The following is a 40,932-nucleotide window of genomic DNA, read 5'->3' as shown; positions in this document are numbered from 1 at the left end:
GGAGTAGGCGGGCGCCGAGGGGTACGCGGGCGGCCGCGTCGCAGCCGTCGGTGCCGCTCACCGACTCCGCACCGCCGGCCTACGGGTCGCCGCCGCCGCCCGCGTACCCCTCGGCGCCCGCCTACTCCTCCGCGCCCGGCCACCCCGCCGCCTACGCGGCCGCTCCGGCGCCCGTCGTCCCCCGCACGCTGAGCCTCGTCGGGATGATCCTCGGCATCGTCGGCCTGGTCATCACGCTCTTCGCCGCCGGTTTCGGCTTCCTGCTGTCGGCTCCGGCCGTCGTGCTCGGCTTCCTCGGACGCCGGCGCGAGCCGGCCGCGCGCGGCTTCGCGCTGACCGCGATCATCACCGGGTTCGCCGGCATCGCCGTCTCGCTGATCTACCTGGCGGTCTTCCTCGTCTTCGTCGTGGTCGCCCTCGCCGCCGGCACCTCCGGCTACTGAGCCGGCGCGGGCCGCTCGACGCGCTCCGCGAGCAGCGCGCGGTGGCGCCCGGCGATCCGCGTCAGGATCAGCACCGCGCTGCCGGTGCCGGAGAGGCCCAGCCGCTTGCGGAAGCGGGCGGGGTCGACGTCCACCCCGCGCTTCTTGATCTCGAGCACGCCGATGCCGCGGGTGCGCAGCTCTTTCGCCAGCGTGCGCTCGTCCAGCGGCAGCTCGGCGAGGACTCGGAAGCTGCGGAGGAAGGGCGAGGCGGCCGCATGGTCGCCGGTCAGGTAGGCGATGCCGGGCGAGAGCATCCGCGAGTCGCTGGAGCGCGCGAGCTCGCCCAGGAGGCGCGCGCGGATCGCGGAACCGTCCGGCTCGTGCACGAACGCGCCGAGGGGGCCGACCTCCTCGTCCTCGCTGTCGCCCGCCGCGGTGAGCTCGGAGGAGCCGGCCGCGCCGAGCAGCAGAGCGGAGCGGCGCACGCCCGGGCGCGCCAGAGAACCGAACCAGATCCCGGTCTCGACCAGCTCCCCGTCGACCGAGACCCACTGCGCCTCGGCGTCCCGCGGCAGGCGCTCGCGGTCGAAGCCGGGACCCACCTTCACGCCCACGGGACGGTGCTCGGCCAGGCCGAACGCGAAGTCGAGGGAGGGGGAGTAGTCGTCCGGATCGTCGAGCCGGCGGGTCTCGCGGTGGCCGGCCGTGCGGCGTGCCGGGTCCAGGTAGACGGCGTCGAAGCCGTCGAGGTCGAAGCCCTCGCCCGTCGAGTGCACGGCGCTCGCCGCGGGGAACGGGGCGAGGTTGAAGCTGGCCAGGGTCGCGGTGACCTCGTCGGCCTCGACGGCGGTGACCGCCAGGTCGATCGCGGCCATCGCGAGGGCGTCGCCGCCGATCCCGCTGCCGAGGTCGGCGACGCGCGCCGCTCCCGCCGCAGCGAACCGGCCGGCGTGCAGGGCGGCGACGCGCAGCCGCGTCGCCTGCTCGAGTCCCGCGTCCGTGAAGAGCATCGAGCGGGCGAACTCGCCGAACTTCGCCTCCGCCTTCTGCCGGAGCCTCGCCTGGGTGAGCACCGCGGCGACGAGGACGGGGGAGTGGCCGGCGGCCCGGAGGCGTGCCACGGCCCGCACCAGGTCGTCGGACCGGTAGCCGTCGAGGGAGTCGAGGAGCCGGAGGCCCTCGGGGGAGAGGAGCTCGACCAGCTCGTCGCGTCGCATCCGGCCATGGTAGGCCACGGCCTCCCGGCGGGTCCGCCGCCCCGCTTGGCACTCTGATTGCACGAGTGCCAGCGGAGCCCCTACGATGGATCTAGCACTCTCGGAGCGTGTGTGCCAGAACCGCGTTCCGCCCACATCGTCGTCAAGAAAGAGGTCAACCGTGTCGGTGTCCATCAAGCCGCTCGAAGATCGCATCGTCATCAAGCAGGTCGAGGCGGAGCAGGTGACCGCTTCCGGTCTCGTCATCCCCGATACCGCCAAGGAGAAGCCGCAGGAGGGCGAGGTCGTCGCCGTCGGACCCGGTCGCATCGACGACAACGGCAACCGCGTGCCGCTCGACGTCGCCGTCGGCGACAAGGTGATCTACTCCAAGTACGGCGGAACCGAGGTCAAGTTCGGTGGCGAGGACCTGCTGGTCCTCTCCGCTCGCGACGTCCTCGCGGTCGTCGTCCGCTAGGCAGCATCCCTCGGAAGGGCCCGTCGACCTCGGTCGGCGGGCCCTTCCGTCGTTCCCGGTCCTCCTCGCGACCAGTGGCCTGATCCGCCCGCTGCGGGGCCGTCCTCCCACCCCGCGCCTGCGTAGCATCGGGGGAGTGACCAGCTCCCGCACCCCTGCCGAGGCCGTCTCGCCGTCCCCTTCGGACGTGCCCGTCGGCGAAGGAGTGGAGGCGCTCGGAGCGGCGGGACGCCCGGGCGGGATGTCCGGCACGGGGCTGCTGTTCGCGTTCTCGGCCTACCTGCTCTGGGGTGCGATGCCCCTCTACTTCATCGCGATGGCGCCGGCCTCGCCGTTCGAGATCGTCGCGTTCCGGGTGCTCTTCTCGCTCGTCTTCTGCGTGATCCTGCTCACGGTCCTCCGCGGCTGGCGCTCCTTCGGCGCGCTGCTGCGCCGCCCCCGCCTGCTCGGCGTGATGGCGATCGCGGGCGTGCTCATCTACGTCAACTGGCAGGTCTACGTGATCGCCACGACCACGGGCCACGTCATCGAGGCGGCCCTGGGCTACTTCATGAACCCGCTGGTCACGGTGCTGCTGGGCGTCCTGGTGCTGCGCGAGCGCCTCCGGCCCCTGCAGTGGGCCGCGATGGGCGTCAGCGCGGTCGCGGTGCTGGTCATCGCGGTGGGCTACGGATCCTTCCCGTGGATCTCGCTCGCCCTCGCCTTCTCGTTCGGCCTCTACGGCCTGGTGAAGAGCCGCGTCGGCGGCACGGTGGACGCGGTCGGCGGGCTGACGCTCGAGACGCTCTGGCTGACGCCGCTCGCCGTGGTGCAGCTGGCGGTCGTCGGCTCCACGGTGGGGCTGACCCTGACGACGGAGGGGACGGGGCACGCCCTCATCCTCGCCTCGGCCGGGATCGTCACGGCCGTCCCGCTGCTCCTGTTCGCGGGCGCCGCCCGGCGCCTCCCGCTGTCGATCGTCGGCTTCGTGCAGTACCTGACGCCGTTCCTGCAGTTCCTCGTCGGGGCCTTCGTCCTGCACGAGGAGATGCCGCTCGAGCGCTGGATCGGCTTCGCGCTGGTGTGGGCCGCCCTGGCGATCTTCTCAGGCGACCTCGTCGCCGCGGAGCGCAGACGGCGCCGATCCTCCGTCTGATCTGCGGAACGCGTCGTCCTGGCGCGGCGCGACAGCGGAATGGTAACGATCCGGTCGCGAAACGTATTGGTAACACCCCTGTATTGTTCACGGCTGCTTCGAAGGTTAGGTTGGCCGAGCGGTTGCCACCGGCGCCGCTCCCACTGACACACACCTCTCAAGGAGCAACATGGGCGTTTACGCGAAGGCCGGCTCGGCCCGCGCGCGGTCCCTCCGGGCAACCCTCGGCGGCGTCGCCATTCTGGGCGCCAGCGCTCTCGTCCTCGCCGGCTGCGCCGGCGGCGGCGACAGCGGATCGAGCGGCGACAGCGGCTCGGGCGACCTGTCCCTCAAGATCGGCACGATCCTCCCGCAGACCGGCACCCTCGCCGTCCTCGGCCCGCCCGAGATCGCGGGCGTCGACCAGGCGGTCGTCGACATCAACGACGCCAAGGCCGGCATCACGATCGACGTGGAGCAGAAGGACTCGGGCGACACCACGACCGACATCGCGACGCAGTCGGCCACGTCCCTCATCGCCGACAACGTCTCCGCCATCATCGGCGCGGCGTCCTCGGGCGTCTCGAAGACCTTCATCGACCAGGTGACCCAGGCGGGCGTCGTCCAGATCTCGCCGGCCAACACCTCGCCGGACTTCACGACCTACGACGACGACGGCTACTACTGGCGCACCGCTCCCTCGGACGTGCTCCAGGGCCGAATCCTCGGCAACAAGATCCTCGGCGACGGCAAGACCAACGTCTCGATCCTGTACATGAACGACGCGTACGGCACCGGCCTCGAGAAGAACATCAAGGAGACCCTCGAGGCGGGCGGAGCATCCGTCGCGGCCGAGGAGATCTTCGAGCCGGCCTCGACCGACTTCAACTCGGCGCTGACCTCGGTCCTCGCCCCGAACCCCGACGCGCTGGTCGTCATCTCGTTCGACGAGATCAAGACCATCGCGGAGCAGCTCTCGGCCAAGGGCTTCGACTTCTCGAAGCTCTACGGCACGGACGGCAACTACGGCGTCATCGGCGAGTCCGACACCAACGTCGACATCGCCGGCGCCCAGTTCACCAACCCGGGCGTCCAGGCGTCCGAGGACTTCCAGGGCAAGCTGCAGTCGCTCGTCGAGTCGCAGGGCAACGACGCGCTGACCGTGTTCAGCTACGCGCCGGAGTCGTACGACGCCACGGTCCTGACCGCTCTCGCCGCGCTCCAGGGCAAGGCGACGGACGGTGCGACCATCCGCGACAACCTCATGTCGGTCTCGGAGGGCGGCACCAAGTGCACGACCTTCGCCGACTGCGCGAATTTCATCGCCGACGGCGAGGACGTCGACTACGACGGCCTCTCCGGCCCGATCTCGTTCGACGAGAACGGCGACACCAGCGAGGCCTCGGTCTCGATCTACAAGTACGGCACGGGCAACACCACCTCCTTCGAGGAGACCGTCGAGGGTTCGCTGAACTGACGACGCGGTGACGCGGCTCCTGCCGCATCCCTGAGGGGCTCGGTCTTCGGACCGGGCCCCTCCGCCGTTCCCGGAGCGGAGAGCAGGAGACGCGCCGGTCGTGCGGACGCAGCGAGGCGCGGCGGTCGTCCGGGAGGGTGGCCGCTGTCGGGTGCGGGCGGACGGCTCCGCGGCGTCCAGGGCCCGGCGTGGCGTCGAGGAGTCACCCGGGAGGAGGAGCGGCTCTGACGGCCTGTACGCGCCTCCGAGCGCCTCTCCCGGCCTCGAGGGGGCGCCCTGCCGAACCGCGGGCGGGAGCGACGACGTCGAGCGGGAACGCAGAAGCGCGCGCCCTCCAGTGGGAGGACGCGCGCTCGTGGAGTGCGGAGGGCCTAGGAGGCGCGGAGCAGCTCCGCCTCCTGCGCCAGGCGGTACGTGACGAAGGAACGGCTGTAGTTGCGGCGCTTGCCGCCGGTGGTCTCGGCGATGACGACCTGGGCGTAGACGCCGACGACGCGCCAGCGCTCGTAGTCGCCGATCGCACCGGTGCCGAAGCCGGCTCCGAGTTCCACAGGGGCGGGGGTGTATCTCTTCATGGTCGGCTCCTTCGAGGCGGACGACGCGGCGCTCGAGGCGCTGCGGGGAGGGGAGGAGATCGGCGGCCGATCGCGGTCCCTACCGGGGGAGAGGGGAGCGGGACGTCCCCCTGCAGGGCTGTCCCGTGTACCCAAAACTACGGCAGGCAGGGCGATATCCTGTCCCCCTCGTGGGTGTCGCTGGTGCGGAGAGACTCTCGCTGTCCTGCCCTCGTCCCGCGGACAGGAGACCGAGGGTCCGGCCCGCCGTTCCGCCGACTTCCCGGGGGTTCGGCGGGCATCGCGGAGAGACCGGTGAAGGCCTGTCCGCGCCGGGAGAGCGGCCCCCCGCCTCCCTTCTGCGGCACCCCTTGCCGGCGCGTGAACGGGCACTGCGACAGCTTTCCCGCCCTGCTCCGAGTGGTCTCCGAGCGGCACGGCGCCCTGGGCGAGCGGCCCCGCCTCCGCCCCGGAGCCGCACCGGCCCCTCGGCCCCGCTCGCGCCCGCTCCGCGCCCCGGCAACGACGAAGGGCCCGCCGTCCGGAGACGACGGGCCCTTCGCAGCGGGGGTCAGCCGCCGACGGTCGGGGTGCTCGTGGTGACCTCGTTGGTCGTCGCGAGCGTGCCCAGGTAGAGCTCGATGACCTTCGGATCGTTCATCAGCTCCCGGCCCGCGCCCTCGTAGGCGTCGCGGCCCTGGTCGAGGACGTAGCCGCGGTCGCAGATCTGCAGCGCCCGCCGCGCGTTCTGCTCGACGATCATGATCGAGACGCCCGCGCGGTTGATCCGCTGCACGTTGACGAAGGTCTCGTCCTGCCGCATCGGGGACAGGCCGGCGCTGGGCTCGTCGAGCAGCAGCATCGACGGGTCCATCATCAGAGCCCGCGACATCGCCACCATCTGGCGCTCACCGCCCGAGAGCGACCCCGAGCGCTGCTTGAGCCGCTTGCTGAGCTCCGGGAAGAGCTCGGTGACGAACTCGAGCCGCTCCTTGTACAGCTTCGGCTTCTGGTACATGCCCATCTCGAGGTTCTCCTCGATGGTGAGCGACGGGAAGACGTTGTTGTTCTGCGGCACGAAGCCCACGCCCTTGGACACCAGCTTGTCGGCCTTGAGGCCGGTGATGTCCTCGCCGTTCAGCAGGACGGTGCCCTGGCGGATGTTGACCAGGCCGAACATCGCCTTCAGCAGCGTCGACTTGCCGGCGCCGTTCGGGCCGATGATCCCGACGAGCTCGCCGCGCTTCACGTAGACGTTCGAGCCGTTGAGGATGTTGACCCCCGGCACGTAGCCCGCGTGCAGATCGTGCGTCTCGAGGGTGTTCGGAGTCGTCGTGTCGGCGGTCATCTCTCGTCCTTCTCGAATTCGACGGCCGGGGCGTCGGTCGTCGGGGCGACGCTCGTCGGCGCGGAGGCCGACGGGGACGCCGTTCCGGCGGCCGGAGCGTCGTGGCCGGGCGTCGGGACGCCGGCCTGCTCCGCCTGCCGCTCCACGTCCTCGCGGACGAGGTCGGAGTCCATCTCCTCGGCGATCTCGAGCTGGCCCTCGATCGTGCCCAGGTCGGTGTCGTGGTGCGCGCCCAGGTACGCGTCGATGACGGCCGGGTCGTTCATCACGGTCGAGGGCGGGCCCTCGGCGACGACCTTGCCCTCGGCCATCACGATCACCCAGTCGGCGATCGTGTTGACCATGTGCATGTCGTGCTCGACGAAGAGCACGGTCATGCCCTCGTCCTTCAGGTTCACGATGTGACCCAGGAGCGACTGCGTCAGCGCCGGGTTCACCCCGGCCATCGGCTCGTCGAGCATGACGAGCTCGGGCTCCGACATCAGCGCCCGCGCCATCTCGAGCAGCTTCTTCTGGCCGCCCGACAGGCTCGACGCGTAGTCGTCCCGCTTGGTGTCCAGCTTGAACTTCTCGAGCAGGCGGATCGCGCGCTGCTCGATCGAGTCCTCCTCCTTCGACCACAGCGGGCGGATGAGCGAGGTGAAGATGTTCTCGCCCTTCTGCCCCTTCGCGCCGAGCAGCATGTTCTCGAGCACCGTCATGCCGCCGAGCGCCTTGGTGAGCTGGAACGTGCGCACCATGCCCATCCGCGACACCCGGTAGGCCGGGACGTTGGCGAGGTTCTTGCCCTTGAAGTTCCACTTGCCGGTGTTGGGCTTGTCGAAGCCCGTCAGCAGGTTGAAGAACGTGGTCTTTCCGGCCCCGTTCGGGCCGATCAGGGCGGTGATGGATCCGCGGGGGATCTCGAGGTGCTCGACGTCGACCGCGGTCAGGCCGCCGAAGCGGCGGCTGACGTTGTCGGCGACGACGATGGGGTCCTTCTTCCTGACCCCGGGGACGATTGCTTCCTCGGTGATGTCCGAGACCGGCGTCTTAGGCAAAGTGCAGATCCTTCTTCTTGCCGAAGATCCCCTGGGGTCTGAAGATCACCAGGAGCATGAGGGCTACCCCCACCACGATGAACCGGATGGGTCCGGTCTGCACGGTGGTGAGGCGGATGAGGTCGTTGTTGAGGACCCCGGTGTCGATCCCGAGCGTGAGCAGTCCGTCGGTCAGACCGAGGACGACCCAGAAGATGATCGAGCCGACGACGGGTCCGAAGACCGTCGCGGCGCCGCCCAGCAGCATGATCGTGTAGAGGAAGAACGTGAGCTGGGTGCCGTAGTTGTCGGGCTGGAGCGAGCGGGGGAGGATGAACAGCGCTCCTGCGAGGCCTCCGAGCACGCCGCCCAGGATGAGCGCCTGGATCTTGTACGAGAAGACGTTCTTGCCGAGCGAGCGCACGGCGTCCTCGTCCTCGCGGATGCCCTTGATGACGCGGCCCCAGGGGCTGCGCATCAGGAGGAACACCAGGAGGCAGGCCAGGAGCACGAGGCCCCAGCCGACGATCCGCACCCACCACTGGTCCTGGCTGTAGGTGAGGACGCCGATGCCCCAGCGGCCCTCGGGGAGCGGGTTGAGGTCGTTGAACGCCTTCGCCGCGCCGTTGATGCCCTCCGAGCCGCCGGTGATCGCCGAGAACTCGGGGGTCTTGACCGAGAGCCGGATGATCTCCGCCGCCGCGATCGTGACGATCGAGAGGTAGTCGGCCCGCAGCCGCAGCGTCGGGATGCCCAGGATGAGCGCGAAGACGGTCGCCGCGACGATCGTCGCGAGGAAGGAGCCCCAGACGGGCCATTCGAACTTGACCGAGGTGATGGCGAAGGCGTAGCCGCCCACTGCCATGAAGCCGGCCTGTCCGAAGTTGAGCAGCCCCGTGAATCCGAAGTGGATGACCAGGCCGATGGTCGCCAGCGCGTACGCGGCGACAGTGGGATCGACGATCTGCCCGATCGCCAGCCAGATGAAGTTGAGGTTCATGGTGTCCTAGCCGATCCGTTCCTTGCGGCCCAGGATTCCCTGCGGCCTGACCAGGAGGATGATGATCATGAGAACGAGCGGAGCCACGTACTTGAGGTTCTCCGGGATCCAGATCGTCGAGATGTTCATCATCAGTCCGATGATGAGCGAGCCGACCAGCGCGCCGTAGGCGGAGCCGAGTCCGCCGAGCGTGATCGCCGCGAAGATCAGCAGCAGGATCGACGCTCCCGTGTCCCAGCGCAGCGACTGGTAGTAGCCGATGTAGACGCCCGCCAGCGCGGCGAGAGCGCCCGACATCACCCAGACGACGCGGATGACGCGCTCGACGTTGATGCCCGAGGCGGAGGCGAGGGCCCGGTTGTCCGAGACCGCCCGCATCGCCTTGCCGATCTTCGTCTTCGTGAGGACGTAGGCCACGGCGACGATGCAGACGACGCCGACGACGGCGCCGACGATGTCGGTGAACTTCAGGCTGATCCCGAGCTCCGGCACCGTGAAGAACGGAGCGGTGCTGTTGGGGAGCGAGAGGCGGTCGGCTCCGAAGAAGAAGACGAACACGTAGCGCAGGGCCAGCGAGAGGCCGATCGTCACGATCATTAGCGGGATGAGCTGGATGCCCTTCTTCCGCAGCGGCTTCCAGAGCAGTCCGTCCTGGACGAAGCCGAAGGCCCCGCCGAGGATCACCGCGATCGGGATGGCCAGCAGCGCCGGGAGTCCGAAGACCCCGGAGAAGAGGTATGCCATCAGCGCGCCGAAGGTGACCAGCTCGCCGTGGGCGAAGTTGTTCAGGCCGGTCACGCCGTAGATCAGCGAGGCGCCGATCGCCGCGAGGGCGATCAGGAGCCCGAAGATCAGGCCGGTGACGACCTTCGGCCAGAAGATGATCCAGAACGTGTCGGCCGACACCGGCTGGTTCACCGCATTGGACGTGCCGTCGGGGTTCGTCGCGTCGTTGCCGGTCGTGCCCTCGGTCGCGGGGCTCGTCGGAGCCGCGGAGTCCGTCGGGACCGGGACGGTCGCTCCGGAGCCCTTCGGGTTGGCCGTCGAGACGATGAAGTTGACGATCTGGTTCTGCGAGGCGACGATCTTCACCTGCTTCGGGTTCTGACCCGCGGCGGGGTAGCCCTTGTCGGCGGGCAGGGACTCCTCGTCGACGGTCACCGTGTAGGTGCCCGCGGCGTCGAGGGGGAACGTGGCCCGGCCGTCCTCGCCGGTGGTCACGGTCGCGGAGGCGTCGCCGCCGATCTCGACGGTCACCCCCGTCAGGTTCTCGTTCGTCCCCTGCACGCGGACCCAGGCGATGATCGACTGGTCGGCGGTGGTGGCGGCGAGTGCGGCGGGGGCCGCCGCGGCGATCCCGGTGAGGGTCGCGGCGAGCAGACCCAGGGCCAGGAGCCGGTCTCGGAGCCTCGGGCGTCTCCTATCCACGGGGCGCCTCCCGGTCCGTCGGATGCAGGGTCGTCGAGCGCTGGCGGCGCATCGAACGGCTGGCTGTGAGCAAGACGTCTACCTCTCGTCAGGGTGCACAGACGGATGGGGTCTCCGGGCACGCCCGAATCGCCGTCGTCAAACAACGTTGGTTGACCATACGTTCCGCATGTGTCGGCGGTGTTTCACCGTCCGCACTTACGCGTGACGACATTATGAGGGAGAGGAGAGCGCTCCAGCGCCCATCCGCGGCCCGGCGGCCGCGCCGTCGAGGAATACCGCGGTCCTCACGGCGCTTAAGATCGAACAACCGTGGCGCTCGTGAGCGGACTCCTCCCGTCCTCTCCGGGCTCCCGCACTCGACCTGCTAAGGGGCATTGATGGACCAGCCGGATCCCTTCGGATTCCTCGGACTCACCTACGACGACGTCATGCTCCTCCCGGGGCACACCGACGTCATCCCGAGCGAGGCCGACACGGCCTCCCGTCTCACCAAGCGCATCAGCGTGGCGACCCCGTTGCTCTCCGCGGCGATGGACACCGTCACCGAGGCGCGCATGGCGATCGCGATGGCCCGCCAGGGCGGCCTCGGCGTCCTGCACCGCAACCTCTCGATCGCCGACCAGGCCGACCAGGTCGACCGGGTGAAGCGGAGCGAGTCGGGCATGGTCTCGAACCCCGTCACCACCACCCCGGACGCCACCGTCGCCCAGGTCGACGACCTCTGCGGCCAGTACCGGATCAGCGGCCTCCCCGTCGTCGACTCCACCGGCGTGCTCGTGGGCATCATCACCAACCGCGACATGCGCTTCGTCTCGCCGTTCGAGAAGGCGACCACGCTCGTCCGCGACGTGATGACCAGCACCGGCCTGATCACGGGCCGCGTCGGCATCCCCGACAGCGAGGTCATCGCCCTCTTCGCGCAGCACAAGATCGAGAAGCTGCCGCTCGTCGACGCGCAGGGCAAGCTCGCCGGCCTCATCACGGTCAAGGACTTCGACAAGTCGGAGCAGTACCCCAACGCCACGAAGGACGACGAGGGCCGCCTCCGGGTCGGCGCCGCGATCGGCTTCTTCGGCGACGCCTGGCAGCGCGCCACCGCCCTGCTCGACGCGGGCGTCGACGTGATCGTCGTCGACACCGCCAACGGCGACTCCGCCGGCGTGCTCGACATCATCCGCCGCCTGAAGTCCGACTCCGCGTTCGCCGGCGTCGACGTCATCGGCGGCAACGTCGCGACCCGCTCCGGGGCGCAGGCCCTCGTCGACGCGGGCGCCGACGCCATCAAGGTCGGCGTCGGCCCCGGCTCGATCTGCACCACCCGCGTCGTCGCCGGCGTCGGAGTCCCGCAGGTCACCGCGGTCTACGAGGCGTCCCTCGCCGCGCGCGAGTCCGGCGTGCCGGTGATCGCCGACGGCGGCCTCCAGTACTCCGGCGACATCGCCAAGGCGCTCGTCGCCGGCGCCGACACCGTGATGCTCGGCTCGCTCCTCGCGGGCTGCGAGGAGAGCCCCGGCGACCTCGTGTTCCAGAACGGCAAGCAGTTCAAGACCTACCGCGGGATGGGCTCCCTCGGCGCCCTGCAGACCCGCGGCGAGCGGACCTCCTACTCGAAGGACCGCTACTTCCAGTCCGACGTGCCCACCGACGACAAGCTGATCGCCGAGGGCATCGAGGGCCAGGTGCCCTATCGCGGCCCGCTCGCGAACGTGGCGTACCAGCTCGCCGGCGGGCTCCGTCAGTCGATGTTCTACGTCGGAGCGCGCACCATCCCCGAGCTGAAGGAGCGCGGGAAGTTCGTGCGCATCACGGCGGCCGGGCTGAAGGAGTCGCACCCGCACGATGTGCAGATGGTGGTGGAGGCGCCGAACTACCGGCGCTGAGGGGGGCTGGTGGGGCCGGCGGCGGATCGGGATCGCGGCCCCTCTGCCCGATGGGCCTGCGGCCCATACGCCCACCACGCCGGAGGGGCCGCGATCCCGATCCGCCGCCTCCCTCCGGGAGACGAGCACCGATTCTCGGCTGAGGGGCGGGGGACGCAGCGCGAGCGGCGCGGGGCGCCGCCGCGACTGCGGGGGGAGGCTTCCGCCTGTGCCGTCGCGGGGGAGTGGTCGTGCACCGCGCGCGAGCGCGACGGAGTGGGGACGGGCTTCCCGCGTTGCAGCGAATCGTGGTGGCGGCCGCGCAGGCTTCACCTGCTGGTGGTGTGCACCCGCTCGCGTCGATCGCGGCCCAGTGAGGAGCCCGGTAGGAGCGGTAGCAGGCGATCCGCTCTCCAGCGGATTGTCGTAGCGCGGACGCGACCCGCTCTTCGGAACGCGACCATCCGCTGGGGCCGACCGCGGGCGAGCAGCGAGCGGGCGGTCGTGAGCCAGGGGTGACACTGCTCAGCGGTAACCGGCGATCCGCGTGCGAGCGGATCGGCGTAGCGCGGACGCAGGACGCTCTGCGGAACGCGACCGCCCGCTCGGGCCGACCGCGGGCGGGCGGCGAGCGGAGCGAGGAGCGAGCCACGGCTGACACCGCACAGCGGTAACCGGCGATCCGCGTGCGAGCGGATCGGCGTAGCGCGGACGCGGGACGCTCCGCGGACCGCGACCATCCGCTCGGGCCGACCGCGGGCGAGCGGCGAGCGGCAAGCGGAGCGAGGAGCGAGCCACAGCTGACACCGCTCAGCGGTAACCGGCGATCCGCGTTCCAGCGGATCGGCGTAGCGCGGACGCAGGACGCTCTGCGGAACGCGACCGCCCGCTCGGGCCGACGGCGGGCGAGCGACGAGCGGAGCGAGGAGCGAGCCACAGTAAACTCAGCGTCATGGAGATCGAGATCGGGCGCGCCAAGCGCGCCCGCCGCGCGTACGCCTTCGACGACATCGCCGTCGTCCCGAGCCGCCGGACGCGCGACCCCGAGGTCGTGTCGGTGAAGTGGTCGATCGACGCGTACCAGTTCGCGACGCCGATCCTCGCCGCGCCGATGGACTCGGTGGTGTCGCCGGCGACGGCGATCCGGCTCGGGCATCTCGGGGCGCTGGGCGTCCTCGACCTCGAGGGTCTGTGGACGCGGTACGAGGACCCGGAGCCGCTGCTCGAGGAGATCCGCCGGCTTCCGGCCGAGACCGCGACGCAGCGGATGCAGGAGATCTACTCCGCTCCGATCCGCCCCGAGCTGGTGACCGCGCGCCTGGCCGAGATCCGCGCCGCGGGCGTGACCGTCGCCGGGGCCCTGTCGCCCCAGCGGACCGCGGAGCTGTACCAGACCGTCGTCGACGCCGGGGTCGACGTGTTCGTAATCCGCGGCACGACCGTCTCGGCCGAGCACGTCTCGCGCGATACCGAGCCGCTGAACCTCAAGAAGTTCATCTACGAGCTCGACGTGCCCGTCATCGTCGGCGGCGCCTCCACCTACACCGCGGCCCTGCACCTCATGCGCACGGGCGCCGCGGGCGTCCTCGTCGGGTTCGGCGGCGGTGCCGCCTCCACCACCCGCACGACGCTCGGCATCCAGGCTCCGATGGCGACCGCGGTCGCCGATGTCGCCGGCGCTCGCCGCGACTACCTCGACGAGTCGGGCGGACGCTACGTGCACGTCATCGCGGACGGCGGCCTCGGCACCTCCGGCGACATCGTGAAGGCCGTGGCGGTGGGCGCGGACGCCGTGATGCTCGGCTCGGCGCTGGCCCGCGCGACCGACGCTCCCGGCGGGGGCTGGCACTGGGGCGCGGAGGCGCACCACCCGCAGCTGCCGCGCGGCCGCCGCGTCGAGGTCGGCACCGTCGGCACCCTCGAGCAGGTCCTCTACGGCCCAGCCACCGGCGCCGACGGCACGGCGAACCTCATCGGCGCCCTGCGCCGCTCGATGGCGACGACCGGCTACTCCGACCTCAAGGAGTTCCAGCGGGTCGAGGTCGTCGTCGCGCCGTACCAGCCGAGCTGACGCTCACCGACCGAGGGATCCCCGGACCGTCGAGGCCGCCAGGAACAGCGGGCGCCCTCGACGGCCGGAGGGTCCCTCGGCGCGGCGGACGCCGGCCCGGGCCGGCCGGACGATCAGGGGGCTGGCGTCGTAGGCCTCGCGCCAGCCCGGCGGACGACGCTGCGGACCCACGCGCGGATCCGGTCCTCCCGGCGCTTCTCGTCGAGAAGCACGTGCTCGGGCGAGCGGTCCCGGAGGACGCCGTGTCGGTCCAGGTCCACGACGGCCTGCGCCAGATCCGAGACGGCGAGTCCGTCGATAATTGCGGGTGGGGGCGGACGCGCGCTCCGCGACGCCGTACCACGTCCGGCTGCCCAGGTCCGTCGCCCCTCGACATGCAGGGTCTCCGCGAGCGGCTCGACCAGGGGGAGTCCCCGGACCGCCGCCGCCGACACGCGGAGGAAGAAGGGCGCGGTTCAGGTCGCGCCATGGCGTCGATCCGCTCCCGCTGCCGCTCGTCTACGGAGGCGTCCGCCCACTCTCCGGTCCGCGCGTGCATCCCGCGGCGCAGCCGCGCGGATTCCTCCGACCGGTCGCACGCCTCGTCTCTGCAGATCCCCACTGCACGCATCCGCCCACCTTCCCCTCCCGCCCTCCGCCCGCTCCCCGCACTGCTCCTCCTGTGGAGACTCCCCCCACCACCTGTGGGCAGCGAGGGAACGCAGGACCGCCGAGCCGGCCGGGAACCGCGGGATCCCTCGACGGGTCGGGGTTCCCTCGGCAGGAGGGCTCCGCACGCGCCTAAGCTGGAAGTCCCGAGTGGGAGCGCCGCACGGCGCGGAGGGAGCACGCATGGTCGAGGTCCGCAGGGTCAAACTGCCCGGTGTCGGCGTTCTGCACACGTTCCTGACGGCCGACGGCGGCAAGGTCGGGGTCATCGCCCACCGCTCCGGCCACAGCGACCTGATCACGTTCGCCGAGGGCGACCAGGACGGCGCCAAGGTGTCCCTCCGCCTGAGCGACGACGAGGCGCACACCCTCGCCGAGCTGCTCGGCGGCACGCAGATCACGGAGTCGCTGACCGCGCTCGACCAGATCCCGGGCCTCTCGATCGACTGGTTCACCGTCGACTACGACGACCACATCGCCGGACAGCAGCTCGGCAAGCCCGCCGACCGAGGGATCGTCGGGCTGACCGTCGTCGCCGTGGTCCGGGGCGACGCCGCCAACCCGGCGCCGGCCCCTGACTTCCGCGTCTTCCCCGGCGACACCCTCGTGGTCGCCGGCAGCCCCGAGAAGGTCGCCAAGGCGTTCGCGTTCTTCCGCACCGGCAGCTTCGCCAAGACGGTCGACGCCCCGCCCGGAGCCTGAGGATGCACCACGGCGAAGACCTCATCGTCCTCGGCGTCCTGTTCGTCGTCGCCTACGTCCTCGGCCGGCTGGGGAGGACGATCGGGCTCCCGGCCATCCCGATCTACATGGTCGTCGGGCTCCTCGCGAGCCCGAACTTCCACCTCTTCCCGCTCGACTTCGAGTCGAGCTACATCGAGCTGACCGCGGTCTTCGGGCTGATACTCCTGCTGTTCAACCTCGGCCTGGAGTTCGACCAGGACGAGTTCTTCGGGAACGCCGGCCGCCTGATCCTCTCCGGCGGCTCCTACATCGCGGTCAACATGGCCGTCGGCCTCGGCTTCGGCTTCGCGCTGGGCTGGGGGAGCCGCGAGGCGCTGATCATCGCCGGCATCACGGCGACGAGCTCGAGCGCGATCGTCACCAAGCTGCTGATCGAGCTCAAGCGCCTGGCGAACCCCGAGACGCCGATGATCCTGGGCGTCACGGTCGTCGAGGACATCTTCATCGCGGTCTACCTGGCGATCGTGTCCGTCGTGCTCTCGGGCGAGACGGAGCCGTGGCCGGTGGTGCTCAAGCTCGTCATCGCGTTCGCGTTCCTCGTGGTGATGTTCGCGATCGCCCGCTGGGGCGGGAAGGTCGTCTCCCGCTTCTTCCGCACCCGCGACGACGAGCTGTTCACGATCCTGTTCTTCGGTCTCGCCATCCTGTTCGGCGGCATCGGCGAGGTCCTCGGAGTGACGGACGCCATCGGCGCGTTCCTGATCGGACTGGTCATCGGAGCGACGCGGTTCCGGTCGAGGGTCGAGCACATCGCGATCCCGCTGCGCGACGTGTTCGGAGCCTTCTTCTTCGTCAACTTCGGTCTCGGACTGGATCCCGGCGCGTTCCCGAGCGTCGTGGTCCCGGTGCTGATCGCCGCGGTGATGACCATCGTCCTGAACCTCGGCGCGGGACAGTTCGTCGCGTGGCTCAACAAGCTCGGACCGCGCGCGGGCCTGAACGCGGCGTTCATCCTGCACAACCGCGGCGAGTTCGCGCTCATCCTGGCGACGCTCTCGCTCTCGGCGGGGCTCGACGAGCGGATCCAGCCCTTCGCCGGCCTCTACGTGCTGATCATGGCGATCGTCGGGCCGATCCTCGCCTCGCGCTCCGAGAGCATCGGCGCGTTCCTCTCGCGGCGGCGGCACCGCCCGGCACCCGCAGCGGCCACGGCCATGGACGAGGAGGACTTCGCGCTCGTGGAGGCGGCGATGGCCGCGCCCGCCGTCTCCGCGGAGGAGGTTCCCACTCCTCCGAGGCGCCCCGCGGAGCCGGACGAGCTCGACGACGAGTTCCCCGATCCGATGCGCCAGGCGCTCATCGACCAGGCGATGCAGCAGTCCGACGGCGCCGACGACGCCCGGCCCCGCCGCCCGAGGGAGCCCGACTACTGATCCCACGGAGCTCCCACACTCACGGGTTAGGCTCGATCCGGCCCGCGGGACACCGCACGGATCGAGGGCGGACGAGGGACGAATGACGCAGAGCACGGTCGGGCAGGTGGCCCGGCGCCCGCGCTGGATCGCCGCGCTGGCGCTCGCACTCCTGATCGCCGGGCTCTTCGCCGCGCTCGGGCAGTGGCAGGTCGGCCGCGCGGTCGAAGCCGCCGCGCCCGACTCCGGAGTGTCGGAGACGACGCTCCCGCTCGCCGAGGTCGCGACCCCCTCCCGTTCGATCACGGCGACCGCTGACGGACAGCGCGTGGAGGGCTCGTCCGTCTTCGTGCCGGGCGGTGCCGAGATCCTCGGCGGCCGCCTGAACGGCGAGCAGCCGGGCTGGTGGGTCATCGCCCGCACCCGCACCGCCGACGCCGACCTGGTGCTCGCCTACGGCTGGACGCAGGACGAGGCGCAGGCGCAGTCCGTCGCGGACGCGCTCAACAGCGGGAGCGAGCAGGCGCCCTCCTCCTTCACCGGCCGCCTCGTGGCCAACGAGGCGGCGGAGGCGCCGGCGGACGGCCTGGACCCCGCCACCCTCACCGCGCTCTCCGTCCCCGCGCTGATCAACCGCTGGCCGGACCCGCCGCAGGACGTCTACCAGGGCTACGTCGTCGTTGACGAGCCGGTCGCCGGACTCGGGGCCATCGACTCCCCGGCGCGCGTGAGCGACGTCTCGCTGAACTGGCTCAACGTCTTCTACGCGATCGAGTGGGTCGTCTTCGCCGGCTTCGCCCTCTACCTCTGGTTCCGCCTCGTCAAGGACGCGTGGGAGCGCGAGGCCGAGGAGGCGCTCGACGCCGAGGAGCGCGCCCGCGCCGACCTGGGCGACCGGGCCGAGGCCCCCGCCCCCGCACCGTAAACTGGTCGTCATGCCCCTCGAGCCCAAGCCCGCGCAGTTCCCTGCGATCCGGAGCGCGCTGCGCTTCTACCGGGTGACCTCGATCATCACCGGCGTGATGCTGCTCCTGCTCTGCGCGGAGATGCTCCTCAAGTACGTCTTCCACCTCGAGCTGTTCGCCTTCGGCCAGCAGGGCGTCCTGCACTTCGCCCCGATGTACGAGGTGCCCGGAGGCGAGTTCACGTCGAGCGGCACCGGCGCGAACCTGTCCACCGGCATCCTGATCGCGCACGGCTGGTTCTACGTCGTCTACCTCTTCGCCGACTTCCGCCTGTGGAGCCTCATGCGCTGGCCGTTCACGCGCTTCGTGCTCATCGCGCTCGGCGGCGTGGTGCCCACCCTCTCCTTCTTCGTCGAGACCCGCATCGCCCGCGAGGTCGAGCAGTACCTCGAGCGCCGGGCCGCCGGCACCGACCCGAAGACCCCGACCGACTCCGTGGAGGCCCCCCATTAGCGAGCAGCCCACCGCTCCCCAGCCGCACCTGGCCGCGCAGCCCGTCCTCGTCGTCGACTTCGGCGCGCAGTACGCGCAGCTGATCGCCCGCCGGGTCCGCGAGGCGAACGTCTACTCCGAGATCGTGCCCTCCAACGCCACGGCCGCCGAGATCGCCGCGAAGTCGCCCGTCGGCATCATCCTCTCGGGCGGCCCCTCCAGCGTGTACGAGGAGGGCGCCCCGCAGCTCGACCCCGCGATCTTCGACCTCGGGGTCCCGGTCCTGGGCATCTGCTACGGCTTCCAGGTGATGGCGAAGACGCTCGGCGGCGAGGTCGCCAACACGGGGCTGCGCGAGTACGGAGCGACGGACGCCGCCCTCTCGACCGACGGTGGCGTGCTCCTCGGCGAGCAGCCCGCCGACCAGACGGTGTGGATGAGTCACGGCGACTCGGTCGCACAGGCACCCGAGGGCTTCGAGGTCCTCGCCTCCACGAGCTCCACCCCGGTCGCCGCCTTCGGCAACGACGAGCGCCGCCTCTACGGCGTGCAGTGGCACCCGGAGGTCAAGCACTCCGCCTACGGCCAGGCCGTCATCGAGAACTTCCTCCACCGCGCCGCGGGCATCCCGGCCGACTGGAACTCCTCCAACGTGATCGACGACCAGGTCGCCGTGATCCGCGAGCAGGTCGGCACCGGACGCGTCATCTGCGGCCTGTCCGGCGGAGTCGACTCCGCCGTCGCCGCTGCGATCGTGCACCGTGCCATCGGCGACCAGCTCACCTGCGTCTTCGTCGACCACGGACTCCTCCGCAAGGACGAGCGCCGCCAGGTCGAGGAGGACTACGTCGCCGCGACCGGCGTCCGCCTGGTCACCGTCGACGCGCGTGAGCAGTTCCTCGACGCGCTCGCCGGCGTCAGCGACCCGGAGCAGAAGCGCAAGATCATCGGCCGCGAGTTCATCCGCACCTTCGAGGCCGCCGCCGAAGCGCTCGTGCTCGAAGCGCAGGGCGAGGGCGAGACGATCGACTTCCTCGTCCAGGGCACGCTCTACCCCGACGTCGTCGAATCCGGCGGCGGCACCGGCACCGCCAACATCAAGTCCCACCACAACGTGGGCGGACTCCCCGAGGACCTGCAGTTCGCGCTCGTCGAGCCGCTCCGCACCCTCTTCAAGGACGAGGTCCGCGCGATCGGCCGCGAGCTCGGCCTGCCCGAGGTCATCGTCGGCCGTCAGCCCTTCCCCGGACCCGGCCTCGGCATCCGCATCGTCGGCGAGGTCACCCAGGAGCGGCTCGACCTCCTCCAGGACGCCGACGCCATCGTCCGCGCCGAGCTCACCGCCGCCGGCCTCGACACCGAGATCTGGCAGTGCCCCGTCGTCCTCCTCGCCGACGTCCGCTCCGTCGGAGTCCAGGGCGACGGCCGCACCTACGGCCACCCCATCGTCCTGCGCCCCGTCTCCTCGGAAGACGCGATGACCGCCGACTGGACCCGCCTGCCCTACGACCTCCTCGCCAGAATCTCCAACCGCATCACCAACGAGGTGAGCGGCGTGAACCGGGTGGTGCTGGATGTGACGTCCAAGCCCCCCGGCACCATCGAGTGGGAGTGATTCCGCGGGTCTCCGCACGGTCATCTGCGGCGTTGTCGGCGGTTGCGATACCTCCGGTATCGCGCCCTTCTCCGCCTTGCAGCTGACCGCGCGGAGACCCGCGGAACGTCAGGAACGGCTCCCTTCGAAGGGGGCCGTTTCTTGTTGAGGGGAGCGGGTGGGGGAACGAGCCCCTGCGGGGCCGTTCCCGGGTGCAGGTAGTGGGGAACGAGCCCCTGTGGGGCCGTTCCTGGGTGCAGGTAGTGGGGAACGAGCCCCTGCGGGGCCGTTCCCGGGTGCAGGTCAGGGAACGAGCTCAGGTGGCTGTTCAGGGAACGGGTGGCCGCGGTTCGGCCGGGGGATCGGTCGGGGTTGACCGGTGCCTGGCGAGGCGTTCCGAGTGGCGGTCAGCGGGACGAGGTCCTGCGGGGACGTTCCTGGGGTGCCGGCGGAGAAGCGAGCTCCTGCCGAGCGGTCGGGGAACGCGGGTCGGCGCTGGTCCGGGGGCCGAGGTGCAGGCGGCAGGCGCGCGAGCGCGGGTCAGGCGGGGGTGTCGAGCACGCCGATGAAGCGGGTGCCGATGCCGTCGTACTCGTCGCGGCGGTGGCCCTCGGGGTGGTGCGGCCAGGAGGCGGGGGAGTGGTCCTCGCAGACGAGGAACGTGAACTCGGGCCACCACTTCTTCGGGCGGGCGGCCTCGGAGCGGCCGCAGACGGCGCAGTCGAGGGTCACCCACACGGGACGCCTGCCGGTGCGGTTCGCGCGCGACTGGACGAGCCAGGCGGGCGGATCCTGCTCGAGGGCGGCGAGCTCCTCCTCCGACAGACGGGTGGGGATGCCGTGCCGCGTCGCCATCTCGAGGGGGATGTCGAGGCGCTGAGCGGCCTCGCGACGCGTGATCATCCGGCCACCCTAACCCAGCGCCGCGCGCGGACCCCGAGGCCGCAGCGACGCGCGCGCGAGCAGCCACTCCAGCGGGCCCTGCCCCACGAGCCGCCTCCAGAGGAGAGCGGCGACGATCGAGCCGACCACGAAGACGCCGAGCAGCGCCCAGCTGCGCCACGCCTCGAAGTCGAACGGCTCGTACGGGACCAGGTACACCGCCAGCGCCACGAGCTGCAGCGAGTAGATCGTCAGCGGCATCGCACCGACGGCCGCGATCGGAGTCGCCGCCCGCGCCAGGAGCGGCAGCCGCTGCAGCAGAGCCGTCAGCGCGCCGAGGACGACGCAGGCGACCCCGCCCGCCCCGAGCAGCTCGGCAGTGGTGCTGGCGTGCGCCTCCACCGCCTCCGGACCCCCGAGCAGCAGCCCGCCGCCGTAGCCGAGCACGGCCGAGACGGCGCCGCCGACGACGATCCAGCGCTGGGTGGTCGCGGACCGGATGTCGCAGCGCGCGATCAGGAGGCCGAGCACCACGTACGCCAGCCACGACGGCACCGGGTAGTACTGGGTGAGCCAGATGAGGGGCTGCGCGGCCAGGAGCGCCTCGTCGGGCGACAGGGTCGAGAGCCAGGAGCCGCCGGCGCTCGTCAGCGCGTCGACCGCGAGGGGCCCGGCGATCGCCGCGACCGCGACCAGCAGGGCGAGGACCGCCCGCGGCAGGAAGAGCAGCAGCGCCGCGACGAGGAACATCACCCCGTAGTGCGGCAGGATCACCGCGATCGGCGTCCCGAGCAGGGTGAGGGCGACGCCGATGACGAGCAGGTACAGCCCGCGGAGCAGGATCGATCCAGTGTCCTGCCAGGGCCGCGAGGAGCGCTGTGCGCCGCCCGTCATCAGCCCGATCGACACTCCCGCCAGCACGGCGAAGAGGACGGAGCTGCGGCCGTTCCAGAGCATCTCGCTCTCGACCGGGGCGAGGTGGGCGGCGAACATGCCGAGGACGGCCAGGCCGCGTGCGACGTCGAGGCCGACGATCCGGGAGTCTGCGGCGCTCATCCCTCCATCGTGCCAGGCGCTCCCGGCAGTGCACCGGGAACGACGCTGGGGCCGGGAACGACGACGGGCGCCCGACCCGGAGGTCGAGCGCCCGTCGGACGTGGTGCGCCGTGCTACTCGCGGAAGATCGCGACGAGGCGCAGGATCTCCAGGTACATCCAGACGACGGTGACCAGGATGCCGTAGGCGCCGGTCCAGCCGTAGATGCGGGGGAGGCGGTTGCGCACGCCCTGCTGGATGAACTCGAAGTCCATCACGAGCGAGTACGTGGCGAGCGCGACGGCGATGAGGCCGATCACGATGCCGATGAAGCCGGTGCGGAGACCGAAGCCGCCGCCGACGCCGAAGAGGCCGAGGCCCAGGTTCACCAGCGAGAACACCGCGTAGCTGATCATGCCGATGAAGAAGATCTTGTTGAGCTTCGGCGAGGTGCGGATCTTGCCGTTCATGAACAGCGCCAGGGTGACGCCGATCACGATGACGGTCGCCATGAGGGCCTGGACGACCGCTCCGGCGTACGCGCTCTCGAAGAACTTCGAGATCGCACCGACCGCGATGCCCTGGGTCGCGGCGTAGCCGAGGATCAGGGCCGGCGACGGCTGCTTCTTGAAGGCGTTGACGATGCCCAGCACCAGCGCGACGAGCACGGCGGGGAGCATCAGGCCCGGGACGAACCAGCCGACGGCCGCACCCGCGAGGAGCACGACGAAGGCGAGGGCGGTCTTGGCGAGGGTGTCCTCGACGGTCATCCGGTCGGTCTCGACGGAGCCGGCGGCCGTACGGGAGTACATCTGGTCGAGCGTGCCGGGGGAGACGTCCGGGAGGTCCTGCACGCGGCCGGCGTAGCCGCGGTTGCTGAACTCCGGGCGTCCGAAGGCCGGATTGTTGCTTGCCATGGTTCCTCTTCTCTCAGGTGCGCTGGTCTCCGAGGGAACTCGCGGATCTGAGTCGCTGTGGGTGCGGGGTGCGCCGCGGATCCGAGAGGACTGCGACGATGGACACCACCTTATCTGAGAGCACCTCTCAGAGTCTGGCTGTTCTCTTCGAGCGGACCTCGACTCCGCAGCGAGCCGTGCAGAGCCGCCCGTAGGATCGCGGCATGCCCGCGCGCCAGTCACCGCTCGTCATCGGCCACCGCGGAGCGAGCGGCTACCGACCGGAGCACACCCGCTCCGCCTACGAGCTGGCGATCGCGCTGGGCGCCGATGCGCTCGAGCCCGATCTGGTGGCGACCCGCGACGGCGTGCTCGTCCTCCGCCACGAGAACGAGATCTCCGGCACGACGGACGTCGAGAAGCGCCCGGAGTTCGCTGGGCGCCGCACCACCAAGCGGATCGACGGCCGCGAGATCACCGGCTGGTTCACCGAGGACTTCACCTGGGACGAGCTGTCGGAGCTGCGGGCCCGCGAGCGGCTGCCGGCGGTGCGCGGCTCCAGCGCCACGTTCGACGGGCAGTTCCCGCTGCTGCGCTTCAGCGAGCTGCTGGCGCTGCTGGACCGGGCGGCGGAGGACGATCCGCTCGCTCCGCCGGGGCTCGTCGCCGAGATCAAGCACGCGACGTACTTCGCCGGGATCGGGCTGCCGCTGGACGTGCTGCTGCGCGAGGAGCTCGCCGCCGCGGGCTGGGGTCCGCGCGACCCGCGGCTCACGATCGAGAGCTTCGAGAAGACCGTTCTGGAGCGGCTCGCGGTGAGCGGAGTCGGCACCCGCCGGATCTACCTGCTCGAGTCGCGGGGCGCCCCGCCCGACCTCGTGGCCGCCCACGGCGCCGCCGCGGCCCCCTACTCCGCCTTCACCACGCCGGCGGGACTGCGGAACCTCGCCGGAGCCGTCGACGGGATCAGCGTCGACAAGAGCATGCTCTTCTCGCGGGACGCGGCCGGCCGGGCGACGGGGACCGGTCCGCTCGTCGAGGACGCCCACGCGGCCGGGCTCGAGGTCTACTGCTGGACGCTGCGCGCCGAGAACCGATTCCTCGAGAAGGTGCACCGCCGCGGGAAGGACCCGGCGGAGTACGGCGGCTGGCAGGAGGAGTTCGCGATGATCCTCCGCTCGGGAGTGGACGGCGTCTTCGCCGACCAGCCCGATCTGGCGATCGAGGCGCGGGCGGCCGAGCAGGAGCGTCTGCTCCGCGGCTGAACCCGGATCGTGATCGGGCGCTCCTCCGGCGCGTGCCGAGCGGACGCGGAGGCTGCGCTGGCATCATCGGCTCACCACCGCCCGCCCGACCCTCGAGAGGAGGCCCCGTGTCCACCCGAGAGCGCATCACCCGCCGCTGGATCACCACCGCCGTCCTCGCCGTGATCGGCGTCGCCGTCGTCTACTGGCTCGCCGTGCTCACCCCTCAGGGCCAGGGCGTCGAGAACTCGGGGCTCCGAGGAGCCGACCTCGTCTTCGGCCGGGCCACCGGCGCCGCCGCGGGGGCGCTCGCGGACGTCACCCCGCTCTCCATGGTCGTCGGCGCCCTGCTCGTCGCGGCGATCGCGCTGATCCGGAGGCGCCCGGCGCTGGCCGTCGCCTCCGTCGGCTCGATCGTCGTCACGGCCGGGCTCACCCAGCTGCTCAAGAACGTGGTCCTCGAGCGGCCCGAGCTGGTCGACACCGACTCCTGGTACACCGGCGGCAGCTTCCCGAGCGGGCACACCGCGGCGGCCGTCTCGGTGGTCTTCGCCCTGGCGATGGTCGTCCCCGGGCGCGCGCGGACCGTCGTGCTCGCGCTGGGCGGCGCGGTCGTGGTGCTGGTCGGCAACCTGACGATGGCCGCCTCCTGGCACCGGGCGAGCGACGTCCTCGGGGCCGACCTCGTCGCGCTCGCCTCGGCCTCCGCCGCCTGCGCGTGGCTGACCACCAGGGCCCAGGTGGGCCGAGCGCCGAAGAGGCCCGCGCGGCGCGGGGTGAACCGGCTGCTCCTGGTGTGCTCGGTGATCGTGGTGGTGCTGCTCGCGGCGCTCGCCGTCCAGGGCATCCAGTACTACCCCGACGACACGAAGGACCTCACCGCCTTCGCGCTCCTGCAGCTCCTGGCGGTGTCGACGTCGGCGCTCGCCGTGCTCGGCTTCTCCCTCGCGTGGCGCGGACTGGACGTCGGCGGGGCGCTCACGTCTCCCGCGCCGCGTCAGCGGACCGCCTGACCGCTCCCGGTGTCGGAGGGGCGATCTACACTCGGAGGGACATGAGCTTCCTCTTCGATCCGAGCGACTCCCGCGCCACCCCGGTCATCGTCGGTCCCCCCGGCGGCCCCGGGGACGCGCCCCGCACCGACCCGGCGCACGAGCAGCTCGTCGCGGGGCTGAACCCCCAGCAGCGCGAGGCGGTCGAGTACCGCGGAGACGCGCTGCTCATCGTCGCGGGTGCGGGCTCGGGCAAGACCAGCGTCCTCACCCGGCGCATCGCGAGCCTCCTGGGCAACGGCGAGGCCTGGCCGAGCCAGATCCTCGCGATCACGTTCACCAACAAGGCCGCGGCCGAGATGCGCGAGCGCGTCGAGAAGCTGGTGGGGCAGAGCGCCGAGGGGATGTGGATCTCGACCTTCCACTCCGCGTGCGTGCGGATCCTGCGCCGCGAGGCCGAGAACTTCGGCATGACCAAGTCGTTCACGATCTACGACTCGGGCGATCAGCGCGCCCTGCTCAAGCGCATCGTGAAGGACCTCGAGGCCGACTCGCTCGGGATCACCGTCGCGAGCGCCTCCGCGAAGATCTCCAAGCTCAAGAACGAGCTCGCCGACGTCGACTCCTACGCCCGCACCGCGAACCTCAGCGACCCGAACGAGGAGATGTTCCTCCAGGTCTTCCGGGCCTACTCGCGGGCGCTCGAGGGGGCGAACGCGTTCGACTTCGACGACCTGATCGCGCAGACCGTCTACCTCTTCCGCGCTTTCCCGCACGTCGCCGCGAAGTACCAGCGGCGCTTCCGCCACGTGCTGGTCGACGAGTACCAGGACACGAACCACGCCCAGTACTCGCTGATCCACGAGCTGACCCGGCCCGTGCCGCCGGCGACGATGGCGGCGGCGCAGTTCGACCGCCCCTACCGCGGACCGGTCACGGCCGACGGCTCCATCCCGGGGGCCTCGCTCACCGTCGTCGGCGATTCGGACCAGTCCATCTACGCGTTCCGAGGCGCCGACATCCGCAACATCGTCGAGTTCGAGCGCGACTTCCCGGGCTGCCGCGTGATCCTGCTCGAGCAGAACTACCGCTCGACGCAGAACATCCTCTCGGCGGCCAACGCCGTCATCTCGAACAACTTCGATCGTCGCGCGAAGAACCTCTGGTCCTCCAGCGGCGACGGGGAGAAGATCGTCGGCTACACCGGGTACTCGGGTCACGACGAGGCGCAGTTCGTGGTCGACGAGATCGCCCGCCTGCACGCGGCGGGCACCGGCTACGACGAGATCGCGGTCTTCTACCGCACCAACGCGCAGACCCGCGCGCTGGAGGAGATCTTCATCCGCTCCGCGCTGCCCTACCGGATCCTGGGCGGCACGAAGTTCTACGAGCGCGCCGAGATCAAGGACGCCCTGGCGTACCTGATCACGGTGGCGAACCCGGCCGACGTGCTGGCGCTGCGGCGCATCATGAACACTCCGAAGCGGGGCATCGGCCCCGCGACGGAGGCGCAGCTGCAGTCGTTCGCCGACACCAACGCGGTGACCCTGCGGGAGGCGATGCGCAACGCCGGCTCGCTCGGGATGGGCCCGAAGGTGACGAAGGCGATCGTCGACCTCGCGACCCTCCTCGACGAGTGCGCGCTGATGCTCGACCCCGCACGGGAGGGCGGCGAGGCGAAGGTGCACGAGGTCCTGACGGCGCTCCTCACCCGCAGCGGCTACCTCGACATGCTCCGCGCCAGCCGCGACCCGCAGGACGAGGCCCGCGCCGAGAACGTCGACGAGCTCATCGCCGTCACCAAGGAGTTCGCGCGCAACAACCCGGACGGCGGGCTCGTGGACTTCCTCACCGAGGTCTCGCTGGTCGCCGCGGCCGACGACCTCGACGACGACTCCGGCACCGTCTCGCTGATGACGCTGCACACGGCGAAGGGCCTCGAGTACGACGCCGTGTTCCTCACCGGCATCGAGGAGGACCTGCTCCCGCACCGCATCTCGGCGAACGAGCCCGGCGGCCCGGCCGAGGAGCGGCGGCTGTTCTACGTGGGGATCACCCGGGCCCGCAAGCGCCTCTACCTCTCGCTCGCGATGACCCGCGCGCAGTACGGCGAGACGTCGGTCGCGATGCCGAGCCGGTTCCTGCAGGAGATCCCGGGAGAGCTGATCCAGTGGCGCCAGTCGCCCGGCGCGGCGACCTCGCGCGGCGGGACGCAGCCCCGGGCCCTGAACGCTCAGCGGCCCGGCTTCGGCAAGTCGCGATCGAACACCGAGTTCCGGGAGGCGCTCGCCGCGGCGCCGAAGGCCAAGGGCGAGTTCCCGAACCGGATCACCGGCATGGTGCGCGACAACGGCGACCTCGAGCTGATCCCGGGCGACCGCATCCGGCACACCGACTTCGGTGAGGGGCGCGTGAACGCGGTGACGGGCGAGGGCTCGAAGCGCGTCGCGCACGTGCTCTTCGACCAGGTGGGCGCGAAGAAGCTGCTGATCAAGGTCGCGCCGATCGAGAAGATCTAGTCCGGTGGCGGCCGGATCGGCGGCCGCGCGGCTCGCGACGGAGGTGTTCTCCCCGGCGGTCCTCGCGGTGCTCGTGCCGGTCGTGGTCGGCGCGCGCGTCGCGGATCCGCCCCTGCTCGGCGTCGCCTGGGGAGCGCTCGCGGCGCTCTTCGTCGGCGTGGTGCCCTACCTCGTCATCCGCCTGCTGATGCGCACCGGCCGGATCCACGGCGACCATCACGTGCCCGACCGGCGCGAGCGGGCGCTGCCGATCGCGCTGGCGCTGGTGTCGATCGCGGCCGGCCTGGTACTGCTCGCCGTGCTCGGCGCTCCTGCCGCGGTGACCACGTTCGGCGTGGTGACGGTGGCCGTGGTGCTCGCCGTCGGCGTGGTCAACCTGGTCTGGAAGCTGTCCGGGCACGCGGCGGTGGTCGCCACCTGCGCCGTCGTCGTGCTGATCGCCTACGGACCGCTCTCCCTGCTGATCAGCGTGCCCATCGTCCTCTGGGTGCTCTGGTCGAGGGTGCGCCTCGGTGCGCACACCCCCGCTCAGGTCCTCGCGGGCGCCGCGGTCGGCACCGTCCTCGCCGGGACCGTCTGGTCCCTGCTCGGCTGACGTCCGTCCCTTCCCGTGTGCCCTCTTGCGGAAGGGGTCAGCCGGCGTAGCGCGCGACGAGCTCCCGCTTGAGGATCTTGCCGCTGGGCCCGAGCGGGAGGGCGTCGACGAACTCGACGCGGCGGGGGAACTTGAAGGCGGCGAGATGCTCGTTCGCGTAGGCGATCAGCTCCTCCGCGGTGGCGGTCGCCGACGGGGCGAGGATCACCGCGGCCATCACCTCCTGGCCGTGGCGCTCGTCCGGGATCCCGAAGACCGCCGCGTTCTGCACGGCCGGGTGCCCGATCAGCACCTCCTCGACCTCGCGCGGGTATACGTTGTAGCCGTTGCGGATGATCATGTCCTTCGTGCGGTCGAGGATGCGGATGTAGTCCTCCTCGTCCTTCGTGCCCAGGTCGCCGGTGCGGAACCAGCCGTCGATCACCGCCTCCGCGGTCGCCGCCGGGTTGCCGAGGTACCCCTTCATCAGGTTGTGCCCGCGCACCACGATCTCGCCGAGCTCGCCCCGGGGGAGCAGCTCGACTCGGTCGGTCACGTCGGGGCGGGCGACCTCGACCTCGACGCCCCAGATCGGCGTGCCGACCGTGCCCGGCCGCGGCGGGACTCCGACGTGGTTGAAGGTGGCGACCGGGGAGGTCTCGGTGAGCCCGTAGCCCTCGTAGATCTCGACGCCGAACACCTCGCGGAAGCGCTCGATCACGGCGACGGGCAGGGCAGCGCCTCCCGAGACCGCGTAGCGCAGCGGCGGCCGGTCCTCGCGCCGGGTCGCGGCGTCGAGCAGGGCGACGTACATCGTGGGCACGCCCTCGAAGACCGTGCAGCCGTGGGCGATCATCGCCTCGAGCGCGGCGTCGCCGTCGAACTTCGGCACCAGGACGACCGTCGCGGCGGTGCGGAAGGCCGTGTTCATCGCGCAGACCTGCCCGAAGGTGTGGAAGAGCGGCAGCGCCCCGAGCACCACGTCGCCGCGGTGCAGGTCAAACGTGTTCATCAGCAGCACGTCCGACTGCGAGACGATCGCGAAGTGCGTCCCCTCCGCCCCCTTCGGGCGGCCGGTGGTGCCGCTGGTGTAGAGGATCGTCGCCGTGTCGGAGGGGGAGCGGGGCACGTAGCCGTCGATCGGGGTCGCCTCCGCGGCGAGGTCCTCCAGGCGCGGGAGGGGCGAGCCGGTGCCGTCGGGCACCATCACGCTCAGCACAGGGACGCCGGCGAGGTCCGCTCCGGCGGCCCCCTCGGCGAGCAGCGGAGCGGCGCACACGAGCGCGACGGCTCCGGAGTCGCGCAGGACGTAGGCGATCTCGTCGTGCTTGAGCAGGGCGTGCACGGGGACCACCACGGCGCCGAGCGCGAGGACGGCGAAGTATCCGCGGGGGAAGTCGGGGACGTTCGGGACGAGCAGGGCCACGCGGTCGCCCGGTCCGATCCCCTGGGCGCGCAGGGCTCCGGCGTAGGCACGGGTCTGCCGCCAGAGGGTCGCGTAGTCGACGGCCTGCTCGCCGACGCGGATGGCGATCGTGTCAGGGGTGCGCCGCGCCGCCTCCGCCAGGATGGCCGCGACGGAGAGGGTGCCGAAGCCGGCGGCGGGCGGGGGAGCGGCGGGGGCCTCGGCCGTGCGGGGTTCGGTGATGCTCATCAAGGCTCCAGTCGTCGTTGACCGCCGCGGCGGATGCCGGGTGCTTCACCGTAGATCCGCCGGGCGGCCGCGTCGAGCGATCCGCACCGGATGTTCAGCACGGACGGGCGGGGAGAGCGCATCCCGGCGCCGAGCGGAAGGGGGTGCGGGAGGCGCGGGCGGCTGCCTACAGTCGGACTGCTGCGGCCCGGTTCCGCGGGTCGGACGACGGGAGGCGCGATGCGCGGCGAGGCGACGCTCTACACGGATGCGGTGGTGACGGCTCCGTTCGCCCTCGCGGTGATCGCGGAGGCGACCGGCTCGCGAGTGGTCGGCGCGCGGACCGCGGACGCGCACGTCCCGCTCTACAGCGGTCCGACGAGCGCGCGGGTCGAGATCGCGGGGTTCGGCGACAGCGTGCCGGTCACCGTCGACGTGCGCGACGAGCGCGGGATCGACGAGGCGCGTGCGGCCGCGCAGGCGCTCGGGCTGGAGCTCGCCGCCTACGCGGGCTGGGAGGTCGTGGCCGGCTTCTGAGCGTCGCGTCGGACCCGGGCGAGGTAGTAGCGGCTGGGCGCCGTCCTCACGATCGCGGGAAGCAGGCGGTAGGCGGCGAAGGTGCGCGAGAGCGCCCGCTCGAACCGCGCCTCCTGCCGTGCGGTCCAGTGGAAGCCGAAGGGCTCGCGGAGCGCCGCCGGGAGCAGACCGGCGGTGATCAGGCGGAGGTAGGGGCCGAGCGGGCGCAGGTACCAGGCGGCGATGCTCGGGCCCAGCAGGTCGTGGGCGACCCGGCGGGCCGCGGGCGTGACCTCGAGGCGCTCCAGCTCCCGCTCCCAGTAGGCGTCGAACGCGGTGCGGGAGTCGGGCCAGAGGTCCGCGGGCATCTGCAGGGCCGCGCCGACGACGACGGAGCGGCGCACGATGTCGTCCGCCTCCTCCTCGCTCAGCGCACCGAAGGCGCCCTCGTAGAGCTGCAGCATCGACTGGGTGAGCGTCGCCGCGACCCAGCGCTGCAGCTCCGGGTCGAAGGCCGTGTAGCCGGGGCCGCGCACGGGCACGTGCGCCCTGTTCACGCGGCGGCGGACGGCGCGCACGTCCTCGGGAGTGCCGTAGTGCAGGACGTAGAGGTAGGAGAGCGTCCCGTGCAGGCGGTTCACGGCCCGGTGCACGAAGTCGGAGTGGTCGGCGACGCCCTGCCCGACCGCCGGGTGCGCGATCTGGAGGAGGATCGCGCGCGCGCCCGCCAGCAGGAACACGCCCTCGCGGAAGACGTCCGGGGTGCGGGAGGCCGACGACATGGCTCCACGCTACGCGGGAGCGGCGGGCGGAGGAGGAGCCGGCGCCCCCGGCGGGCGTCCGGCGGGCGCGGAGCGACCGTACGGGAAGCCCCCGGCGGGTGCGGAGTAGACTCGGCGCGGCCCAGGGACAGTGCCGAGACTCCGGCGTCGTCCGGGCCACCTCGAACTCGAAACGCAAGCGCGCTCGGCGCGGAATGGGAATGCAGCGTGGATCTCTTCGAATACCAGGCCCGTGATCTGTTCGAGAAGTACGGCGTCCCCGTGCTCCCGGGCATCGTCGCCGACACGCCGGAGGAGGTGCGCGCCGCGGCGGAGAAGCTGGGCGGCGTCACCGTCGTCAAGGCGCAGGTCAAGATCGGCGGCCGCGGCAAGGCGGGCGGCGTGAAGGTCGCGAAGACCCCCGAGGACGCGTTCGCCGCGGCGCAGTCGATCCTCGGCCTCGACATCAAGGGCCACGTCGTCAAGCGCGTCATGGTCGCCGGCGGTGCGCGCATCGACCGCGAATTCTACTTCTCGGTGCTGCTGGACCGGGCCAACCGCTCCTACCTCTCGCTCACCTCCTACGAGGGCGGCATGGAGATCGAGCAGCTCGCCGTCGAGCGCCCCGACGCCCTCGCGCGCGTCGAGGTCGTCCCCGGCCGGGGCATCGACCAGGCCAAGGCCGAGGAGATCGCCCGCGCGGCGAAGTTCCCGGAGGAGCTGATCGCCAAGGTCGCGCCCGTCCTGGTGAAGCTGTACGACGTCTACACCGGCGAGGACGCCACGCTCGTCGAGGTGAACCCGCTCGTGCTCACCGAGGAGGGCGACATCGTCGCGCTCGACGGCAAGGTCTCGCTCGACGAGAACGCCGGCTTCCGCCACGCGGACCACGCCGCGCTCGAGGACAAGGACGCCGCCGACCCGCTCGAGGCGAAGGCCAAGGAGAACGACCTCAACTACGTGAAGCTCGACGGCGAGGTCGGCATCATCGGCAACGGCGCGGGCCTGGTCATGTCGACCCTCGACGTCGTCGCCTACGCCGGAGAGAGGCACAACGGCGTGAAGCCGGCCAACTTCCTCGACATCGGCGGCGGAGCCTCCGCCCAGGTGATGGCGAACGGCCTCGACGTGATCCTCGGCGACGAGCAGGTCAAGAGCGTCTTCGTCAACGTCTTCGGCGGCATCACCGCGTGCGACGCGGTCGCCAACGGCATCCTCCAGGCACTCGAGATCCTCGGCGACTCGGCCACGAAGCCGCTCGTCGTCCGCCTCGACGGCAACAAGGTCGAGGAGGGCCGCGCGATCCTCCAGGCCGCCGCCAACCCGCTCATCACGCTCGCCGCGACCATGGACGAGGGCGCCGACAAGGCCGCCGAACTCGCCGCCGCGTAACGGACCCGACGACTCAAGGAATCAGAGAACAAGCATGTCGATCTTCCTCACCAAGGACTCCAAGGTCATCGTCCAGGGCATCACCGGCGGCGAGGGCACCAAGCACACCGCGCTGATGCTCAAGGCCGGCACGAACGTGGTCGGCGGCGTCAACGCCCGCAAGGCCGGCACGACCGTCACCCACGGCGACGTCGAGCTCCCCGTCTTCGGCACCGTGAAGGAGGCGATGGAGGCCACCGGCGCCGACGTCTCCATCGCGTTCGTGCCGCCCGCCTTCTCGAAGGACGCCGTCATCGAGGCGATCGACGCCGAGATCGGCCTCCTCGTCGTCATCACCGAGGGCATCCCGGTGCAGGACTCCGCGGAGTTCTGGGCGTACGCGCAGGAGAAGGGGAACAAGACGCGGATCATCGGCCCCAACTGCCCCGGCATCATCACGCCGGGCGAGTCGCTCGTGGGCATCACCCCCGCGACGATCACCGGCAAGGGCCCGATCGGCCTCGTCTCGAAGTCGGGCACCCTGACCTACCAGATGATGTACGAGCTGCGCGACCTGGGCTTCTCGACCGCGATCGGCATCGGCGGCGACCCGATCATCGGCACGACGCACATCGACGCGCTCGCCGCGTTCGAGGCCGACCCCGAGACGAAGGCGATCGTGATGATCGGCGAGATCGGCGGCGACGCCGAGGAGCGCGCCGCGGACTTCATCAAGGCGAACGTCACCAAGCCCGTCGTCGGCTACGTCGCGGGCTTCACCGCCCCCGAGGGCAAGACGATGGGCCACGCCGGCGCCATCGTCTCCGGCTCGGCCGGCACCGCGCAGGCCAAGAAGGAAGCCCTCGAGGCCGCGGGCGTGAAGGTCGGCAAGACGCCGTCCGAGACGGCCGCCCTGCTCCGCGAGGTCTACGCGGCGCTCTAGCGCCCGTCCTCCCCGCACCACCGTCGGAACGGACGGTGCCCCTGCTCCGGCGGGCGGCGCCGTCCGTTCCGTCGTCGGGGCGGGTCTGGCCGGAGTAGCGTCGCAGCGTGACCCGCCGCCTCGGACTCGACCTGCTGACCTTCGTGCCGTACCCGGAGGGCCCCGAGCGGCCCGGCGACGCCGCGCGGAGCCTCGAGGACGGGCTGGCCCTGCTCGAGCTCGCCGAGGAGCTCGGCTACGGCACCGGCTGGGTCCGCGTGCGGCACTTCGAGCGCTACCTCGCGTCTCCGATGACCTTCTTCGCGGCCGCCTCCCAGCGGACCCGCCGCCTCCGCCTCGGTACCGCGGTCATCGGCGCCCGCTACGAGTCGCCCGTGCGCCTCGCCGAGGACGCCGCGACCGTGGACCTGCTCTCGGGCGGACGCCTCGACCTCGGCGTCAGCAGCGGCTTCGCGCATCTCTCCTCCGTCTTCGACGGGGTGTTCGGGCAGGCCGAGCGCGACTTCCGCGAGGAGGCGCAGGAGCGCATCGCGCGACTCCGCGAGGCGCTCTCGGGCGCCGTGCTCGGCGTCGCGGAGTCGGCCCTGATGTCGGTCCCGGTCGGCGCTCCGCTGGTTCAGCAGCCGCACGCGCCCGGCCTCGCCGACCGGCTCTGGTACGGGGCGGGAACGGTGTCCTCCGCGGTCCGGGCAGGCGAGCAGGGCATGCACCTGCAGGTGTCCACGCTCAACACGGAGGAGACGGGCCTGCCGTTCGCCGAGCAGCAGGCGGTGCAGATCCGCGCCTACCGCGAGGCCTTCGCCGCAGCGCACCCGGGGCGCACGTCGAGGGTGACGGCGGGCCGGATCGTGCTGCCGCTGCTCGGCGCCGCCGACGAGGAGGCGCACCGCCCCTTCATCGAGGGCTACCTCGCGCGGATGGACGACGAGGGCCGCCCCCGCACGGCCGACCGGTCGATCATCGCCGCCCCGATGCGCTTCAGCCCCCTCCACGTCGGGAGCCCGGAGCGGATCGTCGCATCGCTCGCCGCGGATCCGGCGCTCGCGGAGGCGGACGCGCTCACGGTGACGCTCCCGGCGGTCGGCGGGGTGGAGTCGCACCGGCGCATCCTGCGCGCCGTCGCCGAGCGCATCGCCCCTCAGCTGGGCTGGACGCCCGGGGCTTGAGGATCAGCGCCGCGCGAGCAGTGCCCGGACGGGCCGCTGCAGAAGGAGCAGAAGCAGCCACCAGAGCCCGACCGACGGGACCAGCAGCGCCAGCGCCAGTGCGACGAGGAGCAGCGCGAGAGGCAGCAGGGCGGGCGCGAGCGGCAGGGGCCCTGTGCCGGGCCGCCTGAGCTCCGGGTGCCGGGAGAGGCGCAGCTCGATCAGGACCAGCGCCCCGCTCATCGCGGCCATCGTGCCGATGTAGAGCCCGATCGTCGCCCGGGAGTCCGGGAACAGCGCCAGCGCGCTCGTCGAGAACGGGAAGAACGCCAGCGCGGCCAGCCAGAGCAGGTCCAGCCACACCAGGGCGCCGTCGTAGTCCCCGGCGATCTCGAAGACGCGGTGGTGGGGGATCCAGAAGACGGCGATGACCGCGAAGGAGAGCGCGAAGGCGAGGACCGAGTCCAGGTGCTCCGCGAGCAGCGCCGGGACTCCGCCGCCCTCCCGGGCGACCTCGGGAGCCAGCTGCACCAGCGGCAGGACGAGGACGGTGATGGCGATGGCGGCGGTCGCGTCCGAGAAGTTGACGAGCCGGTCGAGCCCGCGCTCCGTCCGGCGGTGGGCCGCGCGTCCCCCGGGGCGCCCGCGGTGCACCAGGCGCTCGATCGGACCCGAGAGCAGGAGCAGCAGGAGCGCGAACATGTTGACGGCCGGCACCGCGACGGCGAGCACGAGGGCCGCGAGGAGGACGCCGATCACGATCAGCGACCTCGAGAGGGAGCGCCGCGGCTCCGCCCCCGGGGCCAGGAGATCCGGATCGCGGCGCACGATGAGCTGCATCGCGAGGGTCGCCGCGCTCGCCGCGATCATCGTGCCGATGTAGAGCGCGATGACGCTGCCGTCGGTGTCGAGCACGTTCGAGATCAGGTTCGCCGCGAAGGGGAGCAGGACGACCGCGGCCAGCCAGACGAAGTTCGCGACGACGAGCGCGGGCGAGTACCGGGCCACGCCCTCGAAGACGGAGTGGTGGACCGCCCACAGCCGCCCGATCACGGCGAACGTGATGAAGAAGGCGGAGAGGGTGCCGTAGTGACCTGTGAGGAGGGACCCCAGATCGGCCGCGCGGCCCTCCTCGACCACGTCGACCAGGGGGAGGACGAGGAACGTGATGGCGATGGCGACGACGGCGTCGGAGAAGTTCACGAGGCGGTCCAGGCCGCGCTCCGTCCGTGCGTCCGAGGTCCCCGTCATGGCTCCGACACTAGAGGGCCGGGCGGCGCGCCCCTGACCCGCCTCCGAGCGCGCCGCCGCTAGGCTCGTCAGGCCCATGAACCGGATCACCGTCGCCCTCCTCGCCGCCTTCGACGCCGCGCTGTCGGCGCTGATCGGGATCGCGATCCCGCTCGTCCCGCTGACCGTCCTCTGGGCCGTGCAGTACGACACGACGGTCGACTTCGGCGTGTTCTGGCGGGTCGCCGCCGACGCCTGGCTGCTCGGCCACGGGGCCGACCTGCAGGCGGCGCTGGCCCCCGACTCCGCCCTCGCCGTCGCGCTGCCCGGAGGCGCGGACGCCTTCCCGGTGACGATCGCTCCGCTGGCGTTCGCGCTCCTCACCGTGCTGCTCGGCGCGCGCACCGGCCGCCGCGCCCAGGAGTCGCCGTTCCGGGCCATCGGCGTCCTCGTCGCGATCGCGACCTACCTGGCGATCGCGCTCCTGGTCTCGCTCGGATCCGCGGACCCGGCCGCCACCGTCGATCCCCTGCAGGGGACGCTGCTGCCGCCGCTCGTCTTCGCGCTGGGGGTGCTCGTCGGAGCAGCGCTCCACTCCGCCCGCAGCGACGAGGCCGACCCCCTCGGCGAGCTGGCCGCCTCCGCGCTCGACCGCGTCCCCGCGCCGGGGCCCGGGCTCGTCCTCGCGTCGCTGCGCGGGGGAGCGCTCGCCGCGGCGGGCGTGGTCGGCGTCGCGGCGGTGCTCGTCGCCGTGCTGCTGGTCGTGCACTACACCTCGGTCGTCGCGCTCTACGAGAGCCTGGGCGCCGAGGCGCTCGGCGGCCTGGCCCTCACTCTCGGGCAGCTGGCGTTCCTCCCGAACCTGGTGATCTGGGCGGCGAGCTGGCTGATCGGCCCGGGCTTCGCCCTCGGCACCGGCTCCTCCGTGAGCGCGGCCGGGACGCTGCTCGGACCGATCCCGTCGATCCCGGTCCTCGCCGCACTGCCCGCAGGGGACTCGGCCTTCGGATTCCTCGGGCTGCTCGTGCCGCTGCTCGCCGGGTTCGCCGCGGGATGGCGGCTGCGGCGCGGCGTGATCGAGGCGCTCGACGGACGCTCGCTGCTGCGCTGGGGCGCCGCCGCGGCCGGCGGGATCGGCGTGGTCGGCGGCCTGCTGCTCGGGCTCCTCGCCTGGTTCTCGGCGGGCGCCGCCGGGCCCGGGCGGCTCGCCCAGGTGGGCCCGGACCCGCTCGTCGTCGGGGCGGTCGCCGCCCTCGAGCTCGCGCTGGCCGCGGGCCTGGGCCTCGCCGCGGGCCGCAGCCGACGCGGCTGACGCCGGCGGAGGCGTCCCCCTAGACTTGCGCAGTGCTGAAGTTGGTCGTGCTCCTCTCCGGCGGCGGATCGAACCTCCGCGCCCTGCTGGACGCCACCGGCGACGAGGGCTTCCCCGCCCGCATCGTCGCGGTCGGCAGCGACACCGACGCCGAGGGCTTCCGCCACGCCGAGGAGCGCGGAGTCCCCGCCTTCACGGTCGCGCCGCGCGGCTTCTCCTCCCGCGACGAGTGGGGCGCCGCCCTGCTCGGGCGCATCCGGGAGTGGGAGCCCGACCTCGTCGTCTGCGCGGGCTTCATGCGCATCCTGCCGCCCGTGGTGGTGGACGAGCTCAGCCCGCGGATGATCAACACGCATCCCGCCCTGCTGCCCCTCTTCCCCGGCGCCCACGCCGTCCGCGACGCCCTCGCCGCCGGCGCGACCGAGACCGGCGTCACCGTGCACGTGATCGACACCGGCGTCGACACGGGCCCCGTCATCGCCCAGGAGAGCCTCGCCGTGCTCCCCGGCGAGAGCGAGGACGCGCTGCACGAGCGCATCAAGACCATCGAGCGTCGCCTGCTGGTGCAGACGGTGCTCGACATCGCCCACGGAACCGTCGACCTCGAGGAGCTCGCCCGCGCATGAGCATCACCGCCCACGACCCCAGCAGCTACGACGACCGCGACCGGGTCCCCGTCCGCCGGGCGCTGATCTCGGTCAGCGACAAGACCGGCCTGCTCGAGCTCGGAGCGGCGCTCGCCGCGGCCGGCGTCGAGCTCGTCTCCACCGGCTCGACCGCAGCGACCCTCCGCGGCGCCGGCCACGACGTCACCGACGTCTCGGCCGTCACCGGGTTCCCGGAGTCGCTCGACGGCCGTGTGAAGACGCTGCACCCGGCCGTGCACGCGGGCATCCTCGCCGATCTGAGGCTCGCCTCGCACCGCGAGCAGCTGGAGCAGCTCGACATCGCCGCGTTCGAGCTGGTCGTGGTGAACCTGTACCCGTTCCGCGAGACCGTCGCCGGCGGCGCCGACGCGGCGACCGTGGTCGAGAACATCGACATCGGAGGCCCGGCCCTCGTCCGCGCCTCCGCGAAGAACCACGCGAACGTCGCGATCGTCGTCGACCCGGCCGACTACTCCGGGATCGCGACCGCCCTCGCCGACGGCGGCACGACGCTCGCCGCGCGCCGCACCCTGGCGGCCCGCGCCTTCGCGCACACCGCCTCCTACGACTCCGCCGTCGCCGCCTGGTTCGCCGGGCAGGAGGCGGCCGAGGGCGTCGAGGGCTCGGTCGAGATCCGCGGGACCCTGCAGCAGGTCCTCCGCTACGGCGAGAACTCGCACCAGAAGGCGGCCCTCTACGTCTCGCCCGACGGCACCGGCATCGCGCAGGCGACGCAGCTGCACGGCAAGGAGATGTCCTACAACAACTACGTCGACGCCGACGCGGCCGTCCGCGCGGCGTACGACTTCGTACTGCCCGCCGTCGCGATCATCAAGCACGCGAACCCGTGCGGCATCGCGATCGCGAGCTCGAAGGCGATCGACCCCATCGCCTCCGCCCACCGCCGCGCCCACGAGTGCGACCCGGTGTCGGCCTTCGGCGGCGTCATCGCCGCGAACCGGCCCGTCACCCTCGCCATGGCCGAGACGGTGAAGGAGATCTTCACCGAGGTGCTCGTCGCCCCCGGCTACGAGCCCGAGGCGCTCGAGGTGCTGAAGACCAAGAAGAACCTGCGCCTGCTGCAGCTCCCCGACTTCTACGCCCCCGTGGAGCGCGAGTTCAAGCAGATCTCCGGCGGCCTGCTGCTGCAGGAGCCGGACCGCTTCATCGGCGGCCCCGGCGAGGTCAGCTCCGGCTGGCAGCTCGTCGCCGGCGAGCCCGCCGACGCCGACACGATGCTCGACCTCGAGTTCGCGTGGAAGGCCTGCCGCGCCGTCAAGTCGAACGCGATCCTCCTCGCCAAGGGCGGCGCCTCCGTCGGCGTCGGCATGGGCCAGGTCAACCGCGTCGACTCCTGCCACCTCGCCGTCACCCGCGCCGGCGACCGCGCCCCCGGCTCCGTCGCCGCCTCCGACGCGTTCTTCCCCTTCGCCGACGGCCTCGAGGTGCTCCTCGCCGCCGGCGTGAGGGCCGTCGTCCAGCCCGGCGGCTCCGTCCGCGACGCCGAGGTCATCGACGCGGCCGCCCGCGCCGGCGTCACGATGTACACGACGGGGGAGCGGCACTTCTTCCACTGAGTGACGGGCGCTCCGCGCCCGTCACTCAGGTGCTTGTCTTCCCCGCCGCTCCCTGCGCGGCGGGGCGCGGTCGGCTCGGCGACGGTGTGCGTTCCGTGGAGCGGGGAGCGTCGCCGGTCGCGGGAATCGCTTGGCACGCGATCCCCGCTGAACCGGCTCTGCCTTGCGGTGCTCGTCTTCCCCGCCGCTCCCTGCGCGGCGGGGCGCGGTCGGCTTCGCGACGGGGTGCGTTCCGTGGAGCGGGTAGCGTCGCCGACCGCGTGAATCGCTTGGCACGCGATTCCCGCTGAGTCGGCTCTGCCTTGCGGTGGGCGGTTTCCCGGCCGCTCCTCGCGCGGCGGGGCGTGGTCGGTGCCACGACGTGAGGCTTTCCATGGAGTGGGGGCGTCGCCGGTCACGGGAATCGCTTGGCACGCGATTCCCGCTGAAACCGCTCTGCGGTGCGGTGAGTGGCTCTTAGGGGGCTGCTAGGGGATCGACAGGCGAGGCGCGGGCGGGGGCGCGTAGGGTCGCCGGGTGCCTTCCGACTCGACGCCCGCGTCCACTCCCGACACCCCGACCGCAGCGACCACCACCGCCCCGAACCGGGACCGCGCGCCCGGGACGGGCCGCCGGATCCTCGTCGCGCTGCTCGCCGCCGCGGCGACCGCGCTCGTGGCGCACCTCGCCAACCTGCTGGCCTTCTTCATCGGCAACCAGCTGCAGCCCGGCTCCATCCCGCAGGTCAACGCCTACTTCCTGCTCTCGAGCGTGCTCGGCTTCGTGGTCGTCCTCGTCCTCGCCGTCGCGGGGATGCTCGGACGCACCTGGAGCGCCGCCCTCGCGGGACTCGTCGCGGGCGTGGTCGGAGCCGTGTTCGGCACGCTCGTCCAAGCCAGCGCCACCGGCGAGGCCGTCACGGGCGCCGTCTGGGCCTCCATCTTCCAGACCTTCGCCGGACTCAACCTCGTCTTCCTGCTCGCGTTCACCGTCTCGGCGGCGAGCGTCGGCCACACGCTCTGGAACCGCCTCCGCATCACGGGCGCTCCGGCCGCCGTCGTCACCGACCGCCGCATCGCGATCGTCCGGGCCCCGGCCGCCGACCTCTCGGCGGGCGAGCTCACCCACCTCGAGCGCGTCCCCGTCGACCAGCAGCGCGCCCAACAGCAGTGGGAGGCGTACGTCGACCTGCTCGAGCGGGCCGGCTGGGAGACGGTCGAGGCCGCACCGGCGCCCGGACTCGCCGACTCCGTCTTCCTCGAGGACGCGGTCGTCGTCTTCGGCGACCACGCCGTGATCGCCCGGTCCGGAGCGGAGTCCCGCCGCGGAGAGACGGCGGGCGCCGAGGAGGCCGTCCGCGCCCTCGGCCTGACGGTCGACCGCATCGAGGAGCCGGGCACGCTCGACGGCGGCGACGTCCTCAAGGTGGGATCGACGGTCTACGTCGGCCGCGGAGGCCGGACCGACGCGGCGGGGGTAGCCCAGCTGCGCGCGATCCTCCGCCCCCGCGGGTACGACGTCGTCGCGGTCCCGCTGACCAAGGTGCTGCACCTCAAGAGCGCCGTGACCGCGCTGCCCGACGGCACGGTCATCGGCTGGGAGCCGGTCGTCGACGAGCCGCGCCTGTTCCCCTTCTTCCTGCCGATGCCCGAGGAGGCGGGCGCCCACGTGGTCGTCCTCGACGACGACACACTCCTGATGGCCGCCTCCGCTCCCCGGAGCGCCGAGCTGCTGAAGAGCCTGGGCTACCGCGTCCTGACCGTGGACATCTCGGAGTTCGAGAAGCTCGAGGGCTGCGTCACCTGCCTCTCGGTCCGCGTCCGCTGACGGCGGAGGCGGGGGAACCGCCGGATCGCGGCGGCCGCTGGACGGAGCACATAGCCCGGGTATAGCCTTCAAGGCTGCCCGGAGCTCTTCGGCCCGGTGGCACCTCCCGCCTCCCCGCCCACCCGGCAGGGGAGGCGGGAGG

Annotated in this window: 34 protein-coding genes and 1 pseudogene; 23 read left to right on the top strand and 12 right to left on the bottom strand. The window is 71.9% G+C overall.

Going from position 1 to position 40,932, the window contains the following annotated elements; translation table 11 throughout:
• Positions 1-443, top strand: a pseudogene (locus tag C5C46_RS15250) (DUF4190 domain-containing protein); the annotation flags it as partial.
• Here the strand turns inward: C5C46_RS15250 and C5C46_RS15245 are convergent.
• Complete coding sequence (locus tag C5C46_RS15245; protein ID WP_104227309.1) at positions 437-1,642, bottom strand: SAM-dependent methyltransferase; 1,206 nt, start codon at positions 1,640-1,642, stop codon at positions 437-439. The pseudogene C5C46_RS15250 and the gene C5C46_RS15245 sit on opposite strands and share 7 nt — an antisense overlap.
• A gap of 160 nt (positions 1,643-1,802) precedes the next feature.
• Between C5C46_RS15245 and groES the strand changes: the two genes are divergently transcribed.
• From groES to C5C46_RS15230, 3 genes are all read left to right on the top strand, one after another.
• Entirely contained in the window at positions 1,803-2,099 is a 297-nt protein-coding gene (gene groES / locus C5C46_RS15240) for a co-chaperone GroES (RefSeq protein WP_097167691.1), read from the top strand.
• Between the two features lie 241 nt (positions 2,100-2,340).
• Positions 2,341-3,234 carry an EamA family transporter RarD gene (gene rarD / locus C5C46_RS15235; RefSeq protein ID WP_104224726.1) on the top strand — a complete coding sequence of 298 codons (894 nt, stop codon included), beginning with the start codon at positions 2,341-2,343 and terminating at the stop codon, positions 3,232-3,234.
• Between the two features lie 169 nt (positions 3,235-3,403).
• Positions 3,404-4,690: an ABC transporter substrate-binding protein gene (locus C5C46_RS15230; RefSeq protein ID WP_104227308.1), complete on the top strand. Its 1,287-nt coding sequence runs from the start codon at positions 3,404-3,406 to the stop codon at positions 4,688-4,690.
• Between the two features lie 371 nt (positions 4,691-5,061).
• On the opposite strand, the gene C5C46_RS15225 is transcribed toward C5C46_RS15230, so the two are convergent.
• The 5 genes from C5C46_RS15225 to C5C46_RS15205 all read right to left on the bottom strand — a co-directional run bounded on the left by C5C46_RS15225 (position 5,062) and on the right by C5C46_RS15205 (position 10,039).
• A complete protein-coding gene (locus tag C5C46_RS15225; protein WP_146076626.1) occupies positions 5,062-5,265 on the bottom strand; it encodes a hypothetical protein in 204 nt (67 codons plus the stop codon).
• Between the two features lie 550 nt (positions 5,266-5,815).
• The gene (locus C5C46_RS15220; protein ID WP_104224729.1) at positions 5,816-6,592 is read right to left on the bottom strand and encodes an ABC transporter ATP-binding protein; all 777 of its coding nucleotides are present in this window, start codon (positions 6,590-6,592) and stop codon (positions 5,816-5,818) included.
• On the bottom strand, positions 6,589-7,632 hold the full coding sequence (locus tag C5C46_RS15215) for an ABC transporter ATP-binding protein (protein WP_104224730.1): 1,044 nt from the start codon (positions 7,630-7,632) through the stop codon (positions 6,589-6,591). Before C5C46_RS15215 ends, C5C46_RS15220 begins: the two co-directional genes overlap by 4 nt.
• Complete coding sequence (locus C5C46_RS15210; RefSeq protein WP_104224731.1) at positions 7,625-8,611, bottom strand: branched-chain amino acid ABC transporter permease; 987 nt, start codon at positions 8,609-8,611, stop codon at positions 7,625-7,627. Before C5C46_RS15210 ends, C5C46_RS15215 begins: the two co-directional genes overlap by 8 nt.
• 6 nt (positions 8,612-8,617) lie before the next feature.
• On the bottom strand, positions 8,618-10,039 hold the full coding sequence (locus C5C46_RS15205) for a branched-chain amino acid ABC transporter permease (RefSeq protein ID WP_104224732.1): 1,422 nt from the start codon (positions 10,037-10,039) through the stop codon (positions 8,618-8,620).
• A gap of 380 nt (positions 10,040-10,419) precedes the next feature.
• Between C5C46_RS15205 and guaB the strand changes: the two genes are divergently transcribed.
• The 7 genes from guaB to guaA all read left to right on the top strand — a co-directional run bounded on the left by guaB (position 10,420) and on the right by guaA (position 19,728).
• On the top strand, positions 10,420-11,922 hold the full coding sequence (gene guaB / locus C5C46_RS15200) for an IMP dehydrogenase (protein WP_104224733.1): 1,503 nt from the start codon (positions 10,420-10,422) through the stop codon (positions 11,920-11,922).
• Positions 11,923-12,853: 931 nt separating this feature from the next.
• Positions 12,854-13,972 carry a GuaB3 family IMP dehydrogenase-related protein gene (locus tag C5C46_RS15195; RefSeq protein WP_104224734.1) on the top strand — a complete coding sequence of 373 codons (1,119 nt, stop codon included), beginning with the start codon at positions 12,854-12,856 and terminating at the stop codon, positions 13,970-13,972.
• Positions 13,973-14,803: 831 nt separating this feature from the next.
• Positions 14,804-15,322, top strand: a complete 519-nt coding sequence (locus C5C46_RS15190) for a cation:proton antiporter regulatory subunit (RefSeq protein ID WP_068256939.1) — start codon at positions 14,804-14,806, stop codon at positions 15,320-15,322.
• 2 nt (positions 15,323-15,324) lie between these two features.
• Positions 15,325-16,737 (top strand): cation:proton antiporter, encoded by a 1,413-nt coding sequence (locus tag C5C46_RS15185; RefSeq protein ID WP_104227307.1) that lies wholly within the window; start codon positions 15,325-15,327, stop codon positions 16,735-16,737.
• 82 nt (positions 16,738-16,819) lie between these two features.
• The gene (locus tag C5C46_RS15180) at positions 16,820-17,641 is read left to right on the top strand and encodes an SURF1 family cytochrome oxidase biogenesis protein (RefSeq protein WP_104227306.1); all 822 of its coding nucleotides are present in this window, start codon (positions 16,820-16,822) and stop codon (positions 17,639-17,641) included.
• A 10-nt stretch (positions 17,642-17,651) separates the two neighbouring features.
• Positions 17,652-18,134, top strand: coding sequence for a DUF3817 domain-containing protein (locus tag C5C46_RS15175; RefSeq protein WP_104227305.1), 483 nt, complete (start codon positions 17,652-17,654; stop codon positions 18,132-18,134).
• A 28-nt stretch (positions 18,135-18,162) separates the two neighbouring features.
• Positions 18,163-19,728: a glutamine-hydrolyzing GMP synthase gene (gene guaA, locus C5C46_RS15170; RefSeq protein ID WP_104227304.1), complete on the top strand. Its 1,566-nt coding sequence runs from the start codon at positions 18,163-18,165 to the stop codon at positions 19,726-19,728.
• Positions 19,729-20,247: 519 nt separating this feature from the next.
• Here guaA and C5C46_RS15165 read toward each other — a convergent pair.
• The 3 genes from C5C46_RS15165 to C5C46_RS15155 form a co-directional block, all read right to left on the bottom strand.
• Positions 20,248-20,610 carry a DUF5997 family protein gene (locus tag C5C46_RS15165; RefSeq protein ID WP_104224739.1) on the bottom strand — a complete coding sequence of 121 codons (363 nt, stop codon included), beginning with the start codon at positions 20,608-20,610 and terminating at the stop codon, positions 20,248-20,250.
• Between the two features lie 9 nt (positions 20,611-20,619).
• Positions 20,620-21,645, bottom strand: a complete 1,026-nt coding sequence (locus C5C46_RS15160) for a DUF418 domain-containing protein (RefSeq protein ID WP_104227303.1) — start codon at positions 21,643-21,645, stop codon at positions 20,620-20,622.
• Positions 21,646-21,758: 113 nt separating this feature from the next.
• Positions 21,759-22,541, bottom strand: a complete 783-nt coding sequence (locus tag C5C46_RS15155) for a Bax inhibitor-1/YccA family protein (protein ID WP_104227302.1) — start codon at positions 22,539-22,541, stop codon at positions 21,759-21,761.
• 203 nt (positions 22,542-22,744) lie between these two features.
• Between C5C46_RS15155 and C5C46_RS15150 the strand changes: the two genes are divergently transcribed.
• The 4 genes from C5C46_RS15150 to C5C46_RS15135 all read left to right on the top strand — a co-directional run bounded on the left by C5C46_RS15150 (position 22,745) and on the right by C5C46_RS15135 (position 27,870).
• Positions 22,745-23,785: a glycerophosphodiester phosphodiesterase family protein gene (locus C5C46_RS15150; protein ID WP_104227301.1), complete on the top strand. Its 1,041-nt coding sequence runs from the start codon at positions 22,745-22,747 to the stop codon at positions 23,783-23,785.
• A gap of 107 nt (positions 23,786-23,892) precedes the next feature.
• Positions 23,893-24,777 carry a phosphatase PAP2 family protein gene (locus C5C46_RS15145; RefSeq protein ID WP_104224743.1) on the top strand — a complete coding sequence of 295 codons (885 nt, stop codon included), beginning with the start codon at positions 23,893-23,895 and terminating at the stop codon, positions 24,775-24,777.
• Between the two features lie 41 nt (positions 24,778-24,818).
• Entirely contained in the window at positions 24,819-27,275 is a 2,457-nt protein-coding gene (locus tag C5C46_RS15140) for an ATP-dependent helicase (protein WP_104227300.1), read from the top strand.
• Positions 27,276-27,279: 4 nt separating this feature from the next.
• Entirely contained in the window at positions 27,280-27,870 is a 591-nt protein-coding gene (locus C5C46_RS15135) for a phosphatase PAP2 family protein (protein ID WP_104227299.1), read from the top strand.
• Positions 27,871-27,907: 37 nt separating this feature from the next.
• Here the strand turns inward: C5C46_RS15135 and C5C46_RS15130 are convergent, their stop codons facing one another.
• On the bottom strand, positions 27,908-29,503 hold the full coding sequence (locus tag C5C46_RS15130; RefSeq protein WP_104227298.1) for a long-chain fatty acid--CoA ligase: 1,596 nt from the start codon (positions 29,501-29,503) through the stop codon (positions 27,908-27,910).
• Positions 29,504-29,722: 219 nt separating this feature from the next.
• Here C5C46_RS15130 and C5C46_RS15125 point away from each other — a divergent pair, with 219 nt between their 5' ends.
• A complete protein-coding gene (locus C5C46_RS15125; RefSeq protein ID WP_104224926.1) occupies positions 29,723-30,019 on the top strand; it encodes a hypothetical protein in 297 nt (98 codons plus the stop codon).
• Here C5C46_RS15125 and C5C46_RS15120 read toward each other — a convergent pair.
• Positions 29,986-30,780 (bottom strand): oxygenase MpaB family protein, encoded by a 795-nt coding sequence (locus C5C46_RS15120; protein ID WP_104227297.1) that lies wholly within the window; start codon positions 30,778-30,780, stop codon positions 29,986-29,988. The two genes, C5C46_RS15125 and C5C46_RS15120, sit on opposite strands and share 34 nt — an antisense overlap.
• Before the next feature lie 207 nt (positions 30,781-30,987).
• Between C5C46_RS15120 and sucC the strand changes: the two genes are divergently transcribed.
• The 3 genes from sucC (at position 30,988) to C5C46_RS15105 (ending at position 34,239) form a co-directional block, all read left to right on the top strand.
• A complete protein-coding gene (gene sucC, locus C5C46_RS15115) occupies positions 30,988-32,151 on the top strand; it encodes an ADP-forming succinate--CoA ligase subunit beta (RefSeq protein ID WP_104227296.1) in 1,164 nt (387 codons plus the stop codon).
• A gap of 34 nt (positions 32,152-32,185) precedes the next feature.
• Complete coding sequence (gene sucD, locus C5C46_RS15110; RefSeq protein ID WP_104224929.1) at positions 32,186-33,073, top strand: succinate--CoA ligase subunit alpha; 888 nt, start codon at positions 32,186-32,188, stop codon at positions 33,071-33,073.
• A 107-nt stretch (positions 33,074-33,180) separates the two neighbouring features.
• Entirely contained in the window at positions 33,181-34,239 is a 1,059-nt protein-coding gene (locus tag C5C46_RS15105; RefSeq protein ID WP_104227295.1) for an LLM class flavin-dependent oxidoreductase, read from the top strand.
• A gap of 3 nt (positions 34,240-34,242) precedes the next feature.
• Here C5C46_RS15105 and C5C46_RS15100 read toward each other — a convergent pair whose 3' ends face one another.
• Entirely contained in the window at positions 34,243-35,469 is a 1,227-nt protein-coding gene (locus C5C46_RS15100) for a TMEM175 family protein (protein WP_181136537.1), read from the bottom strand.
• Between the two features lie 76 nt (positions 35,470-35,545).
• On the opposite strand from C5C46_RS15100, the gene C5C46_RS15095 reads away from it, so the two are divergent.
• The 4 genes from C5C46_RS15095 to ddaH all read left to right on the top strand — a co-directional run bounded on the left by C5C46_RS15095 (position 35,546) and on the right by ddaH (position 40,790).
• Positions 35,546-36,760, top strand: a complete 1,215-nt coding sequence (locus C5C46_RS15095) for a DUF6350 family protein (RefSeq protein ID WP_104227293.1) — start codon at positions 35,546-35,548, stop codon at positions 36,758-36,760.
• A 32-nt stretch (positions 36,761-36,792) separates the two neighbouring features.
• The gene (purN, locus tag C5C46_RS15090; RefSeq protein WP_104227292.1) at positions 36,793-37,386 is read left to right on the top strand and encodes a phosphoribosylglycinamide formyltransferase; all 594 of its coding nucleotides are present in this window, start codon (positions 36,793-36,795) and stop codon (positions 37,384-37,386) included.
• Positions 37,383-38,984 carry a bifunctional phosphoribosylaminoimidazolecarboxamide formyltransferase/IMP cyclohydrolase gene (gene purH / locus C5C46_RS15085; protein WP_104227291.1) on the top strand — a complete coding sequence of 534 codons (1,602 nt, stop codon included), beginning with the start codon at positions 37,383-37,385 and terminating at the stop codon, positions 38,982-38,984. The genes purN and purH overlap by 4 nt, the downstream gene beginning before the upstream one ends.
• A gap of 516 nt (positions 38,985-39,500) precedes the next feature.
• Positions 39,501-40,790, top strand: coding sequence for a dimethylargininase (ddaH, locus tag C5C46_RS17380; protein ID WP_104227290.1), 1,290 nt, complete (start codon positions 39,501-39,503; stop codon positions 40,788-40,790).
• Positions 40,791-40,932 lie beyond the last annotated feature (142 nt).

The sequence above is a fragment of the Rathayibacter sp. AY1E6 genome (assembly GCF_002931115.1).
Classification (GTDB): Bacteria; Actinomycetota; Actinomycetes; order Actinomycetales; family Microbacteriaceae; genus Rathayibacter.
The sequence above is the reverse complement of the archived record's forward strand: the minus strand, read 5'-3'. Positions and strand labels throughout refer to the sequence as shown.

Excerpts from the sequence above, each read along its gene's own strand:
- C5C46_RS15245 (WP_104227309.1), bottom strand. The coding sequence starts at position 1,642 with ATGCGACGCGACGAGCTGGTCGAGCTCCTCTCCCCCGAGGGCCTCCGG.
- rarD (WP_104224726.1), top strand. The coding sequence starts at position 2,341 with ATGTCCGGCACGGGGCTGCTGTTCGCGTTCTCGGCCTACCTGCTCTGG.
- C5C46_RS15230 (WP_104227308.1), top strand. The coding sequence starts at position 3,404 with ATGGGCGTTTACGCGAAGGCCGGCTCGGCCCGCGCGCGGTCCCTCCGG.
- C5C46_RS15225 (WP_146076626.1), bottom strand. The coding sequence starts at position 5,265 with ATGAAGAGATACACCCCCGCCCCTGTGGAACTCGGAGCCGGCTTCGGC.
- C5C46_RS15220 (WP_104224729.1), bottom strand. The coding sequence starts at position 6,592 with ATGACCGCCGACACGACGACTCCGAACACCCTCGAGACGCACGATCTG.
- C5C46_RS15210 (WP_104224731.1), bottom strand. The coding sequence starts at position 8,611 with ATGAACCTCAACTTCATCTGGCTGGCGATCGGGCAGATCGTCGATCCC.
- guaB (WP_104224733.1), top strand. The coding sequence starts at position 10,420 with ATGGACCAGCCGGATCCCTTCGGATTCCTCGGACTCACCTACGACGAC.
- C5C46_RS15195 (WP_104224734.1), top strand. The coding sequence starts at position 12,854 with ATGGAGATCGAGATCGGGCGCGCCAAGCGCGCCCGCCGCGCGTACGCC.
- C5C46_RS15190 (WP_068256939.1), top strand. The coding sequence starts at position 14,804 with ATGGTCGAGGTCCGCAGGGTCAAACTGCCCGGTGTCGGCGTTCTGCAC.
- C5C46_RS15185 (WP_104227307.1), top strand. The coding sequence starts at position 15,325 with ATGCACCACGGCGAAGACCTCATCGTCCTCGGCGTCCTGTTCGTCGTC.
- C5C46_RS15180 (WP_104227306.1), top strand. The coding sequence starts at position 16,820 with ATGACGCAGAGCACGGTCGGGCAGGTGGCCCGGCGCCCGCGCTGGATC.
- C5C46_RS15175 (WP_104227305.1), top strand. The coding sequence starts at position 17,652 with ATGCCCCTCGAGCCCAAGCCCGCGCAGTTCCCTGCGATCCGGAGCGCG.
- C5C46_RS15165 (WP_104224739.1), bottom strand. The coding sequence starts at position 20,610 with ATGATCACGCGTCGCGAGGCCGCTCAGCGCCTCGACATCCCCCTCGAG.
- C5C46_RS15160 (WP_104227303.1), bottom strand. The coding sequence starts at position 21,645 with ATGAGCGCCGCAGACTCCCGGATCGTCGGCCTCGACGTCGCACGCGGC.
- C5C46_RS15155 (WP_104227302.1), bottom strand. The coding sequence starts at position 22,541 with ATGGCAAGCAACAATCCGGCCTTCGGACGCCCGGAGTTCAGCAACCGC.
- C5C46_RS15150 (WP_104227301.1), top strand. The coding sequence starts at position 22,745 with ATGCCCGCGCGCCAGTCACCGCTCGTCATCGGCCACCGCGGAGCGAGC.
- C5C46_RS15140 (WP_104227300.1), top strand. The coding sequence starts at position 24,819 with ATGAGCTTCCTCTTCGATCCGAGCGACTCCCGCGCCACCCCGGTCATC.
- C5C46_RS15130 (WP_104227298.1), bottom strand. The coding sequence starts at position 29,503 with ATGAGCATCACCGAACCCCGCACGGCCGAGGCCCCCGCCGCTCCCCCG.
- C5C46_RS15125 (WP_104224926.1), top strand. The coding sequence starts at position 29,723 with ATGCGCGGCGAGGCGACGCTCTACACGGATGCGGTGGTGACGGCTCCG.
- C5C46_RS15120 (WP_104227297.1), bottom strand. The coding sequence starts at position 30,780 with ATGTCGTCGGCCTCCCGCACCCCGGACGTCTTCCGCGAGGGCGTGTTC.
- sucD (WP_104224929.1), top strand. The coding sequence starts at position 32,186 with ATGTCGATCTTCCTCACCAAGGACTCCAAGGTCATCGTCCAGGGCATC.
- C5C46_RS15100 (WP_181136537.1), bottom strand. The coding sequence starts at position 35,469 with ATGACGGGGACCTCGGACGCACGGACGGAGCGCGGCCTGGACCGCCTC.
- C5C46_RS15095 (WP_104227293.1), top strand. The coding sequence starts at position 35,546 with ATGAACCGGATCACCGTCGCCCTCCTCGCCGCCTTCGACGCCGCGCTG.
- purH (WP_104227291.1), top strand. The coding sequence starts at position 37,383 with ATGAGCATCACCGCCCACGACCCCAGCAGCTACGACGACCGCGACCGG.